A 57,671-nucleotide genomic window follows, 5' to 3' on the forward strand; every position below is an offset into this window, starting at 1 on the left:
TAATTAGGAAAGCGGCGAGACAATCGCCTTTATACTAAAAGTCAAGAATGCTCTCACTTACTCAAAGCCTCCTGCCTCATCGCTCATCTTTCAAGGCTCAACCCTCAAGTCTCATCTAATGACCTGTCCTTTCGAAAAAATCTACCCATCGGAACTCAAACGCGATACCGACTACTACATGACACACGCCTATAATGAGGCGATCGAAGCATGGAAAAAAGATGAAGTGCCGATTGGGGCCGTGATTGAACACGAAGGGCGCATCATCGCAGCTGCCCACAATCAATCACGCACAGCGAACGATCCCACTGCGCACGCAGAAATCCTAGCCATTTCGCAAGCGGCCAATACATTGGGTGATTGGCGACTCAACGAATGCACACTCTATGTGACCAAGGAGCCCTGCCCCATGTGCTCGGGGGCACTGGTAATCGCACGCATCGGCAAAGTTTATTACGGCCTACCAGACCCCAAGATGGGCTGCGTCGGCGGCGCGACCGATCTTGGCGCACTCCCGCGCAGTAACCACAAATTTGAGTCCACAGGAGGCGTGTTGGAAGAATTAAACCACCAAATCCTGAAGGCTTTCTTCGACAAGAAGCGCATCGACAATAAAGAGCGCAAAGCACTAGACTCCGAATAATTACCTACAACCCTGGCAGCTCACATCGAAACACACCTAAGCATCCTAACAAATTCTCTAACTAATGAGACAGGAAGCCTCAAATCAGTAGAAATTTCCAATCAGTCATTTGACAGTGAGTGCCTCACTCCCCATCGTATTCTATTCTCTCTTAGAAACTAAACCTAAATTATAATAAAACCATGGCACACGAACTACCCGCACTTCCTTACGCAAACGATGCGCTTGAGCCGCACTTTGATGCGCGCACGATGGAAATCCATCACGACAAGCATCATAATGCTTACGTAACCAACTTGAACGCAGCTCTTGAAGGCACAGGCCTCGAGGACAAAGACATCTGCGAAATCATTGGCAACCTAGACGCTGTTCCAGCTGAAAAACGTGGCGCGGTACGCAACAATGGCGGCGGTCACGCCAATCACAGCTTTTTCTGGAAGATCCTAAGCCCCAACGGTGGCGGCGCTCCAGTCGGTGAGCTCGCTGCAGCCATCGACGCAGAGCTTGGCGGCTTCGATGCATTCAAAGAAGCTTTCGCCAAAGCTGGCGCGACTCGCTTCGGCTCCGGATGGGCTTGGCTCATCGTCAAAGCAGATGGTTCCCTCGCAGTGACTTCCACCCCCAATCAGGACTGCCCCTGTATGACAGGTGTAGCTGAAGTTGAAGGCACCCCCGTCATCGGTCTCGATGTTTGGGAACATGCCTACTACCTAAAATATCAGAACCTGCGCCCGAAATATATCGAGGCATTCTGGAACGTTATCGACTGGAACGCAGCCGAAGCAAATTACAAGAACGCCAAAGCGTAAGTGACTTGCCCAAGCCACATGGTCGCTTGAGCATGTATATCTATCAGAAAAACAAAGCCGTCCCAAACCTGGGACGGCTTTTTCTACACCCAGTTCCCGCTGACACTATATCCAAACGATGCCCCTCAAAGAATCCAGATGCCGCACATGGGAAGCATTCAGTCAGAATTCAAGTTCCCCACGCTGAATCATGCGCAGCAGTTCCAACAGACCAGCAGTATCATCTACGTTTACATTGAGCTTGAAATCGACTGGTACCACTGTGCTTCCCTGAAGTGATTCACCGAACAGCTCCAATCTAAAGGGGCGCGTCTGGCTAGCGTCGGGAAAGACATCAATACTAAAGCGCTTGAGTGCAAGATCTTGAAACGCGAGCTCCGCCATATGATAGTGCCGATAAGCAGCACTGCCTTCCGACATGCCACGTGTCAGCAAGCCACTCACATCATAACGAAGTCGCGCCTCGCTATCAGAATCAATTTCCAGGTGCCCATCAGTTAAAAGCGGCTGCCCAGCTTGCACGGCCCCGACTAAATAACCGGAAACCGCGCCAGCAACCTCTCCTTCAAATTGGGGCACTGCCGATGCCAATTGCGCTAGATCAATATGGTCCAGATGCACTTTAAAAGTAAAATCCTGCAACTGCTGCAGGGCGACATCAAGGGCCTCGATCTGCAATGAACCTCCCATAAAAGCCGCATGAATAGGCTCTGTAACAAGCACACCAGCCTCCTTCAACTCCAACGCACCGACGATATCGCTCGCCACAAAGCCAAACACGCCTAAGCGATCGATGGCGAACTCAAGTTGAGCAAGCATCAAACGCCCCATGGTCAACCTAAGATTGCCATGCGCCGTCATATCGCCGCCACTCACCCCGCGCGAAGCGAGACTGATACCGGAAACATCGACATCAATGCCCACCTCCGCCTCCACGGGGCTCCAATTTTCAAACTCCCCGGTAGCGTCAACTTGAAGCCCCATCTCCACGCTCAAGTCTTCAGGCAGACCAGGCACCTGTAGGGCCCGCAGCCATTCAACATCCACCGCCTGCACTGACGCATATAACTCGCCTCGACCAGAACCACGCAGCAGTTTTCTTAAATCATCATGCCCCAATGAGAGAGTCAGAGACTCTCCAACACGTAATTCACCGGCAAGCTTGCTATCGTCAATACGCAGAGCCCAATCGCCTGCCGCAGCAATCCAGGATCCACTCCGTAACGAATCGACTGCACCTTTGGCGTAAATTCGCAAAGTCCCCCGACCATCGCTAGCCACCCCAGCCGAAGCATTGTGCAATAGTAACTCGCCCTGCGGCCAAAACACTTCACTCGCCCCCCAATCAGCAAGCACTGTGAAACTCAAACGCTCGGGCTGTAGTGCCTGCCAGCGAGCATAGCCCGACACATCCAAGAAGCCACGTCCGACTCCCAAGGCATGCATATACACCTCTAGCCCCAGTTCCTCCCAGCGTGTAGAAACTTCAGACAGATAATGCGTCTGAAAATATTCCCAGTCAGTTCCCAACAACGTAAAGTCCAGCGCCAGCCCCTGCCCTTGCGCCAGTATTTTAACGCGCGTCCTCAACTCTAAAGCCGGACTTTTCAAATCAGCCACTACATGCGTTTCCCCCACCATTCCGCGCAACCATGAAAGCTCGAGGGCAAACTGGTATGATTGATCCCCCTGACGCAGCAGCAATTCCTCCACCTCCAAATCCAGTGCGATAATCGGTAAAGCATTGAGCCACTCGGTAATAGGCCCCACCGCCGCCTCCGCAGAAAATGGTTCTGGCTTGCGCCCCTCCTCATGGCGCCCCTTCCATTGCCCTTGTACCTGCTGGATATGTATTCGTCCACTAAAACCATCCCCCAGCGTCCATAGCTGTCTCCACGGAGAGCTTACCACCCCCCCAATAATTTGAATATCTGCCTCCTGATAACGCTTAAAGCGCAGTTCCACCCCCGATACCTTCAAACGAATCGATTCAATTTCTAATTGGCCTCCACGCGCCTCCAGATGTGGCAACACGATCGCTTCGACAAGCGCCACACTGCCAAAGTAAAGCGTCACCAAGAGGCCAAACAGAAGCACCCCAGCAATCAACAACCCACGTTTTAAATAAATCAACATAGGCAGAGAGACATTCACTGACTGGAAGGCTTAGAAAAATAGCTATCAAAAAGACCTACATTTACACTAACTTTTTCAATTTGAACTGTTTGGGTCAGCTCTCCATCCCGAAAATAGCGCATGCAATGCGCCAACCAAACTCCGCGTATCTGATCGAAATCGCTAAAATAAATTTCTTCCGACACCTCTTCTCCTTCCTGATTCAACACCAGCCGACTCAATTTAATTTCCTGTTGATGCTCCGAACTAATCCAAATGCGCTGATACGTGGAATTGGCAGCCTCACTCACCTCAATCTCATAGCTCGGCTCACCTTCCACCTCCACCTCAGCAACCACACGCAGCCAATCTGGTCGAGTTCTCAACTGATAAAAAGGCCCATCCAAGGAACTATCCGCAATAGTTTGAGCAGCCAATGCTCCCTCCAATTCTTGAACTGATCTTGGTACCCCCTGAACAAACACTTGCTGATACACCCGATCGCCATCGGACACAGTCATCAGCGAATAGTTCTCAAGCTCTAATTGCATCCGCATCTTATTCGGACGCTTCCGGTACAATTTAAAATCATACCGATTGGCTTCATCATCGACCACCACACCACTGACGGCTAGACTCGTCAGTGACTGTATGTTCGCGTGCCCTCCATTGCTTTCAACGTAAGCACCTAGCAAATCTGCGGCGCTAGGCAACTCATCTGCTGCAAGCAGCGAATCAAAGCCGACCACAGTAAACACCACCATTAAACAAAAAACTCGTATGGGCAATCGGATCATATTCTGACCTAGCATACGAAACGCTCACAGACAAGTTCAAGCGAATAGCCCTCAAGCTGCAAACTCCGGCTTGAACTTCCTGCATAGCACAGCCACTTTGCTTAAAAAGTATGGACAAATTATCCGAAATCATGGCCGCCAAGCGGCACGCCCTACGTAACCAGATTCGCCCCGTGCGCGATCAGGAACTGGAACGCTTGGGACGCATGCAAACTCAGGGCGGAAGTTTCCTTCAGGCACTCGCACGCGAAGATCGACTCTCAGTCATCGCCGAAATCAAGCGAAAGTCACCCTCTGCAGGTACAATTGCCGCTGCCACGCTCGATGCGGTGGAGCAAGCCCGCGAGTACATCAATGCCGAAGCCGACTGCTTATCAATCTTAACCGATAGTGACTATTTCGGTGGAAGCCTACAAGACTTATGGGATGTCGTCGAATTCCTAGAATGTCACAATCGCCAGACTCCCTGCCTGCGCAAGGACTTCATGTTGCACCCGGTTCAAGTGGTCGAGGCCGCCGAAGCCGGCGCACGTTGTATACTGATCATAGTGCGCGCCTTGGAAGAGGATGCAATTAAGGCCCTGCGCGATGCTGCCGGAATCGCCGGACTCGACGCAATCTACGAAATCCACGAAGAACGTGAACTCGAAAAAGCCCTCAAATTCGCTCCAAAAATCATTGGAGTTAACAATCGTGACTTGAAACGCTTCAAGACCGACCTTGCCATATCCGAATTACTGATTCCACAAATCCCTGACGAGATTATAAAAATCAGCGAAAGTGGCATCTTTGATGTCGCCGACGCCGAGCGTGCCAGCGCTTGCGGTGCGGATGCGATTCTGGTCGGCGAGGCCTTAATGAAATCAGAAGACCCCGAAAAACTCATCGAAGCCTTTCATCAGGCCTGATTGAACACCGAACATTGAACGCCAACATCAAATCATGAAGCATTCCGATCTGTTGAACGTTCAATGTTCAGCCTCCGAGCCAAGCGCCATGCCATTAAGCCCCACAGCCACACGCGAACTCCTCCACCAACTGGAACATCTACCCAACAAAAAGCTGGGGCAGAACTTCCTAGTGGATGGAAACATAGTGCGTAAGTCCATCGAACTTGCCGAACTTGACGTCAACAGTGCTGTGGTGGAGATCGGTCCGGGACTGGGCACCTTAACACGTGCGATCCTCGCAAGCGGCGCCTCCCTATGGGCGGTGGAGCGCGACAGCACTCTGGCAGCTCACCTTCGCAGCAATGTAGTACCGGGTCAACCCCGACTACAACTGATCGAAGCGGACTGCCTCGACTACCCAATTGCAGCAATCCCTTCGGAACAAGCGAACGCTGGCTATAAGATCGTCGCCAACCTACCGTATGCAGTTTCAACCCCGTGGATGGATGCCGTACTCTCTGGCCCCCTACCACAGCGCATGGTGCTGATGTTACAAAAAGAAGCCGCTGACCGCTACGTGGCATCTCATGGCAGCAAAACCTTCGGAGCCATCTCGATCTTCCTGCAATCTGCCTACAGCATGCACAGCCGCCACCTGGTCTCCGCTCAGTGCTTTCATCCGGCCCCCAAAGTGGACTCAGTGCTGCTACGACTCGATCTAAAAGAAACAGCAGTCCACTTCCCACGTGAGATACGGGAGTGCATCCGCCGTATTTTCACTCAACGTCGTAAGCAGCTAGGCAGCCTTTGCAAAAAGGAAAGCATCCCCGGCCTCTCCGATTGGTTTGCGCACTTAATTGCGAAGGGCTATTCTCCAAACATTCGCCCGGAAGCAATCACCTACCAAGACTGGTCCGAATTGATCAAATTTCAGTAATCACAGCCCGCCTTCGCACCTTTGTCACCTTTGTCACCGCAATTTAACCAAGCAGACAGTTTTCCAGCTTTTAGCCTGCCCAGCCAGTGAGTAGTTTCCCGCCACAATTCTATTATGGCGGCACAAGAACCTATCAATTTGGATGAACTAATCACACATTCGCGGTCTGTCCAAGACATCGAAACTCTAGAAACAACTAGCAAACTTGCAGCTGAAAAAAAAGTTGATTTTCTCGCCGTGATGCGGGGCGAAAAAGTGGTCGGCCTATGCTCCGCAGTCAAAATCAACCAATGCTTAAGCGCTCGCTACGGGCACGCGGTCTACGCTAAACGCAATATCGGCGATTTCATCGTAGAAACTCCAATCATCGTGCAAGATGATACCGATGTACACACCATCTTAAAACTCGTTTTCAATCGTCACAGAGACAATTTCCACGATGACATCATCATTAAAGACAGTGAAGGGAAACTACGTGGCCTAGTATCAACCGACGCACTGATTCGTCTCCAGAACGCCTTGCTCTATAAGCAGCTAAAGGAAACGGACCAACACAAGCAGCGGCTACAATGGAAAAATGACCAACTGGAACACCTCACCCGCGAGCTTGAGCATACAAATTCAAAACTAATCGAAGCACGTAATATAGCCGAAGAGGCCACGCGCTTAAAAAGCGAATTTCTCGCAAACATGAGTCATGAAATCCGCACGCCGATGAATGGCATCGTTGGCATGCTATCCCTCCTCACAGAGACTAGACTCGATAAGGAGCAGAGCGAACTTGTGTCGACTGCAGATCAGAGCGTCAATGCCTTACTGCGCATCATCAACGACATTCTAGATTTCTCAAAAATCGAAGCGGGCAAACTAGACATTGAAAATGAAGTCTTTAATATGCATGAACTACTCAAATCGTGCATGCTTCTTTATCAAGAGCGCTCACGCAGTAAAAACATCGAGCTTAATCTAACGACTTGCGAGCTCCCGCAGAAACTAATTGGAGATACAGTCCGCGTTCGCCAAATTATCAATAACCTGATTAGCAATGCAATCAAGTTCACGCAAAAGGGAAGTATCTGTTTAAGCAGCGAAATCATTTGCGACAAGTCAGATGAAGTGCACATTTGTATCCGGATCCGCGATACTGGCATAGGCATCGACCCAGCCAACCTCATAAATCTGTTCAAACCCTTCGTCCAAGCAGACGGCTCTACCTCTAGAAATTTCGGAGGCACCGGACTGGGACTTTCAATTTCTCGCAAACTAGCCAACCTCATGGGCGGCGAAGTCACTTGTCAGAGCGTATTGGGCCAAGGCTCTGTATTTTCCGTCACAATCCCCTTCCGAAAGCGCATCTCTGACTACGCGGTACCCCAGACAGGCACCCACGCTGCCCCCACACCACAAGCATGTGCACCAATAACCTGGGTTGAATCCTGCAATCAGGCATCGCCCCCAGACCTAGCCCTTCAGGTATTGGTGGTTGAAGATAATGCTGTGAATCGCAATGTCGCTCAACACTTTCTAAAAAAACTAAAATGCACTGTTCACTTTGCCGAAGATGGATCTATAGCCATCGAAAAACTTAAGGCGAATGCTTACAACATCATCTTCATGGACTGCCAAATGCCAGTTATGGATGGCTACACTGCCACGCGACTCATCCGCAAAGGAGCTAGCGGTGAGAATAAGGCGCACATATTTATTTCAGCCATGACCGCTCACGCGATGCAAGGTGATCATCAGAAATGCCTCGACGCTGGAATGAATGCTTACGTAACCAAGCCAATGCGCCTGGCAGATCTACGCAGGGTAATCGATGAATACCGCCAGCGTGGCTCTCAGTTAGAGCGTCCTCAAAAAGTCATTTAGTAGGAATTGCCTGTAAACGCTCCTGCCCCTCCACCGCAGTAAGAGCGTTTACTGCCGATGACATAAAATTCGTACTGGCCAAGGTGCGTCACAGTGAAATGCTAGAGTTTCTATTAACGATAGCCAACACGATGATGACAATGAACCCGATCCGCTGGAAACTACACTGGCAAATTCTACTTTCGCTAGTGCTCTCGATTCTTTTCGGTGCACTCATCCTTCCACACTCAGGCACAGGTTTTAACACTGGAGCCATTCATTTCTGCCAGTTTATAGGCAAACTCTTCATGAATGCGTTGAAGATGGTGATCGTGCCACTAATCGTCGCCTCCATTATCAGTGGCGTCATGCACTTGGGCGCCGAAAAAGGGGTGGGCCGCATGGGCTTCAAGACCTTCCTCTACTACACCTTCAGTGGTGCCGCTGCAGTCCTAATCGGACTACTGGTTGTCAATCTCATCCAACCTGGCAACGTCGCGCCGGAAACAGCCCAAGCCATGCTGGGCTCTGGAGCCGAGACTTCTGTAAGCCAAGGCTTAATGAGCAAGGTCGAAGGGCGCAGTTCCAGCGACTTGTTCGATATTTTCCTACGCATGTTTCCTTCCAACATCATCGATGCGGCCACCAACAATGGTCAACTGCTCGGAGTGATCACCTTTTCGATACTCTTCGGTGCCTTCATTGGCAAACTGAAACCAGAGCAGCGCGAAACACAGCAAAAATTTTGGGAAAGCGCTCAAGATGTGATGCTTCAGTTAACCGACTTCATTATTCGCTTCGCACCAATTGGTGTCTTTGGACTCGTAGTACCCGTCATTTTCGAAACCAACCTGGGTGATCTTTTTGGCACTCTAGCCTGGTTTTTCATCACTGTGCTACTCGCACTCACCCTTCATTTTCTAATCAGCCTCGGACTGGTATTAAAATTCGTCGCGAAGGTCAACCCAATGACCCACTATAAGGAAATGGCGCCAGTACTGCTCACAGCATTCTCTACCGCCAGTTCCTCTGCCACATTGCCTCTGACAATTGAAACAGTTGAAGACCGCGCCGGGGTCTCCAAAAAGACCTGCTCTTTCACCCTACCACTGGGCGCCACCGTTAATATGGATGGCACTGCGCTATATGAATGCGTGGTCGTACTCTTCATAGCCCAACTCTACGCCTCTACCGGACAGGTCGCACTGAGTATTGGCGATCAGCTACTGGTCGTCTTTTTAGCATTAACCACCAGTATCGGCGTTGCTGGCATCCCCGCCGCCAGCCTGGTGGCCATCGCCGTCATTCTCCCCGCAGTAGGCCTGCCAGTTGAAGCCATCGGCGTCGTCTGGCTCACAGATCGCGTTCTCGATATGTGCCGTACGGGCGTCAATGTATTTTCCGACACCGTCGGTGCCGTAACTATCGCCGCCACAGAGGGCGAAGAGCCTTATCGCGAGCGTAATACTCAAGCCTAATACCAATTCGAAAAAAGTTTGGTCCTAATAGATATGTCTTTTGTAACCTCGGTTCTCGGAACCGGGGCGATGTCAATCGCTCCCCGAAACAAAGTTTCGAGGCTACGCTAAGGCCAAGCTTAGATCATATATTCTTAGAAGTGGTATAAGAACCGAGGAGTATTTTTCTTAATTCAAAGTTGGACCTACCATCTTCAATCGTCAAATTACACGTTATGAGCCATACAGACCAACGCCTCGCCGAACTCGGCATCGAACTACCAAGCGCTCCCGCCCCCGCTGGCAGCTATGTACCCGCCATACAAGTCGGCAATCTGCTCTATCTCTCAGGCGCAATCTGCCTAGTCAATGGTGAGATGACGCATACTGGCAAGGTTGGTGAAAGCCGTGACATCGCTTACGCTCAAGCCGCTGCCCGTGTGTGTGCACTCAATTTATTAGCAGTGGCTAAAGCACACCTAGGGGACCTGGACAAGGTAGCTCAGATCGTGCAACTGAATGGTTTCGTAAACGGCGTGCCTGGTTTTGCTGACAGCCCCATAGTCATAAACGGCGCCTCCGACCTACTGGTCGATATTCTGGCCGAACGAGGTAGCCATACCCGCGCTGCAGTTGCTGTTACCGGCCTTCCCAAAGACAGCACCGTTGAGATTCAAGCAGTCTTCGAAGTCACTCAGTAAATCGCAAGCAAGCACTAAGCCGAATAAGGCAGCGTAATTGGGCCATCATAGCCCGCCTGAGCATCCTCCACCACCACATTGGAGCGAATGCCGCCGCGCCCACGCCATACAGTTTCCAAGCGAGCCCACCTAGGTTTTGTAACGGCAAACAGGTCTTCAAAGATCTGATTGGTCGCCGCCTCAAAGAAGATGCCTTTGTTGCGGAAACTGTGCAAATAGAGCTTCATGGCTTTAAGCTCGATACAGACTTCATCAGGCGCATAGCTAAACACAACCGTTGCATAATCCGGATGCCCTGTCATCGGACAGGTGGAAGTAAACTCTTCCTGAATATGCTGAATAGTGTAATTACGCTCCGGATTCGGATTGGGAAATGTTTCGATGTCCATGCAGGGCACAATGGGCCTTCAACCCTAAAATTCAATCTCTGATCAGCGATCAGCCAAGACGCCTTCGATCTTACGCTTCAACTCCGCTGCATTCACTGGCTTGGAAACAAATACATCTGCCCCGTACTCGCGGCAGGTCGCCTGCGTCGAACGTAGCAAATCCGCAGTGAGCACGATGACCGGCACTTTAGCTGCGCCGCAACGCGCCTCATCTTCCCGAATCGATTTCAGCACCTCCACGCCATCGATGCCCGGCATATGCAAATCTAATAAAATAACATCATACAAGCCGGGACGGTAGGTTTCAAGTGCTTGCTGCCCATCGGTTGCTGTCGTTAAACGATAGCCCATTTCTTCCAAAATACGAGTTTGGTAAAACAAGTTTGAGGTATTATCCTCCACCATTAATACCGAAATTTTAGTTGTATCCAAAGCAGTTGGCTCCAGGGATACATCCACCTCCTGTTCCTCCGAAAAGTCAGTCAATTCATCAATAAACACTGGCTCATCCTCACCGAGCGAACCAGCAGATGCACACTTCACGCAGTCCTGATTGCCAGCAATAGAGAGACAGATAAAAAAACTAAATGTCGCTCCTTCGCCCTGCTCGCTTTTCACCGAGATCCGCCCATCCATAAGCTCCACATAACCTCGACAAATCGCAAGTCCCATCCCCGACCCACCTTGTGGGCGGGTATAAGTTGCATTTCCTATCAGAAATGGATCAAAAATATGCTCCACTAATTGAGGATCAATTCCAACTCCGCGATCTTCAATATCAACATGCCATAACACATGATCAGGGTCCAGCCGACTCAGTGAACTACGCAATTGTGCAACAGTGGCCCCGGAAAACTTGGCAGCGTTTCCCAGCAAATTCGAAAGTACGCACTTAACTTTCTTAAAATCTCCCTGCAGCAGCATTCCCGCAGGCAAGGACGCCTCCTGCTGCATATCGACCTCCACTGAAAAATGCGGCTGACAATCTGCCAAATCCTCCACGACCTCATGAATAAGAGTGGACAACTCAAACTCATCCTGACGCAACTTCATTTTTTCCGGACTCAACTCTGCATATTCAATAATACGGTTAATGGTCTCCACCAGACTCTGTCCCGCCTCATTAATTGCACGTACCATCTCGAGTTGTTCCTCATTTTCAACTTCCTCCAACAATATATCCGAGAAGCCTAGAATCGGATTCAAAGGCGTCCTTAACTCATGACTTACAGTCGCCAGAAAATTAGATTTTGCCTGATTCGCAGCATTCGCCTGATCGCGGGCTTCAATTAGTGCATTGCGAATCTGTCGGGTTTCTGAGATATCTTGAATGACTCCATACAAACAATGATTACAGCCCTGCAATAAGCTCCCGCTCTTGCCGATGACCCGAACAAACTTATGCACGCCCGCGCGAGTGATCAGCTCGCACTCGAAATCATAGGATCCAATATTTGTCTCAATTTGAACTAAGGCCTCCCGTAGTCTGTCGCGATCCTCCGGAATATAGTATGAAAGGCATTCTTCAAGCGAAGGTGGATCGGTATCAGAACTCATACCATACACATCATAGACCCCTTCAGACCAATGCACTAACCCTTTAGCGACATCATAGACCCAAGCCCCCATCGCTACAATACGAGCCCCCTCAACCAGGCACTCCCGTTGTAAATCCAAATATACTTTTTCTAGGTCTTCTTGCATATTAAAAGTGCGTTGCTGCAGATGCCGTTTCACCGTGAAGGTTCAACATCAAACAGAGTAAAGGCCTCAGCGATCATTAATAAAGAACACTATCACATATCCTCGTTAAATACTCGTAAAACTCAACTAGGCATCAATCAACAAACCCCAGCTTGCGATTGACTACAGCCTGCGTTTCAACAGCAACTCTATTGTGCCACATTCCCACACATCTTCCTCCAACGGCCAACTCACTCTCGTCGCTGCGCCGATCGGCAACCTCGGCGACATGACAGCTCGCGCGATCGAAACACTCAAGAACTCCGACTCCATAGCCTGCGAGGATACCCGAGTCACTGGTAAATTACTCAGCAAACTGGCGATTCAAAAAAACGCACCACTCATTTCCTACCGAGAAGAGAATGAAAAGCACATGGCAATCGAGCTCGCCGACCGAATTGAAGCAGGCGAACAAATCGCACTGATCTCAGACGCCGGTATGCCTGCAATCAGCGACCCTGGCTTTCGCCTGGTGCGCGAATGCCGCAAACGTAAGCTCAAAGTTACAGCCGCGCCGGGATTGACGGCGGCGACAACCGCACTAGCACTCTCCGGCCTTCCCAGTGATGGTTTTCTCTATGTTGGTTTCCTCCCGCCTAAAAGCGCAGCACGTAAACGATTCTTCGAGAATAAACGCGACTTCGAGTACACGATCATCATTTACGAATCCTGCCACCGTATCGGCAAATTCCTTAATGATCTAGTGGCCACCCTAGGCGAGGATCGTTGTATCAGTGTTGGACGTGAATTGACCAAATTACACGAAACCATCCACACCGGACCAGCCGTTGAAGTGCGTGAGCGTGTCGCCAGTGGCAGTCAAAAAGGCGAGTTTGTCGTAAGTATCGCTAAAGACGGCTTCCAAATGTAGCTGTCTAGCCGCATAGCCGCCGCTTAACTCAACTTCGGCAGCTTCGTGTCGGGATCAATCGAAATACTCCCCTGCCCCTTCAGCAAGCGCAGCAAGGCATTGCCACAAAACTCCCCACGCCAACCACGTAACAAGCGATGGCGAGACGCATCGACATTATCAACCTCCAGAACAAAAGCTGTCACTTCGGCACGATTACCAATCAAAGCCGGATCGATATCACCCGCCAAACAAATTCCCTTGATAGAGGCCAGAGAGAGGTCGACGCGCGCTTCGTACCCATCATCAGGCGAAGGCCCATTGTGCTTATGATTGGGCAATTCAGGCAAATCCCCGTTGCGGCCGCGCTCAATAGCTTCCCAGATATACTGACGATTACGTTCAGCTGAACGCTCGCTTAAGCCCTTCATTTGGCGTATATCCTCGGCACAACTGGGCGGACGCTTAATCAAAGACACTAGAGCATCATCTGATAATACAAAGCCACGCGGAAGATTACGACGACGCGCCTTTAACTCACGCCAGGCGCCTAAGGCACGCAGCATATTCCGTTGTTGGTGAGTAAGGGAACCACTACCACGCACACGAGGCATTTCACAATCAGGGTCACGCTCCTGATAGTGAGACTCATCTTCATAGATTTTCATCTCTTCTTCAATCCACGCTTTACGTCCAAGCGCTTCCGCCTGCCCCATAATATTCAGCATCAAGTCCACCGAATGCCGCACATCATCTTCAGCATACTTAAGCTGCGCATCCGTCAAAGGCCGGGCCGTCCAATCCGACCGAGTCTCCGTCTTAGCCAGCCGCACTTTGAGCAAGGTTTTCAGCAATTCGCTCAATGAAATAGTCGATGAGAGACCAACAAATCCTGAACAGCGCTGTGTATCAAAAATATTTTTGGGCAGGCCACCGCATGCCCGATATAATATATTCAGATCCTGCTGTGCATCATGAAGAATTTTAACTGTGCCTGGATCCGACATGAGCTCAGCTAAGGGCGACCAATCCTCAATCGCAGGCGCATCAATCAACTCACAGTGGCCATCAGGATAGCCAATTTGAATCAATCCTAAGGTCGGATAATAGGTGCGATCCCAGATAAACTCGGTATCGACGCCAACTGCGCCGGCTTCACGCGCACGACGCACGACATCGGCAAGGGCTTCAGTTGTGGTAATCATAAATAAGCCAGCGTCACCGATTATCAGTCCAATGGAAAGGAGATTTTTCACACAAACGTGATCTTAGCGTCGATGCGCATCAGCGCTCTGTGAACATGCTCATAATTTACATAACGAATCTATAACTAAGCCTCCAACAGGCAATACTCGCTACAAGCCCCCCCCCAACTCAGCGAACTCAGACCTAAGACGTAGTAGAAGCAATGCGCTGCACCACCAAGGGTAAGGCTTGTGGCGCGCACTTAGCGAAATGAACTGCCGCCCGCAGTCGTGATTCCGCCGCCTCGCAAGACTCTAAATCTTGATAATACACACGAACGACGGGCTCTTGCGGCTGTACTCGGTCCCCCACTTTCTTCAATAATTCCAGGCCCACAGCGGGGTTAATCACCGAATCAGTCGAAGTGCGGCCACCTCCCAACAGACAGACCGCTTCCCCAAAGTTACGCGCATCCAAAGCGCTCACATACATCGTCGTTTCCATTTCGAAGCTGATCTCACGACAGTGCTCAGACTGCGGCAAAAGGCTATAATCATCAATTACCCGCGAATCCCCTCCCTGCGCCTGAACAAGTTGACGAAAAACCTCAAGTGCCGCACCACTCTGAATCGCAGATCGCAGGACACACATCGCACCATCCAAAGTGGAGCACATGCCGCCAAGTAATAACATCTCCGCGCACAAGGCATAAGTGACTTCCATCAAAGCATCAATGCCCTCGGCCATCTTTTTGCTTAAAATACTACTGCAAATCAAAGGAATACTCTCCACTGTAGCAGTCACATCGCGCAAGGCATACAACTTGCGGTCCGCAGGCACCATATCGGCAGACTGCCCAATCATGGCTAAATGAATCGCCTGCAGCTGTCGCCGGTAAGCGGCATCACTCAACTGCGTATGAAACCCCGGAATGGACTCCAATTTATCCAGAGTGCCACCCGTGTGCCCGAGACCACGTCCACTCATCATTGGCACACATAGCCCACAAGCCGCCACCAGTGGAGCAAGAATCAACGAAACCTTGTCCCCGACGCCTCCCGTTGAATGCTTATCCACTTTCGGACGCGTCACTTCCGGTAGCTCTACGACACGACCGGAGCGCATCATCGCCTCCGTCAGCCACGCAGTTTCTTGGGGCGACATCCCTTGCAAAACTATCGCCATCAGCAAAGCGCTGGACTGATAGTCCTTAAAATCCCCCGACACGACTCCCGCAACAAATGCATCCACCTCGGCTCGACTGAAGGCTAAGCCATCACGCTTACGCGCAATGATCTCCTGAGGTAGAATTTTCATCCAGCCGAAGTGTGCGCAGTCCCGATTGACTTGTCCAGTCAGCGACTACCAATCACTGCAAATTTTAATTCTTATGCCATTTCCAGTTGCGTCCTGCAAAACCTGAGCTAGCTTAATTTCAACCCTGCAGTGTTCGAGACTTAATGGAGTATCTGTCCTTTACTCTTTAAAAATCGGGAGCTTGCCCCCCGTAGGTGGCTGTCCAGCCGTCAATCGGAAGACAAATACTTACGAGGAAAGCCCCCACCTTAGACTCAAAAGGCTAAGAACTCCCACTAAAGACGGCACAGGCGGGGCCTTTTTGTGTACCCATGTAGCGATTGTTATGAGAAAACAAGAGGGGCCATCACTTTTCCCACAGGCCTTTCTTGACTTTCTTACTCAAAAACTAAAGATAAAACATATGAGTGATAGTCACACCGCACAAACTGCCCAAACCGAAGCACTGGACCTAGAGATCGCCTCCGCTACTGAGCGCGTACGCTGGGCCTACCAGAGCTACGGCGACAAACTGGTATTAACGACCAGCTTCGGCGTTCAAAGCGCAGTCATGCTACATTTAGTGACCACGCAGATTCCGCAAATTCCTGTCATTTTCGTAGACACAGGCTATCTATTTCCCGCGACCTACACATTTGCAGCCGAACTGACGGCGCGCCTACAATTAAACCTCAAGACCTATATCCCGCTCCAGACCGCTGCCCAGCAAGAAGCGCTCCACGGCAAGTTGTGGGAGCAAGGCCTCGAAGGATTGGAGCGTTACAATCACATCAACAAGGTCGAACCCATGAACCGCGCAGTCAAAGAACTGGGGGCCACCGCTTGGCTCTCTGGCCTACGCAGAACTCAGTCAAGCTCGCGCGGCGAGCGCAAAGTCATCGAAAAGCAAAACAAGATCACTAAAATTTATCCCATCATCGATTGGAACGACCGGGACGTATACACCTATCTCACCGAAAACGACCTGCCCTACCACCCATTATGGGACCAAGGTTATGTGTCGGTAGGCGATTGGCACAGCACCAAAAAGCTCGGCGAGGGCATGACTGAAGAAGAGACACGCTTCGGTGGGCTCAAGCGCGAGTGCGGCCTGCATGAAGTGACAGGCGGCAGCGACTTTCAAATCTAATTCTCAGTTTAACTGCCCACTTCCAGTTGCTTAGCTGGGAGCACCAAAGATCAAGTTTAAAGGTCAATGGAGCGACACCGATAGCAGCTACAGCGGTGGTCTAATGGCAACCACAACTACCGCCGCCACAACAATTCCCTGGACCAGAATCTTGCTTCGCACTCCCCGTAAATCCGAAACCACCAGAAATCACACGGCGCACTGGCACGCCAGAATCCGGATGTTGCGTTAAAGGAGCATCTTTCATAGACTGCTGCAACTCGAATTGAACCGGCTCTTCTCCGGCATTCTGAGGGATCGTTTCGTAAATATAGGTGGGCATATAACTTGTTTTCCTGGCTTGGCTGACTCCGACCACCAACACTAAATGAGGAGATCGAATACTTGCATGCTAGCTATAGAGTCCCCCTCATTTGGTCGAGCGCAAAGCATGAAAATCCGCCACGCTCTACCCTTGCGCCGTACCCGGCAATTGCTTTTATCGGGGAGCTTGTCATCTTTCACTGCACTTCTGCCGCGAAACATGACATTCATCTACTTATATAGAAAAAATCACCTGAACGCATGACTGCATCGAACATTCCTGAGCACGTCGCCATCATTATGGACGGTAATGGCCGTTGGGCGCAGCAACGCAAACTTCCTCGTATCGAGGGGCATCGTCGTGGCGCCGAGGCCGTCAAACGCGCACTCAAAGCCGCACAAACCTATGGTGTAAAAAACCTAACCCTATACGCTTTCAGTGTCGAAAACTGGAAACGCCCACAGGATGAAGTGGATGCTTTAATGAACTTACTGGAGCGTTTCCTCAAAGATCAGCTGTCAGAACTCATCAAACGCAAGGTCCGACTTCGAGTCATCGGTCGCTACCAGGAATTACCCGAAAAGATTCAAACGCTGCTGCATGAAAGCGAGGCCGCAACTCAGGATTTCAGCGAATACACATTGGGACTCGCAATCAATTATGGCTCACGCACTGAAGTGCTCGACGCAGTCAAAAGCATTGCCAAGGCCGCTCAAGCCGGCACCCTCGACATCGAGAGCCTCGACTATCATACGCTGCAACAACATCTGTACACCCGTAACATGCCCGACCCGGATCTCGTCATTCGCACCTCTGGCGAATCCCGGCTCAGTAATTTCCTACTCCTTCAATCGGCTTATGCCGAAATCTACCTCAGCAAAGTCCTCTGGCCCGATTTCAACGAGGCCGAATTCAAACTTGCCCTAGATGTATACGCCTCACGTGAGCGCCGCTATGGCAAAACGACCGCACAGTTAAAAGCCTAACCACCCCTCCCCTACATGCAGCAACGTATCTTCAGCTTCGCCGCACTCTGGTCTATCCTCGCCATATCGCTATGGCTTTGTGGAGTTCATGCCGGAGTCTTCATCATCGCCATCCTAGCTTTTCTGACCCAGTTAGAGCTCTATCAACTATTCGAAAAGATGGGGCTCAAACCGATGAAAAAGATCGGTCTAATCGCAGGGGCCATCATCACGATTGGTGCCTATTACATAGGAGGCATCGATTCCGGAAACGATCTGTTTGCCCTCAGCTTCGTACTACTCACACTGACGATAATCCGACTGGATCTTCAGGCCGGACGCCTGCGTAGCTTTATGCCCACGCTCTTTGGCCTGCTCTATGTGCCCTACCTACTGCACTTCCTGATTAAGATTGTCAAATTAGCCGAGACCAACGGAGAAAGCGCAGCAACAGGCATGTTCTTAGCCGTGTGGGTCGTGGCAGTCGCAAAATGCGCCGACGTGGGTGGCCTACTCGTCGGAATGAAACTAGGCAAGACACCGCTCTCCGTGATCAGCCCTAAGAAAACTTACGAGGGCGCAGCCGGCGGCATCGCCTTTTCCATGCTGATTGGCATCATTCTCACTGGCTGCTTCCACACCCTAGCTCCAGCTGGCTTTAGCTGGTGGCTCTGCGCGCTGATTGCGATTCCCATCGGCATCGCCTCGATTGCTTCCGACCTAGTTGAGTCAGCCTTCAAACGCCAGGCCGACGTCAAAGACTCTGGCAAAATTATTCCAGGGATCGGCGGGATCTTCGATTTAACGGACAGCCTGATTCTGACCGCCCCACTGGGGTATTTGTTTTTTAAGTACACATTATTTTGAAAAAGAAAATCATCCTGCTCGGTGCAACCGGCTCAATTGGTAGCAGCACCTTGCGTGTGCTACGCAAACATCAGGACCGCCTGGAACTCGTCGGCGTAGCCGCTCAGAGTCGCCACAAGGAGCTGGCTGCCATCTGCCACGAATTCAAGGTTACGCAAGCCGTGCTTCAGAATGAGGCCGCTTACCAGGAGGCACGGCAGGCGGGTACATTCCCTCAGGACACGCAACTGAATTGCGGCGCCGAGGCTCTCGAGGCTCTCGCTACACTCACCGAGGCCGACATCGTGCTGATTGCCGTGGTCGGCGCAGCCGGCCTACGCCCGGCTCTGGCCGCCATCGAAGCAGGCAAGGACATCGCTCTGGCCAATAAAGAACTGCTTGTGCTCGGTGGCGCCCATGTGATCGAGGCAGCGCAGCGCAAAGGTGTACGCCTACTACCAACTGATAGTGAGCACAATGCCATCTTTCAATGCCTACAAGGACAGCCCGACGGGCAAGTCGACAAGCTCATCCTAACAGCCTCTGGCGGCCAATTTCGCGACACACCTGCCGCAGAACTCAGTCATATCACCCCCGAGATGGCGACCCAGCACCCAAACTGGTCAATGGGCCCAAAGATCACAGTCGACTCCGCAACTATGGCCAACAAAGGCCTCGAACTCATTGAAGCACACTGGCTATTCAGCTTGGAACCGGAACGCCTGGAAGTGGTCATTCACCCTCAGAGTGTGGTCCACTCCTTTGTACAATTCATCGATGGCTCCATTCTCGCCCAACTCAGCCCCCCCTCGATGACCTTCGCCATTCAGCATTGCCTACTCTACCCCGACCGCGCGCCGGGCGTCGAACCCACCACCGACTTTCGTCAGGCCTTCTCACTCGATTTCAACTCACCCGACTACCAGAAATACCCCTGCTTACAACTCGCTTATGAAGCCCTACGCGCAGGCAGCGGAGCACCCGCCATCTTCAACGCTGCCAACGAAGTGGCAGTGGAACGCTTTCTAGCCAAAAAACTCAGCTACCTTGAAATTCCAAAGTTAATTGAACATAGTCTCTGTCATATTCAATCGCCCACGCAACCCAGCCTCAACCAGCTTTTACAACTCGACGCCGAAACACGCGCTATGGCACAATCCTTGCGTTTCCAATAAGGTCTGGACCTATCGCGCATCTAGCTGTGCTAACTCAGCTAAAGCCTTGCCATAATCGCCAGACCGCTCACCAGCCAGACTAGACATTTCACTCGCACACTTTATTTCCAAAACATGTTTTCCACAGTTCTCTATATCGCCATTGCCCTCTTCGCACTTGGATTTTCTATTTTCATCCACGAACTAGGTCACTTTATAGCGGCTAAAAAGCGCGGACTAATCGCTGATCGATTCTCAATCGGATTTGGTCCCCGCATCTTTGGCTGGCACCGTAACGGCACTGACTTTCGACTCTCACTGCTACCACTAGGTGGCTACGTTTCACTGCCCCAACTGGCCGATATGGGCCGCATAGAAGGCGGCGAAAAAGAAGATGCCGACCGCTTGCCCCCAATTTCTTATGCTGACAAAATGATTGTCGCCGTCATGGGCGCGGTCTTTAACCTCATTTTTGCCCTCGTGCTCTCACTAGTACTCTGGGGCGTCGGTCGAGAGATCGTAAAATCCACCACTGTGGGCTATGTCGCGGAAGAAATTCGCAACGCCGACGGAGCAATCGTGCCTGGCCCCGCTTATGTTGCAGGTATTCGTGCAGGCGACAAGATTCGCACGATCGACGATAAGGCAGTCCCAGACTGGTGGTATTTCCAGAATGCAATTGCCACAGGCGTAGGCAAAGAAGTCGGCGTAGAGGGCCGCCGTCAAGTTGAAGTCGGCGTACTGCGCGAGGGTAAGGCGATGGAATTCACCGTATACCCGGAACTCGTATCCAGCGAGCGTATGCGTTACATTGGCATCGAGCCAGAAACCGACGAAACGTCCGCACCCATAGTCGTGCGGCTCGAACCAGACATGCCAGCAATCGAAGCGGGGCTCTTACCAATGGATCGCCTGATTAAGCTGGATGGCGAAGAGATTATTTCCGGTGCCTTTCTGAGTACTTATTTAGCCAATCACGGTGACCGTAGCATCGATGTCACCGTCGAACGCAATGGCAAGGAAATCACTCTCCCCATTCAACCACGTATCAAGGAAGGCGAGCAAAGCCCACGCTTTGGCTTTGCTTACGATTTCCAATACAAGACTGAAATTGTGCATTATAATCCCATTGATCAACTTTATCGTTTCGCGGAAACCATGAAGATGACGCTCTTTGCACTAGTTCACACAAACTCGGATGTGCATGTCAAAAACATGAGCGGCCCGGTCGGGATCGTGCACGGACTCACCCGAATGGCACAAATCGGATTCATCGACCTGCTTTGGATGCTGGCACTGATTAACGTTAACCTCGCAATATTCAATCTATTACCGATCCCCGTTCTCGACGGTGGTCACATGCTATTTGCCACCATCTCCAAAGTGATCGGCCGCCCCTTGCCCCAAAAAGTGATGGAAAACGTACAAGGCGCCTTTATGATCATACTCTTAGGCTTCGTTATTTACGTCAGCTTCTTCGACGTCGGCCGCGTCGGCCGTGACATCGGGCTCATCGACGATGAGCCTCAAGCATCCGCAGAAACCGTTCCCGCAGCCCCAACAACGGATGAAGCTGCAGCTGAATCCTATGAACCTTAAACAATGAGTTAAGAAGTTTCCTGCGGCATGCCGCAGGACAAATTATTCTTACACAACAACTCGAAAATCCAAACAGGGTAGCACAGCCACTCTCCGCAATGGACCTAAAATATTTTATCTTGCTCATCGATATGACGAACTTGCGTCAGACTACCTTTGAACTTTGTCGCTAAGACCTCTAAAATCCCAGGACTTAATTTCGCCTGAGCTTCTTCGACCGTGAGTAATGGCTTGCCCTTTGCTAATTTAGAGACGGCCGCCTCACCCAGCATCATTGAATCAAGAGCCTGATCCACCGCTTCAAGCTCTTCATCGCTGATTTCACCATTGAGCGCAGCTGTCAGTAGATCTCCGGGATTCTCAACAGGTTCGTCTGCAGATACACCCGTCGCCCCCGCCACGCTATTTCCAAGCGATGGCTCATCAGCGATTACCACGCCCCCACCATCAGCGGCTGGAATCACTAAGGCTTTTTTTTTTCGCCGGCATCGCCGCTCCCGCCCCCTGCTGCAGCGACTTGCTTGATCAAGCTATCAATCGCACGCGAGCGCGACTCCTCTGCTGCTTTTAAGAGCACGACTTCGAAATTCACTTTCTCGGAAAGGCCCTTCTGCACGGACGCTTCTCCGCGGTGCAAGGCATCGAGCATACGCATGATGGATTCGGTGCTCATTTCACCGCCCAGTTTGCTGGTGTTGCCACTATTTTGAATGGCATCAAGCAATGCCACCCGCGCATGCGCTTCGAGATCAATCAAGATACGAAAGAGATCGCGACCTTCGACTGCAAACTCATCCACCGCAGCGATAATGGCGGCATAATCCAATGAGGCAAGCGCCTGCGCCAACTGCGCGATCCGCTCGTCTGAAACGAGACCATAGACGTCGAGCACATCACTCTCCTTGATATCGCTGCCACAAAAAGAAATCATCTGATCGAGAATCGATTGCGCATCGCGCATGCCACCATTGGCAAGGCGCGCAATAGACGCCAAGGCAGTCGGCTCGACCTGAATCCCTTCTGATTCACAAATCTCAGTCAACTTCCCCACGATCACAGCGTCCGAAATCGGGCGAAACTCAAAGCGTTGACAGCGCGAGACGATGGTAGGCAGCACCTTGTGCGCCTCGGTAGTGGCAAAGAAGAACTTCACGTGCTCGGGCGGCTCTTCCAGAGTCTTCAATAAAGCATTGAACGCAGCGGTCGAGAGCATGTGCACCTCGTCGATGATGTAGATCTTATAAGTGCATTGCGCCGGTGCGAATTGGCACTCTTCACGCAGGCTGCGCACTTGCTCGACGCTATTATTGGACGCACCGTCGATTTCGATCACATCCATGCAGGAGCCATTCATAATGGCCTGGCTGGTCTCGGACTCATTATCGGGCGTGGCACTCGGCCCCCCCTCGGCATTGAGCGCTTTGGCAAACAAACGAGCGGTGCTAGTCTTCCCCGTGCCACGTGGGCCGACAAAGAGATAGGCGTGCGCAATGCGCTTGCTCTCGATGGCATTACTCAAGGTACGCACGATGTGATCTTGCCCCACCAATTCACTGAACTGCTTAGGACGCCAGCGGCGCGCGATAACTTGATAACCTTTTTCCATCTTAATGTCTCCAAGAAGCTCTGAACCGAGGCATCTTGCAAGTGACTTTTTGATAAATCGAACCGTTCAGAATAACAGGACGCAAGGGGAACTGTTGGAACTGTTAACCAAGTAAATAGTCAGGATTCAACTTCTTGAGCTCCTCTTTTACAAAGAGACCATCCTTACGGATCAGCTCGCCATCGAACCAAATCTCACCACCGCCATATTCAGGACGCTGGATCTGCACCATATCCCAGTGCACTTGCGAGCGATTGCCGTTGTCAGCCTCTTCGTAAGCTTGCCCCGGCGTAAAGTGGAAAGAGCCGGCAATCTTCTCGTCGAAGAGAATGTCACGCATTGGCTCAAGAATGTGTGGATTAAAACCAATCGCAAATTCACCAATATAGCGCGCCCCAGCATCGGAATCCAGAATCTCATTGAGTCGATCAGCATTAGTGCCGTCTGCATGCACGATTTTCCCTTTTTCAAACTTGAGGTGAATGCGATCAAAGGATGTGCCCTGATAAACGGTGGGCGCATTATAAGTGATCTCACCTTCAACCGAGTCTTTTACCGGGCAGGAGAAGACTTCGCCATCAGGGATATTGTGCGTACCACCACATGCCACCGCGTTGATGCCCTTGATTGAAAAACGCAGATCGGTATTCGGGCCCTTTAGCTCAACACGATCCGTTGCCGTCATCAGCGCCTCGAGTGCCGCCATTCCCTCCGTCATACGACTGTAGTCCTGTGTGCACACACGGAAGAAGAATTCTTCAAAACTTTCGGTGCTCATCATCGCCTGCTGGGCCATCGCTGGTGTCGGCCAGCGTAAAATAACCCACTTGGTCTTGTTAACCCGATAATCCAGCACTGCCTTCATGGCCTTCATCACTTGACTCACCTTGGCTGGATCGACGTCCGACATTTCAAAAATGTTATCCGACCCACGCACCGCAATGTAAGCATCCATCTTCTGCATACGAGCGAGCTCCCAGGATGACTGTGTCTCAAATTGCTCCGCATCCAAACCATTGATTAGCTCGCGACTAATCCGTGCGCGCTGCAAATTAACAAAAGGGACGGCCCCACGCTCACGAGCCGCACGCACTAATGCCACCACCATAGCTTCGGGTATATCAAAGGCATCAATTAGTACACGCTCACCTTTTTGCAAATTAGTCGAAAAGCCGGTCAATACACCAGCTAGTTTTGAAAAGTTAGGTTCCATCACTGCAATGCGTACGATTTACGCAAGAAGGTCAAAGCCACAAAAAGGGAAATTTAAACTTAAGGTATCAAGAGCCAGCGAACTGGCCCAGCAACCGCCCAGCACAACAACTCTACGATCATGTCGCCGCCACCTCAGCCAACCAGCCCTGGCGCGTACGCTCATCCACCAATGCCACCTCGAAACCGTTTTGGGCGATCTGCTTGAGCTCAGCATGAGTAAACTCTAGCCCTGCACTTAATGCCGCATATTCATCTTCTACCGTATTGCCAAAAGAAAATGGGTCGTCAGTGCTCAGTGTACAGCGCAAACCACGATCAAAAAACTGGCGGATGGGATGCGTTTTCAGCTCATCAACCACGTCGAGCTTTACATTACTGATAGGACACAGGTCGAAGGTCACATCATTTTGAATCGCAAGCTCAATGACTGAATTGTCTTCAATAGCTCGGACACCGTGTTGAATCCGCTGAACTCCAAGCACCTCGAGCGCCTCGCGCACATGCCCGGCAGGTCCGAATTCCCCGGCATGCGCCTTTGTCACCAATCCGTGTGCCCGTGCTTTACTCCAAAGCTTCGAGGTCCAAGCCTCCAGCGGCAGGTACTCGACCCCATGCAAATCAATGCCTGAAAGTCCCTCCCAGGTGACACATTCCTCCAGTACCGGGGCCAGAACCTCATTATACGAATTACGTGCCATTCCCATAAATACACGGACTTCCAAACCCGCGGGGACCGCCGATTGGATGGCTTGTACAATTTCAGGTCCGGGGATCCCCAAGAACTGAATCATACCAGCATGAAAGGAAGTTTCGACATAGCGAACATTCTGGTCGAGATGCCCGGCAAAGATTACCTTAGCGGCCTCATGATAGCGCTCGGGGCTAGTGAACCAATGCATCGCATGCTCAATCAAGTGCGCCTCGAAATCTTCGAAACACTGCCACTTAAAATCAGGTGCCCAACACCTCTGAGGCTGACTGAACTTTTCAGGATTTAGCTTTTGTAATAATTGATAAGGCAAGGCTCCTTCGATATGGAGGTGCGTCTCCGTTTTAGGCAGACGGTGGATAAAGTCAGCGGTTTGAGTATCGATCGGTGCGTGCATAGATAGATAACATTAGAGCTTGCAGGCAATGAGTCAGTCAGAAAACGCTCAATTCCACAACAAGCATACTCAAAAAAGCCCCGCCGAATCAACGGCGGGGCTGAAAATTAGCAATGGCTCAAGACTTAAGCCACACGCTCAACGATCAATTCCGGTGGATTCGGACGCTTTGGCGCTAGACGGTAAGCAGTCTTAAGATATTCAAGCGCTTCCTCCATCTTAGCTTCATCGTTGTAGTGAATCATCATCAAAGGCTCACCTTGTTTCACTTGGGTGCCCACCTTCTTAATCTCGGAAACACCCACAGCAGGATCGAAGGTGCCATTTTTCTTCTTGGCCAGCTTGGCCACACCTTCTGCGATAAGGCCTGCATTGATCGTGTGCACATAGCCACGCTTAGGCGCAGGCAACTTGCGCACATGCTTGGCAAGCGGGAACTTATCCGGATCATCAATCACGGAACTGTCGCCGCCCTGCGCTTCAATCATATCCTTAAACTTCTGTAGTGCAGAACCATCCTTCAAATGACGCTGCACTGTTTGTTTGGCAGAAAGTGTAGACCCAGCCACCCCAGCCAGACGAACGATTTCCATCCCAAGCTTGAGCACTAGCTCTTGTAAATCTTCAGGGCCTTCGCCCTTCAGCAATTGGATGGCTTCCTTTATTTCCAGTGCCGTGCCAACAGTATCTCCCAACGGTTGATTCATATCCGTGACCAAGGCCACACAACGACGCTTCATCGAACGACCAACCCGGGTGATGGAACGCGCCAGTTGCTTAGCTTGCTCGACGTCTTTGATAAAGGAGCCATTCCCCCACTTAACATCAATGACCAAACCTTCAGCACCTTCAGCGAGTTTACGACTCAAGACACTTCCAGTAATTAATGGCAAACTGGGAATAGTCCCAGTCTCCTGACGCATCTGATACAATATCGTATCCACCGGAGCAATTTCCGGATCTTGCTGAATAAAAGTACAGCCAACTTTCTTCAGTTGCGAATGAAAGCCCTTGAGGTCGAGTACAGGATTAAAACCTGGAATCGATGAGAGCTTGTCCAGATTGCTGATCACATGCTCCTCATCCACGCCGTTCATAGTTGGCATGACCACACCACAGGCCGCTGCAAGCGGGGCCAGTACCAATGTGGTCTTATCCCCCACGCCTCCTGTGGAATACTTATCGATCTTCGGACGGGTAATCTTCGTCAAATCAATCACCTCTCCGGAGAGCATCATTTCCTCTGCAAAGGTTGCCGTCTCTTGTGCGGACATACCCTGAAAATAGACTGCCATAGCAAAGGCAGCCTGCTGAAACTTCGGCATCTCTTCGTCTAAAATAGAGTCGACGATGAAACGGATTTCTTCGTCGGAGAATTCGCCACCGTCACGCTTCTTTTCAACTAAATAGCTGAAGGAAGGCTTGATGAATTTACGCGCGCTAATTATCTTTTTTCTCATTGAATGAGTTGTTGTCTACTGTGGATAAAGCCGCCCGAGGCGGCATAAACCTTTGATCTATGGGGATTAAGGCGCAAAATGTCGAGCCTTAAAATCTCTCCCCCTGCAAAGTGCCACTCCAAGCAGAGTAAAATCGGGCATCAAAAAAAGCTGGAAACCATGCGGTTTCCAGCTTCTTGAACAATAAAACTAACAACTACTTAGAAAGCTTCTGAGCACTTTCAACCAATGCGGCAAAGGAGCTGGCTTTAAGCGCTGCTCCACCAATGAGGCCACCATCAATATTCTCCTGCGCGAGCAATTCGTCAGCATTCTCCGGCTTCATAGAACCACCATATAGAATACGCACCTTATCGGCCGCTTCCGCACCGATTGATGCAGCAAGCAGACTACGAATTTCAGCATGCACTTCCTCCGCCATTTCTGGTGTCGCGGTTTTACCGGTACCAATCGCCCAAACTGGTTCATAAGCAACCACCAGCGCATCTGCCGCAGCTGCAGTCACACCTACAAGCGCGCCTTCCAACTGAGTCTTGATGACTTCGTTTACCTTACCAGCTTCGCGCTCTTCCAATGTCTCACCAATGCAAACGATTGGCTTCAGGTTAGCCGCAAGCGCAGCCAGCGTTTTCTTGTTTACGATCGCATCGGTCTCACCAAAATATTCACGGCGCTCAGAGTGCCCTAGAATGACAAAATTCGCGAAAAGATGACGCAGCATCTCCGCAGAAATCTCTCCAGTGTATGCGCCGGATGCCTCGAAGTGCATATTCTGTGCGCCCAATTGAACGTTGGAACCGCTCACGACCTTAGATACGGACTCTAAAACCGTGAAGGTAGGACACACACATACGGCGACATCAGTTTGTGCACCGACGAGTGCCACCACGTCTTTTGCGAGCTCTGCACCTTCGGCCGAGTTCAAATTCATTTTCCAGTTACCTGCGATGAGGTATTTACGTGCTGATTTACTCATAATATTTTAAATTAAAAATTAGAAATTAAAAAAAGAAGCGAGGTCCCTAGGCTTGGTCCAGCGCAGTGACCCCCGGAAGCTCTTTTCCTTCCAGAAACTCGAGTGAAGCCCCACCGCCGGTACTCATAAATGTCACCTGATCACCATAGCCAGCCATCTTAATGGCCTTGACCGAATCCCCACCACCGATGATGGAACAGGCGTCAGATTCAGCGATCGTTTTAGCCACTGCAAAGGTACCCTTGTTACACGCATCAATTTCGAAAATCCCCATAGGTCCATTCCAGAGCACGGTTTTCGCATTCTTCACTTCATTACTGAAGAGCTCGATACTCTTGGGGCCAATATCAACCCCTTCCCATCCGTCTTCGATATTTCCTTCAAAGAACTTGCTCTCACCGATGGTGCCTGCGCCAAAATCCAAATCCTTAACTCCGAGATTATCCACTGGTAGCAAAAACTTCACTCCCTTCTCTTTGGCTTTAGCCAGGGCAGATTTTGCAGTTTCGATATAATCAGGCTCGCTCAACGACTCTCCAACCTGGCGTCCTTCAGCAAGTGCAAAGGTATAAGCCATCGCACCGCCAATAATGATGGTGTCCGCTTTCTCAAGCAAGGCATCAATCACCTTGATCTTATCGGAAACCTTCGCACCACCAAGAATCACAGTAAGTGGACGCTCAGGGTTGGCGGTCTTGTCGCCTAAATATGCGAGCTCTTTCTCAATCAACAGGCCGCAGACACAGGGAGACAGGTGCGCCGCCACCCCGGCAGTAGAGGCGTGAGCGCGGTGCGCAGTGCCGAAGGCATCGTTAACAAAAGCATCCGCTAATTTAGCCAATGCTGCCGCAAATTCAGGGTCATTCTTCTCTTCTCCAGCATAGAAACGCACGTTCTCAAGCAAAAGTACATCGCCATCCCCCATCTTAGCCACCTCAGCTTCGACCTCTTCACCAATGCAGTCTTCCACAAAGGTAACCGGTTGTCCCAACTGCTTAGCCAGCTCTTCAGCCACAGGCGCCAGTGTAAACTTCGCATTTTTCTCGCCCTTAGGACGCCCCAAGTGCGAAGCCAAAATAATCTTAGCGCCCTGAGCGATCAGCAGTTGAATCGTTGGCAGCGCAGCAACAATACGAGAGTCATCGTTGATGACACCGTCTTTCAGCGGCACATTAAAATCGCAGCGAACGAACACACGTTTGCCGGAGAGATTGACGTCTTTAATAGTTTTAGTGGCCATGTCTTTAAAATTAAGAATTAGGAAATTGAAATTTAGGAATAATTTGCCCCAAGACTTCGCCAGCTAGACGACGAATGGGACTGACCATCAGCAACAACGAAGTGCCGATTGGCAAGAAAAAGGCCGCAGCGGTCAAGAATCCGCATGGGATACCTGCCGCGGCGGCCAGCAAAATCAGTCAATTGTTACCGAGATCCGGAATTAGAGGAACTTGGAAACTTTTTGAACAAGCTCAACAACGCGGTTGGAATAGCCCCACTCATTATCATACCAGGAAACAAGCTTGAAGAATGTGTCGTTCAGACCCATGCCGCTGCCCGCATCGAATACCGAGCTGAGCTCTTCGTGGATGAAGTCAGAAGAAGCCACTTCGTCTTCTGTATAACCAAGGATACCCTTGAGCGAACCTTCAGAAGCTTCCTTCATCTTCGCGCAAATGTCCTCGTATGAAGTGCTCTTTTCAGTCTTAACTGTGAGGTCAACAACCGAAACAGTTGGAGTAGGCACGCGGAAAGACATACCAGTCAACTTTCCTTGAACCGCAGGAAGCACCAGACCAACTGCCTTGGCGGCACCTGTTGTGGAAGGAATGATGTTGAGCGCAGCAGTGCGGCCACCCTTCATGTCCTTAGGAGAAGGACCGTCCACAGTCTTTTGAGTCGCTGTGTAGGAGTGCACTGTGGTCATTAGACCTTCAGCAATGCCGTAGTTCTCAAGGATCACCTTAGTGATTGGAGCTAAGCAATTAGTGGTGCAAGATGCATTGGAAATGATATCGTGCTCAGCAGTGAGCTCGTCGTCATTCACGCCGAGAACAACTGTCTTCACGCCGTCCCCCTTACCTGGTGCAGAAATGATAACCTTTTTAGCACCTGCTTCGATGTGACCCGCAGCTTTTTCGTCTTGAACGAAAAGACCAGTCGACTCGATCACGATGTCAACGCCAAGCTCCTTCCAAGGAAGGGCTGCAGGACCTTCGCGAAGAGCGAGTGTCTTGATCTTGTTGCCATTCACAACGAGTGTGTCGTCACCCTCAGTTTCAACAGTGCCCTTAAAACGGCCCTGTGTGGTGTCATACTTAAGCAGGTATGCGAGGTTCTCTGCTGGAACGAGGTCATTAATTGCAACCACTTCGATTTCCGAGCCAAGAAGACCCTTCTCGACGAGCGAGCGAAAGACCAAGCGGCCGATGCGGCCGAATCCATTAATTCCGATTTTTGTAGCCATATTATATATGTGTTTTTTTCAGGTTGAGGTGAAATTCGTGAAACTGGCACTTGTAGGCAGGTACTACCCTATGGCAAGTGTTATTCCACGTATTCAAATGAATTGAACGCGAGCAAACATTACAGCTAATCCAAGAAGGTCAATGTATAAGTTTAATTAATCAAAAACAGCTTCAGTAGTCGACTCGAAACCTCAATTGCGCTTGACATTAGAAGCCTTTATGACATGACTACGCTGGACTACTCTTGAGCTTGGCAGAGGACTTCAAGAGCGCCGCGAATGGCTGCGCATCAGATACTTATAAAGCCCACGCACGCTCGACTAACCTAGCGAATCAGTCGCTAAAACAAAGCTATTTACATATGAAAATTAAAAACTGGGACATGTTTATTTTTGTGGTCGCCTACCACATCGCACTGGTGGCGCTACTGCCCGCATTTATCAACGTATTCTCGTGGTCAGCAATCGCGCTCTTTCTGATCACTTACATCATGGGCGGCATGTCAATCACTGTGGGCTACCACCGACTCTACTCGCATAAGGCCTATGCAGCTAATCCTTTCTTCGAGTGGTGCGTACTGCTAAGTTCAGCACTCGCGTTTGAAATGTCGGCACTAAAGTGGTCGCATGACCACCGCATTCACCACAATCATGTCGACACTGACAAGGACCCTTATTCGATCGAAAAAGGATTTTGGTATGCTCACATACTCTGGCTGTTCGACTACAAACGCGACTTCGACAAGAGCCTGGTAGCCGACCTAATGAAAAACCCACGTGTCATGCTGCAAGACAAGCACTACGGGAAATTTCTACTGGGCGTCAATTTTGCGGTTTTCTTACTCGGCTGGGCGATTACCGGCAGTGCGCTGGCTTCCTTCTACATGGGCTTCCTGATGCGCATGGCAATGATCCACCACTGCACTTGGTTCATTAACTCACTCTGCCACACCTATGGCTCCAAAACCTATGCCCGTGAACTCAGCGCGGTCGACAATGCAATTATGGCCGTCCTGACCTTCGGCGAAGGTTATCACAACTACCACCACGCCTTTGCCGCGGACTACCGTAACGGCATCCGCTGGTATCACTTCGACCCTTCCAAATGGACCATTTGGCTCGCTTCCAAATTAGGTCTAGTTAAAAGCTTACGCGTGATTAATGAAATCACCGTACAGAAATCACTGGTGTCCAAAGATAAAAAAATGATTTTGGATCACATCAGCAATGAAATGGATGATTGCGCAACTGAGCTCAAAGCAAAATTGGAAGAGCTCTCTGCAACCTTCGAAGCAAAAGCGAGTGCACTCATGCTCAAAGCGCGTGAACTCAAACAGGCCAGTGATGACCAGAAGAAGCACTTGCAAGAGGAAATCAAGTCACTGCGCGCCTCACTCAAGGAAACTTGGGACGAATGGATCGAAGTGACTAGCAATGCTGCGAAACAATACAAGTTCGCCCACTAAGACACCCAAACAATACACTTTAAAAAAAGGTCAGGCAGAAACGCCTGATCTTTTTTTTTACATACGCCTCCCACCCCCTCTTTTTATAAACGGCTATCGGACCAACCACAGACCGCAGGTCAAGGGAGGCAAATTAATCCGCGTCTCACTCAATGGAATCCGAGCGGAATCAATCCCTTCCAAACAAAAGCGTTCCTGATCGGCAATCTGCTTAAGCCGTTGTGGCTGTAACTCAATGCACTCGATATCTGCATAGCTAAGGTGTGGATTGATACCATACACCAGTTGCGGCGCGTCGACAGAGCGATCTGCATTAAAAAGTACCACCGCGGCACTCGCGCCCTCGACAAAGAAAAATTTCAGATAGCCTTCACTCAAACCGCCATCATAACGGAAGGCCTGCCCCAAATCAGACAAACGAAAACGAATCCAAGCTCGGAAGTAACCGTGCGTTCCAGAATAGACGAAACGACGATTGTAATCGAGCGCATTCACATCCCCACGCTGATATGTGTTTGAAATGCCACGCTTAGAACGCAAGAAATCCTGCCCTTCGGCCAGCATGGGCACGCCTAAGGATGAAAACAACAACGATGCCATCAAATGCGTGCGCCGACGATCCAAAAGTGTCGGATCCGTACCATCACATTTCGGCCGCTCTGTAATGCGATCCAACCAACAATGATCATCATGCGATTCAGTATAGTTAATTGTCTGTGCGGCAAAACGCGTGGTACCCGGCGAGCCGGCTAAGAAATGACGAATAATATCCTGACTGCCCTCACCTTTCACATATTTAGAGATACATTCTCGGTAGCCATCATTCCACGAAGCAAAACCAGTTTCCTTGAGCTCCTTTTGAATATGTCCACGAAAACTCCATGGCTCTGCAATTAAGATGAGCGATGGTTTAACCTGTTTCAGCTCCACTTCAATCTCACGCAGCACTTCAATACCAATCAACTCAGCCAAATCAAAGCGGAAGCCATCCACGTCGTAAGTCTCTACCAGATGCTTTAAACTATCGATAATCAAACGACGTCCCATAGCTGTATCACAGCGCAAATCATTGCCACAACCACTCCAGTTCATCAAATCATTCCCCTGATCGAGATGAAAGTAATAGAACTTATCAATAAACAATAAATGATTCGGCTCACCGACGTGATTATAAACCACATCGATGATCACAGCCATGCCCTCGCGATGAAAGTCCTCAACTAGCCCACGAAATTCCTCGATTTGCGAAGCGCGCTCCGGTGCCGCAGCGTAACTGCTCTCCGGCGAAAAATAATTCACCGTCATATAGCCCCAATGGTAGTCTGAAGCTTGCTCATTATCAAATTCCTGAATCGGCTGTAGCTCTACCGCATTGACGCCAATCTCCTTTAAATAGGATCCCTCGGCCTTTAGCCACTTGCGCAGACCGGCATAACCAGTGCGCTCCTGAGCCGTCAGCTCAATTGGTGCATGTGCCGCCAAATCGCGCACATGGGCCTCCATGATGACCAAATCATGCCACGCAGGCGGGGTAAAAGGCACGGCCACCTTAGCCATACGCTCCGGAGCCACCACAATGCCAGGACCACGACGGCCTAGGCAGGCCTTGGCATAGGGGTCTAACACGGCAAAATTAGGATCAAAGTGAGAGGTACCTTCGACACTCACTCCCTCAACGCGATAACTATAATAATAGCCATCCAAATTCTGGGTGACCTGCAACTCCCAAGTGCAAGCATCCAAGCATTTCATCGACAAGACCAATGCATCACTTCCGTCTGCCTTTTGACCATAACATAGCTTCACCGCACTCGCACGAGGCGCAAATAAACGGAAAGTGGTACACTCCTCGCTGACAATCGCGCCGAGCTCCAGGTCTGTCTTAGCTGCGGTCAAGAATTGCGTATGTGGCAACTCGTGCACTTCCTCCTGCTCCGCAGAACGCCAAATTATTTTTTCATTCCCCATCGGCTCATAACCGTCGGGTGTATAAAAACGAAAAATATGACTCCCTGTCAGCTCAGGCTGAAACGAAAAATTAGAGACCCCATTCCTCTCAATGCGATTAGGCGCACTATCAGGCACATCCAACCATTCACCTTGATCAGTCACAAATTTAAAAGCAAACTGCTTACCACTGGGTATCAACTTCAACGGTACACGCAATTCATAGCTTGTCTCCGCGGCGTCTCCATTAGGTTTCAGCTCCCACTGAGACTGACCAATTGCAGCCTCCCATTGATTAAAATCGCCCCCTAAAAACACCCGCACCTTACGATCCAACAGCTGCGGATGCCGATTCGAACGAACTGTAAAAACCCAACTATTTTTACGCCGATAATAGCGGCAAAAACGGCCACATTCCTCCGGCGACAACCGCTCAAGTTTCGAGAATGTCTGCTCCTTCGGTCCTAATAAAAGTGGAGGTAGGGTCGTCGTGCTCCCCCAGTCCGAAGAGAGGAATATTAACCCAGTCTCGCTTGATTCCCAAAATGCGTTCGCGATCTGTTGCGTTTTTTTAGCCATGCTTACTATTCTTTCTGTGGAAGCCCCTAGCAATCGCAATACCCATTACTACAGAATATTCAAAAATCAAGTTCGCCCGATAGTTGACGCAGCTCTCAGGCTCCACTTATTTGGGTACCTATGAAAAAAATACTTGTAGCGCTCTCAGGCGGCGTCGATAGCGCCGTAGCGGCCTTACTTCTAAAAGAGCAAGGCTACGACGTCTCAGGGGCCTACATTCGCACTTGGATGAATGAAGAAATGCCACTGGCTGACTGCCCGGCACAGCAAGACATTGAAGACTCCCGCTCGGTGGCCCAGCACTTGGGCATCGATTATGAAATCGTCAATCTAGTCAATGAATATAGGGAACATGTGGTCAACTATCTGGTAGACGGCTACCAGCGCGGCATCACACCCAACCCAGACATGATGTGTAATCGAGAGATGAAATTTGGCATCTTTCAAAACTACGCTCTACAGGCTGGATTCGACGCCATCGCCACTGGCCACTATGTACGCAAATGCGACAACGCCAACGGCTCACAGGATCTACTGGAAGGCTTGGATAAAAATAAGGATCAAACCTATTTCCTCGCACTATTACAACAGTCTCAAATCCGGCATGCTCTCTTCCCGGTCGGCGAACTAAATAAACCCGATGTCCGTGAACTCGCGCAAGAAAGGAAGCTTCCCAACGCATTGAAGAAGGATAGCCAGGGCATCTGCTTCCTTGGGGATATGAATATTCGCCGCTTCTTGGAATATTATATCGATGATAAACCCGGCAACATCGTAACTCCCGAGGGCAAAGTGCTAGGACGCCACCGTGGATTACACCGCTACACCACGGGCCAACGACGTGGCATCGGCATTCCCTCCAATACCGATAACGAATTTTATGTCGTGACTGCCTTGGATATGGAGCGAAACGAACTGGTGGTTGCCTTTGATCGACCCGACTCCCCCGGCCTGTTCACGCAAGAAGTCGAAGTATATGGCCTGAGTTTCGTCAATCGATGCATTTCAGAACCCTGCCGCCTACTCGCAAAACCACGCTACCGTGATGCGTCGCAAGCAATCACCTATACACCGACCGGAGACAACCGAGCCAAAGTTTCCTTCGATGTGCCCCAGCGCGCCCTCTCGCCAGGACAAATACTGGCGCTCTACGATGGCGACAAACTACTGGGTGGCGGATTTTATCAATAGTGCTAAAATTACAAGCCGTAGAGCTCCATATTCACACGCATTACATTCAGACCGACCCCAGAAAGTTCGACCCACTCCACCACCTGATAGCCGCCCACCCCGAGATTGTAATCCTCCAGGGCCTCGTCATAACTGAAATGACTTCGTCCAGTCAACTTTGCTTCATACGCAGCAACTCCACCATACACGCGGCCAGAACTACCGCCCCCGCTTAAGATAACTTCAGAATTCGGCGCATAAATCGCTGCTGCAAGAAAACCATTTCCCTGCACCCGAATCTGCTGTTCTCCGACCTCATCATGAGTGCCAAAGATGAGCAGATTGGACGGTATTTGACTATCATTGTATATGCCATTCCCGGAAATATCGACATCGCCCGCAGCGTAGATCTGCAAAGAGGCTCCATTCGCAATGTACACTAATGCATTGCCAGAAACTTTCATATCCCCGGTCACCACAATTCTTGAATCGCGCATTACATATAAGACACCTCGACTCATAGAAAAAGAACTCAATAAATAATCTCCGCCATTCATATACCCCCAACTTGGAAGGCTGGTAGATGGGGCATTTAAACTTGGCGCCTCCACTGGAGGAAACTCCGCATAAAAATCTGTTGTGATACGACTCCAATCAATCACGCCAGGATTCTCATAACTGGTCACCGCTCCTTGTGGTCCAACATTTGGAGCCCCGCCCCCAGTGGCAACATAGCCATAAACATCTGCATTCCCAATGTTGATCGCATCACTTTCCACTGAAACGGTCGCCACCGTGATCTCGGAATTCCGATTGCCGAGCCCATACCCCCCGACACGGGAATCATAACTATCGAAGGTCACATGACTTCCCTTAAGCACAATTCCCATTTTAGAATTAAAACCATTGCGAAAAGGATAAAAACCTCCGGAAAGTGCCACACGTATCTGCTTAGTCACGCGACCGGACACATGTCCATTCGCCTCTCCCTCACTAAAGATCTCTGGCGCTGACGTCGTCGGATCAAGAATCACGACCCGAATGTATCCCTGAATATTCCCGCCTAAATCATAAGGACCAAATTCACGCGACCAATAACTGCGCCGATCACGATCCACCCCAGTTCGCCATCCACTATTGTCTCCCTGATTTAAAGCATAAATTGCATGATCCACGCCGCCTTCAGCCAAATTAAAACTCGCCCCCAACAAAAAAGCACGCGTTGAAACACGATAATCAGAACTGGCTAAAAATAAATAGCTGCTCATTAACGTCACCACCACAAAGGAAAAAATCAAAGCCGTCAACAATGCCGAGCCTCGCTGACGCGAGCCAGCTCCGACGGACTCATTGGCATGGATGAAATGACTCATTATTAATATAGACTTATTCCGTAACAGCTCGATTGCGCATCATGAAACGAGCGGAGATAATGTAATCTGTGGCCTCAGTCCTGGAAACCACTCGTCGCAATGCCGCATCAATTTGCACACTTTTAGCTGAGAGTAGTAACGACTCCGTATCAAATGGAAGCGCTTGTCCAAGAGGGTCAAAGAAACCAAATGTAAAGCCTTCCACCCCATCCAACAAGATTTCATTGGAGCGAACCACCCCATGTTGGTCACGTTCAACACGACTAAAAATTCCGATATCTGAGTCATAGTGGTAGGCCACGCTATTCCCATTATAAAAAGCATTTTGCGGAATAATCACACGAAGTTCATCCTGATTGGCAACCCACACATCCTCGGCTGCACGCACATCACGCGCAAACAACTCCAGAGCAATGCGACTCTGACGGCTCATTTCCGTGTAAGCTGCCACCCCCTTCGAACCCGAAGCAAAAACCATAAAGGTAGCAACCATCGACGTCATCACAATACCCAGCAATGCAACGGAGACCATCAGCTCTACCAATGTGTAGGCTTTACGGGGGAAAACATTTATTCGGACACAGCGCATGATTATATTGCCCGGTAAAAATAATCATTGACCCCGCCTCGGGTAAAAAATGTGTGGTAACGCAGCGTCACTAAACGACCACGATCATTCTCATAACTCACAATCACGCGCACCTGACGCACATCCTCGTTGACCTCAGTAATCCACCGGCGCACAACGTACATATCATAGGCAGAGGTATCAAATTGTGTATCCACTTCAATCGCCACATTCTGCGGCAAAGCCGTCAACTCATCCCATGACAAAGTACGCAGCGTCTCAATTTCACTCTGCAGGATCTGCGATACTCGAGTGTAATTGCGGGAATCCTGCAAAATATCAAAACCACGCCGCACACCTGACAAGCCGCCGGCAATCACCATTGTAAAGATACCAATAGCCACAATCACTTCAGTCAGCGTGAATCCACTGTATTTACAAATGGTACGCGCAGTCATAAATCGTGAACAACCGATAGGCGGCCTCTGCAATGCTCCACACTAGATACTATTTGTAGGAAATTCAATGTATTCACCTTCAGTGAGTGTCGATAAAAGTTCAGGTTTTGGTTTGCATCTCGAATGAAGCAAGCATTTCTCAGGCACAATTCTCAAGTAATCTCGCATTATAAGTTTCTGACACCTGTGCACGGGCACATCCCCCCAAAAAAACATAAGGGAATCACACTGTATTCACCTGTAAAGCCCCTAAAAAAAAATTCAAGGCCAGCACTCATTTATCCCTCAGAATCATACATTTACATTTAACTGATAAATAATTAGTAAAGCGTCTTCCGCGAAAGAAATCAGAATCGACTTGCCGCATATATTATGAGAGGTCATGCGCTGGAATGTACTGTCTAAACCAAAGTAGAAACAACTCTACAACCCCGGATACTCACTTAGGCTTCTCTCTAGTCGAAGTGGTGATCTCGCTGTTCATTCTCGCGCTTTTTGTATTAGCCTTCACCAAGGGCCTGACCTATACAAAATACACAGCCGAGGATAACCTTTACGAGACCACTGCGCTAACCGTGGCCGTAAGTACCATTGAGCAAATGAAAAGCACACGCCTCAATCTACTGGAAACACCGCCGACAAAAGATGGTAAAGCAATCTTCACCATGATTATCGAAGGCGATCAGCAACAAGATCTATTTCTGGATGTACCAAACACCCTGCAAGTTCCAATCGTCACTGAAAAAAGCGGAGCAATCGCTAAAACAATGGATTTAGAAATTACTCCATCAATTCAAGCGATGAGTGGCGCATCCGGATACTGGCTATCGATTCGCTACGCCTATGAGCACCCGAATACAGGGCGCGTGCGCGAGGCGGCCATTCACAATGCTCGCAGTACGGTCCCCACCCACTAGTTTTATATGAATCTCTCAGCACACGCTCACTCGAAAGCTGGTTTCACTCTTACGGAGATCATGTTTGTCAGCGTAATCTTAGGCTTTATCTCGATTGGTTTAGCTACTTTTATGTTCAATTCAACCCAGGGAATGTTCTGGGCATCGAACAAAGCTCGTATCACCAATGATGTTCGTAATTTTACTCTGCGCATCAGCAAAGAAACCCTCGGAGCACGTACTGGCATCGTCTACAAGAGTTTTAGCACTGAGGATCGCGATGACCTCAGCGACCAGAAACAAAGCGGCGAAACGGGGGATTGTCTGGTCCTCGTTTACTACGACCCCTACCCTGATATAGACGATCCTCTGCACTATACCAAGCTCGTAGTATTCTTCCGCAAACCCGATAGTGACGGCCTGAGCCCAGTTTATCGTGCCGAAAAAATATTCTCCAGCCCACAGGAAATCGACACCTCAGCAGGCAACAATCATTTCGAAGACTTCCTGGCACACTACTTTGCCGATGATAGCGACACACACCCCGTCGTGCTCGAACTATCACGTGGACTTGCCGATGGCAAACTATTCAGAAATTTCGGCAACAACACATTTGTCGTCAACGGAGAAATCCTACATGGCAACGAGGTAAAAGAAGTCACCAATACCTACAATTTAACCATATCTCCCAGAGGCTAATAACTATGAAAAGCAATCGACAACAAGGAAGCGGGCTCTTCCTGGTCCTGATCATCGCCACCGCACTTGGTATTGGCATTTATTCAACACTTGACCTGGTTCAGGGTGAATTTCTACGTAACAAAAAGGCAGCAGCCTACCACGAAGCAAAACAAGCAGCTGAAAGTATTCTACAGGCCAGCATAGCCGATCTAAAAAATCGCTTTGAAAACCAGAGTGCATTCCCGGTAGACTCACTATCCCCCTCTCGAAACCCACTTTATATCTCAGACGAATTTGTACAAATTCACAGCGAGGAGGATTCACTCAGTAACCTGATCCTCCCGGCAATCACCAAATACAGCGCAGCTGCACAATTTAACACACAGGCAACCGAAGTCATAGGTGGCCAAGTCCCTCCTGGCGACTGGGTCTATATTGATCCACGCATACCGGGGAATCAATTCGACGAACTGGCCGGCACACGGGTATTTGAGCGCAATATTGAAATGATCAGCAAGGCCACCGTGAATCGCGCACAAGTGGGTGAAGCAACCGTTTACGCTCGCCAATACCTACAAGTTCGCGATGCGCCACTGTTCGCGTATGCGATTTTTTACAACGTACCACTCGAAATCGCTCCGGGACCACGTATGGACATTTATGGAAATGTACACTCCAATACTGATTCTTGGTTTCAATCGGGTGAACAGCTGAACTTCCACTCCAAGGTCACACTCGCTGGTCAGCTCTACCACGGTCGTCACCCCGACTACGGACGCTCGGCAAGCTACAGCCCCGTGCGCATCGCTGATGCCAGTGGAAAATTAGTTAATCTGAAAAAGGATGGCACCTGGCCAGAAGACAGTGCCGCCGACTTCTCTGGCTCATGGCTCACCAGTAGCGAAGACAATTTCGCAGATTTAGCCGATCAGGTCTTCGACGGAAATCTCCAAACGCAGGACCACGGTATATTGTCACAAAATCCTGTCGGCGTCAGCGATTATATCGAAGACACCAATCCCTCAACCGATAAAAAGGAATCCTTCAACAGTGCCTACAACCTGATTCAACCCGTGCTTAAAGAAACGGAATTAGCTGTGCCTTCGCAGACAGACGACCCTGCCGGCTATGAAGCAGCCCTCAAACTCAACGAGGTTGAACAACAGAAATTCGCCTACAAGGCGGGCCTCGTCATCGAAGTCGAAACCGATGGGGACATCAAATACTACACCTACAATCGTAACAGCGACGGCAGCCTAAAATATAACAGCTCCGGCACCCCACGCACACGCACCTTGGAACCGTCTACAGATTTCGCCACCTACAAGAACTTCGCAGAAGAAGATGGCGATGTCACCAGTGGCTTGCACGACAAGCGTCAAGCTGAAGATCTCGATATCATTGAAATCGACATTTCAAAACTAAAAGACTTAGTGCACACCAATGATAAAAACGACTGGGGAGGCAACGCAGACAGACAAACTCCTGAAAAATGGTGGAATGGCGTCGTGTATGTCGCCTTCCCTCAAGAGGAGACGACTTCCTCCCGAGACGACAACGTCAATCCAGCAATAGGTGGGCGCGCGGTGAAACTCATCAATGGTGACATTATTCCCAACCCCGAATTTGCCCACGCCACCGACACCTACGGCATGACACTGGCCACCAATCAGATGCTCTACGTCGAAGGTCACTACAATGCCGATGGTGATTTAAACACAGGCTCCCCCACAACTCCAGACGACCCAAGCACCTTTGGCCAGGAAGGCCATGAAGCACCAGCAGCCCTCATCGCAGATTCAGTAACTTTCCTGAGCGAAAGCTGGACAGATGCAGACAGCATTCATGAATTAAGTGATCGTCGGGCCAGTAACACAGAGGTCTCCGCAGCAGTTTTAACCGGTCTGGTCCCTTCGGGAGAAACAGGCTCAACCAGCTACAGCGGAGGCGTGGAAAATTTCCCGCGCTTTCTGGAAAACTGGAATGATATCACTATTCAAATTCGTGGTTCACTCGTGGCTCTCTTTGAAAGTGAGGTTGGCACGCGCGGATGGGGATACGGAAACGTCTACAATGCCCCTCGACGCGAATGGGGCTTCCACTCGAAATTTGGCGAAGGCTACCTGCCCCCCGGGACACCGAATACTCGTCGCTACCGCGGTATTGACTTCCAACTGATCAACGAAGCCGAATACAGCAGCCACGTCTCACGACTTAAGAGCTACTTCTAAAAACTCCTTAGCTATGCCTCTCCAGCCCCTTGCCATACTTGTAATTGCGACTATCCTAGCCAGTCTTCAACTGACCGCAGACACGGACAAATCCACGGCCCATAAGAGCTATCCTGCGATCCCGACGTCTGCATTACAACCGTATCAAGTTTCCAGCTACGAAGAAACCTTGGAAACAATGCGACTGCCGCGCCTACGTCTGATCGGACCGAAGGTGCTGCAAATGGACCCATTACCCGATTACCACTCGGTGCCTACACATGGTGAATGCTCCACTCGCTTGGTTATTGACCAAACTCAGAACTTCAAAATCGAATTTCTAGCCTTCTCTACAGCGCACTTTCCACATGCACTCAGTGATGCGACCTTAAACCTATACTTACAGGGCATGCAACTACGCCAGACTCCAGAAAAAGCTTTTACAATACTGGAAGAATCAGCCTTCACCGAAAACGGCCGTTCGAAATTTCGGATCTTTGGACAACGTGCAATGACGATACGCTACAGTGTAAAAAACGATGCACAAACATTGGTGTGTGGTGAAAACTGGATAGAGCGTGGCGGCAACATATACATCGTGCGCATTCAAGCGCCAGCACACGTCTTTGCGTCACAATTTAAAGAAGCCCGTTTGGCCTTCAACTCCCTACATGAGGTAAAGTAAGCACAAAAGTCAGCCACATTCCGCTCGATTCTGAGTTGCTCCTGCGCCAAAAGCAGGTAGAATGGTGGTTTATGGCAACAAAGAAACTATTATCATGGAACGTCAACGGCCTGCGTGCGGTTTTGAGAAAAGGCTTCCTCGACATTTTAGCAAGTGAGCAACCGGATGTTATTTGCCTACAAGAAACTAAAATCTCAGACGATCTGATCGAGGGCTTCACCTTTGAAGACTATCCCTATGTCTACTGGAACTGTGCCACTAAAAAAGGTTACTCTGGCACCGCAATACTATCCAAAACCAAGCCGCTCTCAGTCCAATACGGCTTAGGCATCGAGAAACATGATAATGAAGGCCGTGTCATCACTGCGGAATTTGAGGATCACTACCTAGTCACGGTTTACACTCCAAATGCGCAAAACCATGACAAAAATAAACGCCCACGCCGTCTCGACTACCGAACCGAAGAATGGGACGTCGATTTCCTGGCACATGTAAAAAAACTGGAAGCATTCAAACCAGTCATCTTCTGCGGCGATCTCAATGTCGCACACACTGAAATCGATATCTCCAACCCCAAAACCAATAGTAAAAACGCAGGCTTCACCATCGAAGAGAGAACCCGATTCGATGCAATTTTGGAAGCAGGTTTCATCGACACCTTTCGCCTATTGCATCCCGCCGAGATCGAACGCTACAGCTGGTGGTCCTACCGTGCGACCGCACGGCAAAGAAACATCGGCTGGCGCATTGACTACTTTTGCGTCTCCAATTCATTGCGTGAGCGCATCGCTGATGCCGACATTCTCGATCAAATTATGGGATCTGATCACTGCCCGGTCCTGCTACAATTAAAATAATCCCCCCCAGTGGGCTACTATGTTTTCCGACAATTCGCATCAAACCATTCATGCACTTGGAGAGGTCGAGCTAATCACTGCCATCGGCAAATGGCTCGGGCCGGTGTCCCCCCCAAGCCCGACTGGCATGGGAGACGATTGCGCAGTGATGGATACCTCGAATATTGGCCGTCAGTTATTCACAACCGACAGTGTTAGCTATGGGCGCCATTTCGATAACAGCGTCCCGCCCTCAGCAGCCGGAGCCAAACTAATCAAACGCAACTTAAGTGACATCGCAGCCATGGGCGGCCACCCAGGCCCAGCGCTCCTCAATCTGCTCTGCGCACCAAACCTACGAACCGATTGGCTACAGGATTTCATGTCAGGCATACGACAAACCTGTCAAAACTATCAGGTTTCTATAGTGGGGGGCGACATCGGCACCTTACCAGCAGGACAATTTACAGCGGCCCTTAGCCTAACAGGGCAGATGCACGTCGCGCCTCTCTTACGTAGCGGCGCCGAAATCGGCGACGCAATCTACGTAACTGGAACCCTTGGAGGCAGTATCTACCAAAAACATTACAACTTCACCCCAAGGCTGACTGAAGGCCAGTGGTTAGCTCGAAGCAATTACTGCAGCTCGATGATGGATATTACCGACGGCATCGCCAAGGATCTCAACGCGCTCCTCCCACAGGGAAGCGCCGCACACATCTACCTTCCATCTCTCCCGCTATCACTTGATGCGCATCGTCACGCCCAAAAAACCGGGGAGACAGCGCTCAAACATGCATTTTGCGATGGTGAAGATTACGAACTGCTCATTACAATCAAAAGCGAAGCGCAGCTATCGAAATTAGAGTCCGAGTGGAATGCACGCTTCCCACTGACTCCTCTCACTAAAATTGGTGTGATTGCCACACGCCAGAATGATGCGCTCTATCTAGATGCCTCCACTAAAGAAGCCTTGCCATGGGTGAAGGGTTTTGAGCATCTGGTCTAATCATGATCGATCTACTGGAGCAACTAAAACACGGCATTCGCTCAAAAACAGCGGCTGAAACAGAAGTCCTGGCGGGGCGTCTGGTTACATATCTACCCGCAGATGCAGTATTAGCACTCCATGGTGATTTGGGCGCTGGCAAAACAACCTTCGTGCGTGGTCTGGCCCGCGCATGGAATATAGAAGAAGCCGTCACCAGCCCCACGTTTAATCTCTACACGATTTACCACGGTGACCGTCAACTAATCCATTTAGACGCCTATCGACTCGAATCCGGAGCCGATCTCGACGCCCTCATGATCGAAGACTTCTTAAAGTCACCTTGGTGCTTCGCCGTAGAATGGCCAGAGCGTATCCCCGACGCCCTACCTGAAGATACCTGGCACCTTTACCTAACCATCAACGACGATCAAAGCCACCAAATACAGCTTCGCTAACACGCCCTCCAGAGCAACAGCTAGCAACTCCCTATTTTAAAGCTCGTCGCGCCCTCGCAAAAACTGCCTTTACCTCACTTAAGCTTTGCTCCGGACCAAAGCGTATCGCTTCCAAATCGGCCACGACTTGCGACTGAATTCCAGCAGCCTTTAATAACTTTAACAAGCGGCTGGCTCGCCGACGGACCGGATCAAGCTTAAACGGCCGGCGCAGCATGCGGAATAACAGTCCCCATAATAAGTCACGCATACGCCAGAGCCCATACACCGCAGCCCCCACAACTATGATCAATATAATCGGCAGCATACTCCCCAAATTCAATGGACGCGTGAACCACATCTGTATCGCAGCACCCCACTCACGCAAGACCTGCTTGATTGCTGTCATATAAGCCCGCAGGGTATCCTTTAAATTCAACGCTAACTCAACCTGATCTCTCTGCTCGAAATTGACAATGCGTCGATACCACTGGATGCGCAAGCTATCGATCCAGGCGGCCCATCCAGACTCCAATACCATACTTCCCTGGACAATTAACTCAGGATCACTGGAACCACGCCCTGGAGTGGGATCAACACGCAGCCAACTTTGGGTTGCGGCATCATAAATCTCCACCCACGCATGCGCATCTCGATTACGCACCACGAAATAATTCTCCAAGGTGTTCCATGTTCCTCCTGCATAGCCAACCACCATGCGCGCAGGAAATCCGGCCTGCCGAGCGAGTAAAATAAAAGCACCCGCAAAAAGCTCACAATGCCCCTGGCTCCCGGTTTCCAACCAAGACACCACAGGGTCTCGATCAAACCGATAGTCCATATCCGGACGCAAAGAATAGGCAAACTGCTCCCAGAGATAATCCGTGACAGCTCGACTATAAGCCAACACATCCCGATCAGCCTCTCCCACAATATTTCGATTAATCTCTTCTAATACCTCAATCGAATCCTGCCTCAGATTCAAATCCAGCGTCGTAAACGGATAAGGCAGCGATGCATATTCATCCACTCTCTCAGGTGGAGATGGTTCCAATAAAGCATCGCGCTCCTCATCACTTGCCGCAAAACGAAGATTAAATTGTAAATCCTCAACCTGATACGAAAACACATTTTGTCCTACAGAATCCAGTGCCAGAACATGCAAGTCTGGAATCAATTCGATAGCCTGAAATTTCTGAAAACGCAGCCCTACATAATCCCCTGGCAACGGAAGGTAACGACTTATCCCACCCTCCATATAAAACGTCCAAAGCGCACCACTGCGTTGCAGTAAAGGAATCACAGGTGAGCGCAACTCCCGACTCTCCTGAAAAAGTCGAAAAGGCTTCGTCCTTAAACTTGGTGAAACACGAAAACGTCCACCCTCATACTCATCCAATACCAGCATCCGCCAATAGGGCATCGCACTCACTGCATCCAAAGCAGGCACATCGATTCGCAAGGCCACCCGGTTGTCCTCTTGAATCTCACTCACCTCGCCCAAAGCAACTTCCTCACTGAAGCCAGATCTTGCTTTAGAGTTCAACTCCATAAAGGGAATCGCCCGATGCATGTCGAATCGAGGCGTCAAAATAAATAGTAAACTCGAAACAGTAACTACTAGCAAGAACATCGCCGCGCAGAGCACAACCATCCGAAAATCTAGTACGCACCAGACACGGCGGATTAATTGAGACCATTCAAAATGCTCCCAATCAATCAAACATGGCGTCACATCCTTGCCACGGTCCAAAATACAAATCACGAACAATAAAGCCATCGCCAAGGGGGCAAAAATAAGTATTTGGAATGCAAACAAGAGCGAAACGGTCAATACCCCCGAAATAACGACACAGAAAAGACATAACAAAATTAGTTGCTTGTCCTCGCGCAAATTACGCGGTGCCAAAATCCGATAAATAAGCAGCAGCACCACCATCCGCACCAGAGGCGGAATAAATGCGGGCATGTGCAGCATAAAATCAATACCAATAAATAATAGAATCATTGGCCCTGCCCAACGCCACACCAGCGCAGGTATACGTGCAACCCAACGTGGGAAACAAAAAGCCACTGTCGCCACTGCCCCCCCCATCAGCAATATCGACTGACTCCCAATATCCAAGGCAGCCAACGACCAAAACGACAGTATCGCGAGCAATACACCCATCAGTTGCTTGACTTCATGCAACTCTCCGAGGCTAAGCCTGACCTGCTTGCGTCCCATTGACATAAATAGATACACCGCGCTCCCCATACGGTCTAAAAGTAATCATATTACGACGACCGACACTATGCTCGCCGGGCGGCGTCCCCGCACCGGACACAGGTTCTAAGCGTGCAAGCTGATCAAAAAAATCATGCAACTCACGCAAACCGCGTATCCGAATCCACGGTTCCTGTCCAACGCAGGCACTTTCCAATCGTCCTACATGGAATAGATCCTCTGCCAAAGCACAGGCAGCTGAACACAAAGTCTCAATCTGAGCCCCATTCCAAAGCTGCTCGATAGGATCCAGCCATAAATGAAAGCCACTCTCTCCCTCCTGCGCCAATTGACGCACCATCAGCTTGTTCATTCGAGCCGTCGCTTTCCAATGAATCAGTCGAGGCGAATCGCCCATCTCATAAGTTCTCACATTCAGCAAGTCATTCCCCACACCTGCCTGATGCCGTGCCACCCCAGTCTGATAACGCCGCCCATGTGCAAGTGGCAAAAAGCTATATTCAATTCGCTCGGGCCACACCCACACTGCTGCTTCAGCCGTATCTTCGATCCCCTTGCTCAGAAAACCAAAGGGGAATTTCGATTCGACTCCATGTAAATAGACGCTTAATCGCCCCCGCTGCACTGGAACAAAGGTCCACTCTAAGGATGCAATATCACCCGCAGAAATGGCATGTTTCAAATACAGTAGATGCATACCATCACGACTGCTCACCCGAAACGCCATACTCATAGTGGGAAACATCCCCTTCTCATTCTTCAACACGATTTCTGCCATCCCAACTTCACCAACCTGTAAATGCTGCGGTGCCTGTAATGCCCAACTTAATTTCCGAAAATTGACCACAGATAAAATACCACTTAACACCAGACTGCTCAGTAGCATGGAAAGCGTCATAAATAGAATGTTACTGGAGGTATTGTACGCCGCCGACCCGATGCCAAGCGCAACAATCACTAACATCCAGCCAGTCAGTGTCAGCTTGGTCTGTTGCATCCTTCTCGGCAAAATCTGCCGCAGGAACAAAGGGATTAAACGACGCTCATGCTGCCGCCCTTCCATAAAAAAATCAGGATCCGTCCAGTCGTGCCAACGACGCATTTCTATCTGACTATCCACCATCGAATACTCAGACCGGCTCGGCCACACGCTCGCTCAGTTGCGTCAACAAGCCCTCAATAGAACGCCGCTCTTCCAACGGATCTGACATCGATTTACGCAAAGCTAAACGATGGGCAAAGACAGGCTGCAACACGTCCTGCACATCCGTGGGCAACACAAAAGCGCGCCCCTGCGAAAGAGCAGCTGCCTGTGCTGCGACCTTAAGTGATAATGTGCCCCGCGGACTGACTCCAGAGCGGAAGGCAGGCTCCTGCCGCGTGGCAGTGACCAACCGAACCATGTATTCCGCGATGGTGTCTTCAATGTAAACCTGTCGCGTGTACTGCTGCAGTTCAATAATATCTTTGCGAGATACCACTGGGGTTGCCTCCAGATGATCGTAGTGCAGATGACCACCTTTCAGTATATCAAGTTCGTATTCAAAATCCGGATACCCCATTTCCATGCGCATCAAAAAGCGATCCATTTGGCTCTCAGGCAATGGGAAGGTGCCCTCATAATCGACCGGATTCTGTGTCGCAATCACCATGAATGGCGGCGGCACCGTATAAGTCTGACCATCAACGGACAATTTGCCACGCCCCATAACCTCCAGTAGGCTCGACTGTGTTTTAGGTGTCGTTCGATTAATTTCATCAGCTAAAACAATATTCGCAAAAATGGGCCCACGTTTGAACTGGAAATCTTTCGATTTCTCATCGTAAATCGACACGCCAATAATATCAGAGGGCAGCATGTCACTGGTAAACTGGATCCGAGAGAAAGAACAATCTATCGAGCGCGCCAAGCAATAAGCCAGTGTCGTCTTTCCCAAGCCCGGTAAATCCTCGATCAACAGATGCCCCCCCGCCAGCAAACAGATAATCGTACGATCTACAGCAATCGTTTTACCACGTATCGTGCGTTCGATATTGGCTCGCAGCCGATCAACAGTCTCAAGGGCTCGTGGAGCTGGAATCACAGTAGTATCAGACATAATCCAGAAAGTAGGAAACTTTTTACAAGAAGGCAATCAGTAGAAAGCTTTTCCGACAAAAAGCACAAGTTGCTGCCTAATTTTAACTGAGTGAATGATGACTAAAAACCCTCGACAGTCACAACGGCTAAAAACTTAATCTTGATAATCGCTACCACACATCACACGCATGCACACTGTTTACATCATCGAAGACGAGGAAATTCTGCAAAATCTACTATCCACCTTTCTTGAAACAGTACTCCCCGACATTCAACTGCTGGGGATGACAGGCGACGGAAGAGAAGGCATAGAGCAGTGCCTAAAACTAAGGCCAGACCTGGCTATCGTAGACATTCATCTCGCAGAGATCAGTGGCTTGGAAATTCTTCAACAACTGAAGAGCAAGCTACCTCAAACCAAAATACTGATCTTTTCCGGCAACACCGCCCACCAAAGCATCAAAATCGCAGTTCAAAGCAAGGCCGACGGCTTCATCAACAAGATTTCAGGACTCGCAGAACTGGAAAAAGCCATTCAGGCGGTCACCCGGGGTGAACAGTATTTTAGCCCCGAAATCTATGATCAGGTCGTTCGCATACGTGAAGCGAAGCGCACGGGCCCACGTAGTCCTAGTCTCTAATTCAAATTTTAAGTAAAAAATTCCACTTAAGTGACTAAAGTGTTACAATAAGCAGTGAAACTATTCTTCCCATCCGGAGATCTAATGATAGTATGTGTAGAAAATCACTCAAAATGAAACAATCCAGACTGCTCCAATCTTCCCATCGAAACAGTGGCTTCAGCTTGCTTGAAATCCTCATCGCCATCGCCCTGGTTGCACTCTTAGCGAGCGTCGCACTCAATCAATTGACAGGCATCTTCGGGGATAATCAAGAGGAAGCTGCCCGCTTGTTCGTCAATAGTAACTCTGAGCTTGCATTGACCCGCTACCGCTTGGATGTAGGGAATTTTCCCACCACAGAGCAAGGCTTGGCTGCACTAATGCAAGCCCCCGCAGGTAAAGAACAACGCTGGAAGGGTCCTTATATTAAAGAAGCCCCGATCGACCCATGGGGACAACCTTACCAGTATCGCTTCCCCGGCACTCGCAATATCAGTGGTAGCCGCAGTTTTGACATCTGGTCACTCGGAGCAGACGGTGTAGAGAGCGGGGATGACATTGGAAACTGGACAAGCCAGTAGCCATTTCCTCCGTAGCCGCGCCTCGAATCGCCCACGCGCTCATGCAGGCTTTACGCTACTCGAAATCATCCTCGTTTTTGCCTTAATCTCGCTAGCTGCTGGCGTGATTATTGCCAATTTTACGACGTTTTTGAATTTCGATGATCGGATCGACCCCGAAGAGACTCTGCGCGCAGCGATTCGATCGGCTCGATTTCAGGCAGCCAGTGAGCGTCAAATCACATCCTTAAGCTTCGACAAGGAATCGGGCGCCCTCCGACTGAATGACAGCACAAACTTTCCACTCAGCGACGACTTCAAGAATGGAGCTAGCGAGATTCGCTTTTACTTGGTCGCCCCGGCCCGAGGCATGGGCCCCTTCCCCAAAGCTGAACGCAGCCAACTCGAAACCAAACGCGTGCATTTTGCCCCAGACCGCAGCTCCAGCCCATTTGTCGCGGAGATCGACACCGGCACTGGCAGTCCCGAACGCATCATCTTCGATCCATTCTCCAGTTTAGTGAAGGGCCCCCAATGAGCGCACACACTCCGAAAAGCCGCCCCCACAGAAATACAGCTTTTACATTGGTCGAAGTGCTCATAGCCGTCGCAATATTCGCAATGACAGCCTCAGTATTGATGTCCGCCTTTGTCAATGCACTACTCGCGCGGGAAAGCGCAGCCAACTACGACCGCCTCAACAGTGACATTCGTGCAGTACGTCTGCAATTGTTATTGAAAGCAAATCTGGAAGACGCAGAGGATGGTGATCATTATGAAACGCTGCACTGCGGGGAAGCCACCTGGGAAGCGCAAATCATAGCAACCAACATTATCGACCTCTTTCAAGTGCAGCTTAATATTCACTTCAGTGATCCGCCAGAGGGACTCCCGAGCGATCACAGTGAAGCACTCTACCTGCTACGCCCAACCTGGTCAGAAAGCGATGAACGCTCTGACTTACTCCAAGACAAGCGCGAGGCACTTGAAGATATCCGGAGGAACTATAACTTCTGATGCAACAGCCAGCACAGCGCGCCCCCATTTCACGCGGCAGAATTGGCGCCACAGCAAGCTGCGTCACCAACTCTGCATTCACACTGCTGGAAGTGATTCTTGCTGTCACGATTGCCGGCGCACTACTCGCAGCCGCAGCCACACTCCTCGTCTCCGTGACCGATGTATGGATGGAACGGCAAGATCGACATTTCTTCGAGGACCACGTCGACGGAGTCGCGGAATTTCTACAAGCGAGCTTCATAGTCGCAGGCACAGAGATTGCACTGAGCACAAACTCCAACACCCCTGGCACAGCCAACGAGACCTCCGAACCAGCGAATAACGAGAACAACGCCGACACCAACGCTGGCACCACGATCAACGTTCCCACTCCCGACAATACCGAAGTAGACTCCAATCAAACAGAAAACGAAGACGACTCAGGCAGCGGACTAATCTCCGTAGCCGAAGACCCCATCGATTGGTCCAAACCTCCAGGATTTGCTGACTACCAAGACCCCCTGCTTCACTTCAAGCTAATGGAAACACCGCCACTCCTCATCCAAACTCAAAATGCCCCAACAGTAGGAATTGAAGCTTTTTTGCATTTTGAACACGATGAAGGCCTCAGCCTACTCTGGTACACCCCACTACAAGAAGATTCTGAAGACATAAGTGACCTCAACCGCACTCCAATCAGCGATCTGATTACCAAAGTCGAATACATTTACTGGGACGAGAACTTCGAAAAATGGGAGACCGAAACCGAAGCCAAAGAGGGCGATGGCGATGAGCAATTCATACTCCCTCGTTTCCTAAAACTGACTTTCGAATATCGAGGTGAAACTAAAGTGCGAACCCTCACGATACCTGTTCCCTCGAGGAGCGTATTACTTTTTTAAAGATGAATGTAAACAGCAAGCAGATGCAGGGAAGAACGTGGCGAGCGAGTGTGCACTCCACTCCCCGCTCTCGGCTCAGCCGATCCAACTCCTGCCCCCGGCAGCAGGGCAGCGTCCTGGTTGCCGTCCTCGCCATCACACTGTTACTCTCGTTCATTATCACACGCTTCATTGACGAAGCAATCGAGGACCTCGAATATCGCGCCATTTTCAACGAGCCCTCGGACGTACGCTCATTCAGCTATAGCATGCTCGAAGTGGCACTCGCTACGATCCATGAAGTCGCTCTGATCGACGAGGGAAAACTATTCGCACCCGAACAAGGGTGGGCCGACCCGATCCAATACGCTGGCATCGCCATTCCCAACGGCTGGGAAGTATCCATACAAATCAACGACGAAAGCGGCAAGCTACCGATCAATACAATGGAGGAGGATACACTCAACCGCATGCTGGAAGAGAGCTTCGATTTCGACTTCGGCACAGCCCGCGAGCTCAGCAGCATGCTGCTCGATTGGATAGATAGCGATGATAGCCGACGCCTCAACGGTGCCGAATCAGACGACTACCTCAGTCGCGACCCACCTTATCGCGCAGCAAATGCTCCCCTACAGAGCCTGGATGAACTGAGCCTGATCGAAATATGGGAAGATGAATTTTTTGACGAGGACGGGCAACCTAACCAGCGATTTGCTCAACTTGACGACATGGTCTCTGTTATTAACTCAGGTACTGCAAATCTCAATAGTAGCCCCCAAGCAGTATTAGAACTACTGGCACTCCAAGATGGCTTCGATGAAGAACATATATTCGATGGTCTCAACGAACTCCCCTATTTACAGCAAATCCCGAGCTCAGCCAATAGCGAAAACAGCAGCGTAGAAGTTAAACTGCTACGGGTCACTGTCAATTTATGGCGTGGCCACGTCCCCTTCACTATAACCGCCCTAGTCGAGCCTAATTTCGAAAACGAAGAGAGCAGCAGTGGTAGCACTCCAGGTAGCGATTCATCCGACAGCCCCAAGACGGGTGCCACCAGCGAACAAGACGCCATTAATTATCCCTTTACAATCCTACAAGTTTCCGAGTACAGCCAAGGCCGTCCAACTAGCCCGCCTGCGCGCTATTCGGCACTAGACATCGGAAAAGAAAGCGATTCATTCTGAGCCAGAGACATCAGCCGTGAGCGACCCATCCAACATAGCACAAGAAAACGAGAGCACTCCCCCCGCGGAAGTTCTCTTACTGCCTGCGGAATACTTTTTCGTCGAATCAGTCGTGGTGCCTCCGGCACTCGCCCCCAACGAACTCGCCGACTTCGCCGAACTCAGTATGGAAGCGATCGCCCCCTTTCCACTCGAGCAACTGCGCTGGGGCTTTTTATCAGCCCCGGACGGCCAAAGCCTACTCATATACGCCGCATTACAAGATCGGCTCAAACGTGCAGGTCACGGCGATCTCGAAAACTACACCTGGGTACTACCGGACTTTGCAGCCCTACATGGCGCACGCTTCAATTGCGACACGCAAGTCACCCTGCAAGGCGAACCATTTAACACCACCTTCCTGCTGGCAAGCGGCGAGTCGATCCCGCAAGCCGTCCGCAGTCTAGCTTGCAACACAACCGCCAACAGCACCTCACCAGTAAACAAAGCCCCGGAGCCCGGCACGACGCCCAAAGAGAGCCAGCTTCAAAGCATCTGCCTACGCCTACTTCCCATTGAACTATCCGATAAAGGTGCTCCTGTTTTCCGATTTGAAACGATCGGTACAACACCCACCAACGGCCACTGGTCTCCCCTGGAACCCAGCGAAGCCACACTCTGGCAAGCCGATATTCGCCCCGCTGAATACAAAAATCTCGAACGAAACACACGCCGCACCGCATCACTGGTCACCCACATCATTGGTTACGCAGCCTGCTTCGCCCTATTTCTAGTTCTATTGGAAGCCTTGCTGTTTGGCGGCCAATACTGGCTGAGCACCCGCGAAGCAACAATTGAAGCTCAAACCACCAATGTACGTCGCATCGAAGACAAACAAAGCCTGATGAATAAACTGGAGCAAGTTGCCCAAAACGAACTACGCCCCATCGCCATACTCAGAGCCGCCAACCTCATACGCGAGGCACTTGGCAACACAGGTATCGAATATGATGAAACAGTAATAGAAGGTAATAATCGTATTACCATCGAAGGTAAAGCCAACACGATTAATGAACTCAACGCCTACACTGATGCGCTCAGTAAATCCGGCACCTTCAAACTGGTCGAAGCTCCCAAATCTCTAAAACGAGCCGGACAAACCAAGGTAACCTTCACCGTCACCTTAGACTATACCCATAGCGAAGCGCCGCCACAGCTAGCCCCCAGCCCACAAGGAGGCAATGAGTCATGAGCGCACTCAAAGATAAAATACGCCTCTTGTATAAACGAATGAGCCTGCGTGAGAAGCTACTCTCACTCTGCTTCATTCTGGTATTTCTTTTCATCTGGAGCAACAGCTGGCTCGATCGAACTTCGGCATGGAATGCGCAGCGTAAACTCTCAACAGTCACACTCGCCACACAGCAGGAGTGGCTGGATCGCAGCGACTTCTTCTCTCAAGGCCTGGCAACCGCACTCGAACGAGTCGACCCTTCCAAAACCTACGCAGCCGCTCAACTCTCAGGACGCATCGACAATCTCACCCGACAAATCGGACTCTCGGGGCAGGCAGACATCGATTCAGTTCGCACCCGCGAAGGAGAAATTTTTAACGACCACAACCTGCGCGTACGCCTCAAAAATATTTCAATGTCTCAACTGATACAACTCAACAACCTGATCAAACAAGAGACCCCCTACATCAATATACAGAATGTCCGCATCCAAAAAAACCAGCGCACCCCAGAACAGCTCGATGTGCGCTATGAAATCAACTCTTTCGATTTAAAAGACCCTAACTTGTAATGATCCGTCTTTCTATTCTATCTCTCAGCGCACTCTTGGCGCTTGCCTCCCTCTCTCACGCTCAAGTCCCGCCCGCCCAGGTCAACTTGCCAGCCGCGGGAACCATCCCTGTAGAACCCGAGCTAAAGCAGCCCGAAGCGATGATCGGCGAGCTCATCCTAATCGAAGACTCCGCCGACCAAGTACTCACGCTGCTGGAGCAAATGACCGATAAAATCATCTTACGCCGTCAAGACCTACCTGCATCTAAATTTACTTTCAACTCCCGCGGGGCACTCACCAAACGTGAAGCAGTGCTCGCCATCGAAAGTTTATTAACCCTCAACGGCGTAATGCTCACAGACATGGGCGGTCGTTTTATGAAGGCCGTTCCCGCCACCAACGTAAACAGCCACGTGCCTCAAATGCTGGGTGGTAGCAGTCTGGAACTGGAACCCAGCCAACAAATTTACGCCAAATTGTTTAAACTCGACTACCTCAATGCCACAGAAGCTGCCGCGCCCCTAGTCCAAAATTTAGTCTCACAAAACTCCAGCATCCTCCCCTTCCCAAAATCCAACGCATTGCTCGTCACCGACGCCCTGATAAATCTGCAACGTATCGAAGATATACTCAACGAAGCCGACCAACCGCAAAGCGTCCGCGAGCAAATCAAATTTATCAAGCTCGACTTCGTACAAGCATCTGAGATGCAAGATCGATTGGAAAATCTAATCGAAGGCCCTCTCAATAGCTATCTGGAAGGCAATACCAGTGTCACCGCAGACGAACGCACCAACCAACTCATCCTCATCACCCACCCCGGCAACCTTGACATCATATTAGACGTGATTGAAAGCGTTGATGTCGATGCCGCCCCCCTCACGGGCAGCGAAGTCTTCCAACTCCGCCAAGCCAAGGCCGAGGAAGTCGTCCCCATCATCGAAGACATCATTTCCGGACAAGAAGAAGGTCGCGAAGAAGACGCTAAAGTTGCCCGCGAAAACGAACGCAGCAACGCTCAGCGCAATGAAAATAACGGAAACAGCGGAAATGACAACACGGCACCAGCCGCCCCCACACCTGCCACAGCCGGCAACAGCAGCACCGAAGCCAACAGCTCACTTCAATTTTCAAACTTCGTCGGTCTCTCCGCCGACGAGCGCACCAACTCCATCGTCGCCTACGGCACTCAACAAGATCTCAAAACACTTCGGGAGCTGATCGAGAAAATTGACATCCCGCTACCACAGGTATTGATCGAGGCAGTCATTACACAAGTAACACTCAGTGAAACACAAAGCAGTGGCTTGAGCAGCATAGGCTTCACCTACGATGGATCCACTAATTTCTTCACTGATATTTCCGCAGGCACAGTGGATGGACTTTCCTTCAGCAATGGCACCATCAGCCTCGACGATCCTTCAAACTTCTCGCTAAGCACCGCAATCACACCTACCAATGGTGACAGCGACACACGCGTACTCTCCGCGCCGCGCATCGTAGTCAGTCATAATGAGGAAGGCATCATCAACGTTAGTAAGTCGCAGCCAATCATCACTGGCAGCACAAACTACAGCGATAGCACCTCCACTAGCAGCACGGTAGAATACCGTGATATCGGCATCAAACTCACCGTCACCCCGCTCATCGGTGCCGACGGCACTGTCCAGATGGTCATCGAACAAACCGTCGAGAACGTCGTCGACACCGTTACCATCGATGGGAATGATCAGCCTGTCATCGGCGTGCGCGAAGCCACCTCGACCATTAGCGTGAAAGACGGACAAATCGTCGTTCTGGGTGGCTTGCAGGAAAACACGGGCACCGACAGTAACACTTACTTCCCTCTGGTGAGACGCATCCCTTTAATAAAAAACATACTAGGCAACTCCAGTGAGAATTACGACCGCACCGAAATTATCATTTTTATTCGTCCTACAGTTTTAGAAAATCCGGATAAAGCAGATAAAGTCTCGAAAACGTATATCGAGGGAGCCGCCGAGACCGATGTCATCAAACAATACATTGAGACCAGCACCACATCGGACATTTACCTCAAAGGTAGTAAATTTGAAGAAAAGGAGCCTAAAACAGAAAAGTCGGTCCAGACCTCACCTCGTTCACTACGTCGCTAAGATACGCTACAGCAAATGTTAACAAATTTAGCTCAAACAATGAAAAACACCCTCCGCCGGAGTTTCAGATGTGCAGAGCGCTGTTTAGCTCCTCATATACGGCGATCTACACCAGCGAAGGCCCTGCGCCTACTCGCGCTCGCTCTAGCGAGCTCCTTCTCACACATTACAACCGCCGAAACGCTCGAAAGTAGTAACCCCTTCCTGCCCCCTGGTTACGGCGAGAAACAAACAGAACCGCCCAAGCCCGTGGTACAAACCAATGGCCCAATTAGCCGCGAAATCGAATTTCGCGGCGTCGTCAAATTTAACAACAACTATCAATTTAGTGTATTCAACAAAACCGAACAAAAAGGCTACTGGATAAAAGAGAACCAAGCCGAAGGCGGTATCAGTGTGCGCAGCTA

54 protein-coding genes and 1 other RNA gene (1 of these 55 running past the window's edge) are annotated in these 57,671 nt (G+C 50.3%); 33 read left to right on the top strand and 22 right to left on the bottom strand.

All coding sequences use genetic code 11. The features are described 5' to 3' along the window. Positions 1–118 precede the first annotated feature (118 nt). Positions 119–643, top strand: coding sequence for a tRNA adenosine(34) deaminase TadA (gene tadA / locus QEH59_RS02730; protein WP_308983829.1), 525 nt, complete (start codon positions 119–121; stop codon positions 641–643). 182 nt (positions 644–825) lie between these two features. Beyond that, the gene (locus QEH59_RS02735) at positions 826–1,452 is read left to right on the top strand and encodes a superoxide dismutase (RefSeq protein ID WP_308983830.1); all 627 of its coding nucleotides are present in this window, start codon (positions 826–828) and stop codon (positions 1,450–1,452) included. 162 nt (positions 1,453–1,614) lie between these two features. On the opposite strand, the gene QEH59_RS02740 is transcribed toward QEH59_RS02735, so the two are convergent. Both QEH59_RS02740 and QEH59_RS02745 read right to left on the bottom strand, forming a co-directional pair. After that, positions 1,615–3,588 (bottom strand): intermembrane phospholipid transport protein YdbH family protein, encoded by a 1,974-nt coding sequence (locus QEH59_RS02740; RefSeq protein WP_308983831.1) that lies wholly within the window; start codon positions 3,586–3,588, stop codon positions 1,615–1,617. A 14-nt stretch (positions 3,589–3,602) separates the two neighbouring features. Further along, positions 3,603–4,364, bottom strand: coding sequence for a hypothetical protein (locus QEH59_RS02745; protein ID WP_308983832.1), 762 nt, complete (start codon positions 4,362–4,364; stop codon positions 3,603–3,605). Positions 4,365–4,474: 110 nt separating this feature from the next. On the opposite strand from QEH59_RS02745, the gene QEH59_RS02750 reads away from it, so the two are divergent. The 5 genes from QEH59_RS02750 (at position 4,475) to QEH59_RS02770 (ending at position 10,200) form a co-directional block, all read left to right on the top strand. Beyond that, positions 4,475–5,272, top strand: coding sequence for an indole-3-glycerol phosphate synthase TrpC (locus QEH59_RS02750; protein ID WP_308983833.1), 798 nt, complete (start codon positions 4,475–4,477; stop codon positions 5,270–5,272). Positions 5,273–5,306: 34 nt separating this feature from the next. Then, a complete protein-coding gene (gene rsmA / locus QEH59_RS02755; RefSeq protein WP_308983834.1) occupies positions 5,307–6,191 on the top strand; it encodes a 16S rRNA (adenine(1518)-N(6)/adenine(1519)-N(6))-dimethyltransferase RsmA in 885 nt (294 codons plus the stop codon). A gap of 114 nt (positions 6,192–6,305) precedes the next feature. Further along, positions 6,306–8,063 (top strand): ATP-binding protein, encoded by a 1,758-nt coding sequence (locus QEH59_RS02760; RefSeq protein ID WP_308983835.1) that lies wholly within the window; start codon positions 6,306–6,308, stop codon positions 8,061–8,063. Positions 8,064–8,194: 131 nt separating this feature from the next. Next, complete coding sequence (locus tag QEH59_RS02765) at positions 8,195–9,520, top strand: dicarboxylate/amino acid:cation symporter (protein WP_308983836.1); 1,326 nt, start codon at positions 8,195–8,197, stop codon at positions 9,518–9,520. Positions 9,521–9,735: 215 nt separating this feature from the next. Further along, the gene (locus QEH59_RS02770; RefSeq protein ID WP_308983837.1) at positions 9,736–10,200 is read left to right on the top strand and encodes a RidA family protein; all 465 of its coding nucleotides are present in this window, start codon (positions 9,736–9,738) and stop codon (positions 10,198–10,200) included. A 14-nt stretch (positions 10,201–10,214) separates the two neighbouring features. On the opposite strand, the gene queF is transcribed toward QEH59_RS02770, so the two are convergent. Both queF and QEH59_RS02780 read right to left on the bottom strand, forming a co-directional pair. Next, on the bottom strand, positions 10,215–10,589 hold the full coding sequence (gene queF / locus QEH59_RS02775) for a preQ(1) synthase (protein WP_308983838.1): 375 nt from the start codon (positions 10,587–10,589) through the stop codon (positions 10,215–10,217). 42 nt (positions 10,590–10,631) lie between these two features. Beyond that, on the bottom strand, positions 10,632–12,293 hold the full coding sequence (locus QEH59_RS02780; RefSeq protein WP_308983839.1) for a response regulator: 1,662 nt from the start codon (positions 12,291–12,293) through the stop codon (positions 10,632–10,634). A 193-nt stretch (positions 12,294–12,486) separates the two neighbouring features. Between QEH59_RS02780 and rsmI the strand changes: the two genes are divergently transcribed. Further along, complete coding sequence (rsmI, locus tag QEH59_RS02785) at positions 12,487–13,203, top strand: 16S rRNA (cytidine(1402)-2'-O)-methyltransferase (RefSeq protein WP_308983840.1); 717 nt, start codon at positions 12,487–12,489, stop codon at positions 13,201–13,203. A gap of 23 nt (positions 13,204–13,226) precedes the next feature. Here rsmI and QEH59_RS02790 read toward each other — a convergent pair whose 3' ends face one another. After that, positions 13,227–14,387 carry a ribonuclease D gene (locus QEH59_RS02790; protein ID WP_308983841.1) on the bottom strand — a complete coding sequence of 387 codons (1,161 nt, stop codon included), beginning with the start codon at positions 14,385–14,387 and terminating at the stop codon, positions 13,227–13,229. Between the two features lie 184 nt (positions 14,388–14,571). Further along, a complete protein-coding gene (locus tag QEH59_RS02795; RefSeq protein ID WP_308983842.1) occupies positions 14,572–15,684 on the bottom strand; it encodes a thymidine phosphorylase in 1,113 nt (370 codons plus the stop codon). Positions 15,685–15,802: 118 nt separating this feature from the next. On the opposite strand from QEH59_RS02795, the gene ssrS reads away from it, so the two are divergent. Beyond that, positions 15,803–15,985: non-coding RNA, 6S RNA (gene ssrS, locus QEH59_RS02800), on the top strand. Between the two features lie 102 nt (positions 15,986–16,087). Continuing rightward, positions 16,088–16,813, top strand: a complete 726-nt coding sequence (locus tag QEH59_RS02805; RefSeq protein WP_308983843.1) for a phosphoadenylyl-sulfate reductase — start codon at positions 16,088–16,090, stop codon at positions 16,811–16,813. A 100-nt stretch (positions 16,814–16,913) separates the two neighbouring features. Here the strand turns inward: QEH59_RS02805 and QEH59_RS02810 are convergent, their stop codons facing one another. Next, the gene (locus QEH59_RS02810; RefSeq protein ID WP_308983844.1) at positions 16,914–17,135 is read right to left on the bottom strand and encodes an FmdB family zinc ribbon protein; all 222 of its coding nucleotides are present in this window, start codon (positions 17,133–17,135) and stop codon (positions 16,914–16,916) included. A 242-nt stretch (positions 17,136–17,377) separates the two neighbouring features. Between QEH59_RS02810 and uppS the strand changes: the two genes are divergently transcribed. The 4 genes from uppS to rseP all read left to right on the top strand — a co-directional run bounded on the left by uppS (position 17,378) and on the right by rseP (position 21,681). Continuing rightward, the gene (gene uppS, locus QEH59_RS02815; protein ID WP_308983845.1) at positions 17,378–18,103 is read left to right on the top strand and encodes an undecaprenyl pyrophosphate synthase; all 726 of its coding nucleotides are present in this window, start codon (positions 17,378–17,380) and stop codon (positions 18,101–18,103) included. A 15-nt stretch (positions 18,104–18,118) separates the two neighbouring features. Further along, entirely contained in the window at positions 18,119–18,949 is an 831-nt protein-coding gene (locus QEH59_RS02820; RefSeq protein WP_308983846.1) for a phosphatidate cytidylyltransferase, read from the top strand. Next, positions 18,946–20,103, top strand: coding sequence for a 1-deoxy-D-xylulose-5-phosphate reductoisomerase (dxr, locus tag QEH59_RS02825; RefSeq protein WP_308983847.1), 1,158 nt, complete (start codon positions 18,946–18,948; stop codon positions 20,101–20,103). Before QEH59_RS02820 ends, dxr begins: the two co-directional genes overlap by 4 nt. A 114-nt stretch (positions 20,104–20,217) precedes the next feature. After that, a complete protein-coding gene (rseP, locus tag QEH59_RS02830) occupies positions 20,218–21,681 on the top strand; it encodes an RIP metalloprotease RseP (RefSeq protein ID WP_308983848.1) in 1,464 nt (487 codons plus the stop codon). 104 nt (positions 21,682–21,785) lie between these two features. Here the strand turns inward: rseP and QEH59_RS02835 are convergent, their stop codons facing one another. The 8 genes from QEH59_RS02835 to gap form a co-directional block, all read right to left on the bottom strand. After that, positions 21,786–22,145, bottom strand: a complete 360-nt coding sequence (locus tag QEH59_RS02835) for a hypothetical protein (RefSeq protein WP_308983849.1) — start codon at positions 22,143–22,145, stop codon at positions 21,786–21,788. Next, complete coding sequence (gene dnaX, locus QEH59_RS02840) at positions 22,145–23,287, bottom strand: DNA polymerase III subunit gamma/tau (RefSeq protein ID WP_308983850.1); 1,143 nt, start codon at positions 23,285–23,287, stop codon at positions 22,145–22,147. The genes QEH59_RS02835 and dnaX overlap by 1 nt, the downstream gene beginning before the upstream one ends. Before the next feature lie 103 nt (positions 23,288–23,390). Continuing rightward, positions 23,391–24,500 (bottom strand): aminopeptidase, encoded by a 1,110-nt coding sequence (locus tag QEH59_RS02845; protein WP_308983851.1) that lies wholly within the window; start codon positions 24,498–24,500, stop codon positions 23,391–23,393. Positions 24,501–24,618: 118 nt separating this feature from the next. Continuing rightward, positions 24,619–25,608 (bottom strand): adenosine deaminase family protein, encoded by a 990-nt coding sequence (locus tag QEH59_RS02850; protein WP_308983852.1) that lies wholly within the window; start codon positions 25,606–25,608, stop codon positions 24,619–24,621. A gap of 125 nt (positions 25,609–25,733) precedes the next feature. Then, positions 25,734–27,068, bottom strand: a complete 1,335-nt coding sequence (locus tag QEH59_RS02855) for a thymidine phosphorylase (RefSeq protein ID WP_308983853.1) — start codon at positions 27,066–27,068, stop codon at positions 25,734–25,736. A 196-nt stretch (positions 27,069–27,264) separates the two neighbouring features. Further along, entirely contained in the window at positions 27,265–28,044 is a 780-nt protein-coding gene (gene tpiA / locus QEH59_RS02860; protein WP_308983854.1) for a triose-phosphate isomerase, read from the bottom strand. Positions 28,045–28,090: 46 nt separating this feature from the next. Beyond that, the gene (locus QEH59_RS02865) at positions 28,091–29,284 is read right to left on the bottom strand and encodes a phosphoglycerate kinase (protein ID WP_308983855.1); all 1,194 of its coding nucleotides are present in this window, start codon (positions 29,282–29,284) and stop codon (positions 28,091–28,093) included. Between the two features lie 201 nt (positions 29,285–29,485). Further along, positions 29,486–30,511, bottom strand: a complete 1,026-nt coding sequence (gene gap / locus QEH59_RS02870; RefSeq protein ID WP_308983856.1) for a type I glyceraldehyde-3-phosphate dehydrogenase — start codon at positions 30,509–30,511, stop codon at positions 29,486–29,488. 362 nt (positions 30,512–30,873) lie between these two features. On the opposite strand from gap, the gene QEH59_RS02875 reads away from it, so the two are divergent. Then, complete coding sequence (locus tag QEH59_RS02875; protein ID WP_308983857.1) at positions 30,874–31,977, top strand: acyl-CoA desaturase; 1,104 nt, start codon at positions 30,874–30,876, stop codon at positions 31,975–31,977. Positions 31,978–32,070: 93 nt separating this feature from the next. Here QEH59_RS02875 and QEH59_RS02880 read toward each other — a convergent pair whose 3' ends face one another. Next, entirely contained in the window at positions 32,071–34,503 is a 2,433-nt protein-coding gene (locus QEH59_RS02880) for an alpha-amylase family glycosyl hydrolase (RefSeq protein WP_308983858.1), read from the bottom strand. Positions 34,504–34,623: 120 nt separating this feature from the next. On the opposite strand from QEH59_RS02880, the gene mnmA reads away from it, so the two are divergent. Continuing rightward, a complete protein-coding gene (gene mnmA, locus QEH59_RS02885; RefSeq protein ID WP_308983859.1) occupies positions 34,624–35,694 on the top strand; it encodes a tRNA 2-thiouridine(34) synthase MnmA in 1,071 nt (356 codons plus the stop codon). An 8-nt stretch (positions 35,695–35,702) separates the two neighbouring features. On the opposite strand, the gene QEH59_RS02890 is transcribed toward mnmA, so the two are convergent. The 3 genes from QEH59_RS02890 to QEH59_RS02900 are packed head-to-tail and all read right to left on the bottom strand — an operon-like array spanning position 35,703 to position 38,072. Next, entirely contained in the window at positions 35,703–37,046 is a 1,344-nt protein-coding gene (locus tag QEH59_RS02890) for a DUF7305 domain-containing protein (protein WP_308983860.1), read from the bottom strand. A gap of 13 nt (positions 37,047–37,059) precedes the next feature. After that, entirely contained in the window at positions 37,060–37,635 is a 576-nt protein-coding gene (locus QEH59_RS02895) for a PilW family protein (protein WP_308983861.1), read from the bottom strand. A 2-nt stretch (positions 37,636–37,637) separates the two neighbouring features. After that, entirely contained in the window at positions 37,638–38,072 is a 435-nt protein-coding gene (locus QEH59_RS02900) for a type IV pilus modification PilV family protein (RefSeq protein WP_308983862.1), read from the bottom strand. Between the two features lie 392 nt (positions 38,073–38,464). Between QEH59_RS02900 and QEH59_RS02905 the strand changes: the two genes are divergently transcribed. The 7 genes from QEH59_RS02905 (at position 38,465) to tsaE (ending at position 44,826) form a co-directional block, all read left to right on the top strand. Next, entirely contained in the window at positions 38,465–38,989 is a 525-nt protein-coding gene (locus QEH59_RS02905; RefSeq protein ID WP_308983863.1) for a type IV pilus modification PilV family protein, read from the top strand. Positions 38,990–38,995: 6 nt separating this feature from the next. Further along, complete coding sequence (locus QEH59_RS02910; RefSeq protein ID WP_308983864.1) at positions 38,996–39,667, top strand: type II secretion system protein; 672 nt, start codon at positions 38,996–38,998, stop codon at positions 39,665–39,667. 5 nt (positions 39,668–39,672) lie between these two features. Then, the gene (locus QEH59_RS02915) at positions 39,673–41,880 is read left to right on the top strand and encodes a hypothetical protein (protein WP_308983865.1); all 2,208 of its coding nucleotides are present in this window, start codon (positions 39,673–39,675) and stop codon (positions 41,878–41,880) included. Positions 41,881–41,893: 13 nt separating this feature from the next. Continuing rightward, entirely contained in the window at positions 41,894–42,544 is a 651-nt protein-coding gene (locus QEH59_RS02920; protein ID WP_308983866.1) for a hypothetical protein, read from the top strand. 71 nt (positions 42,545–42,615) lie between these two features. Continuing rightward, positions 42,616–43,401 (top strand): exodeoxyribonuclease III, encoded by a 786-nt coding sequence (locus QEH59_RS02925; protein ID WP_308983867.1) that lies wholly within the window; start codon positions 42,616–42,618, stop codon positions 43,399–43,401. Positions 43,402–43,420: 19 nt separating this feature from the next. Then, entirely contained in the window at positions 43,421–44,389 is a 969-nt protein-coding gene (locus QEH59_RS02930) for a thiamine-phosphate kinase (protein WP_308983868.1), read from the top strand. Positions 44,390–44,391: 2 nt separating this feature from the next. Next, a complete protein-coding gene (gene tsaE / locus QEH59_RS02935; protein ID WP_308983869.1) occupies positions 44,392–44,826 on the top strand; it encodes a tRNA (adenosine(37)-N6)-threonylcarbamoyltransferase complex ATPase subunit type 1 TsaE in 435 nt (144 codons plus the stop codon). 31 nt (positions 44,827–44,857) lie between these two features. Here the strand turns inward: tsaE and QEH59_RS02940 are convergent, their stop codons facing one another. The 3 genes from QEH59_RS02940 to QEH59_RS02950 are packed head-to-tail and all read right to left on the bottom strand — an operon-like array spanning position 44,858 to position 49,131. After that, on the bottom strand, positions 44,858–47,038 hold the full coding sequence (locus QEH59_RS02940; protein WP_308983870.1) for a transglutaminase TgpA family protein: 2,181 nt from the start codon (positions 47,036–47,038) through the stop codon (positions 44,858–44,860). Then, on the bottom strand, positions 47,007–48,134 hold the full coding sequence (locus QEH59_RS02945; RefSeq protein ID WP_308983871.1) for a DUF58 domain-containing protein: 1,128 nt from the start codon (positions 48,132–48,134) through the stop codon (positions 47,007–47,009). Before QEH59_RS02945 ends, QEH59_RS02940 begins: the two co-directional genes overlap by 32 nt. 28 nt (positions 48,135–48,162) lie before the next feature. Continuing rightward, entirely contained in the window at positions 48,163–49,131 is a 969-nt protein-coding gene (locus tag QEH59_RS02950; RefSeq protein ID WP_308983872.1) for an AAA family ATPase, read from the bottom strand. 169 nt (positions 49,132–49,300) lie between these two features. Between QEH59_RS02950 and QEH59_RS02955 the strand changes: the two genes are divergently transcribed. The 10 genes from QEH59_RS02955 to QEH59_RS03000 all read left to right on the top strand — a co-directional run. Next, positions 49,301–49,753 carry a response regulator gene (locus QEH59_RS02955; RefSeq protein ID WP_308983873.1) on the top strand — a complete coding sequence of 151 codons (453 nt, stop codon included), beginning with the start codon at positions 49,301–49,303 and terminating at the stop codon, positions 49,751–49,753. Between the two features lie 113 nt (positions 49,754–49,866). Beyond that, the gene (gspG, locus tag QEH59_RS02960) at positions 49,867–50,316 is read left to right on the top strand and encodes a type II secretion system major pseudopilin GspG (RefSeq protein ID WP_308983874.1); all 450 of its coding nucleotides are present in this window, start codon (positions 49,867–49,869) and stop codon (positions 50,314–50,316) included. Next, positions 50,288–50,833, top strand: coding sequence for a pilus assembly FimT family protein (locus QEH59_RS02965; protein ID WP_308983875.1), 546 nt, complete (start codon positions 50,288–50,290; stop codon positions 50,831–50,833). Before gspG ends, QEH59_RS02965 begins: the two co-directional genes overlap by 29 nt. Continuing rightward, entirely contained in the window at positions 50,830–51,312 is a 483-nt protein-coding gene (locus tag QEH59_RS02970; RefSeq protein ID WP_308983876.1) for a PulJ/GspJ family protein, read from the top strand. Before QEH59_RS02965 ends, QEH59_RS02970 begins: the two co-directional genes overlap by 4 nt. Continuing rightward, positions 51,312–52,196 carry a prepilin-type N-terminal cleavage/methylation domain-containing protein gene (locus tag QEH59_RS02975; protein WP_308983877.1) on the top strand — a complete coding sequence of 295 codons (885 nt, stop codon included), beginning with the start codon at positions 51,312–51,314 and terminating at the stop codon, positions 52,194–52,196. The genes QEH59_RS02970 and QEH59_RS02975 overlap by 1 nt, the downstream gene beginning before the upstream one ends. A gap of 2 nt (positions 52,197–52,198) precedes the next feature. After that, positions 52,199–53,362 (top strand): type II secretion system minor pseudopilin, encoded by a 1,164-nt coding sequence (locus QEH59_RS02980; protein ID WP_308983878.1) that lies wholly within the window; start codon positions 52,199–52,201, stop codon positions 53,360–53,362. Between the two features lie 16 nt (positions 53,363–53,378). Beyond that, positions 53,379–54,593, top strand: coding sequence for a hypothetical protein (locus QEH59_RS02985; protein ID WP_308983879.1), 1,215 nt, complete (start codon positions 53,379–53,381; stop codon positions 54,591–54,593). Beyond that, entirely contained in the window at positions 54,590–55,147 is a 558-nt protein-coding gene (locus tag QEH59_RS02990) for a hypothetical protein (RefSeq protein ID WP_308983880.1), read from the top strand. The genes QEH59_RS02985 and QEH59_RS02990 overlap by 4 nt, the downstream gene beginning before the upstream one ends. After that, entirely contained in the window at positions 55,147–57,264 is a 2,118-nt protein-coding gene (locus QEH59_RS02995) for a secretin N-terminal domain-containing protein (RefSeq protein WP_308983881.1), read from the top strand. The genes QEH59_RS02990 and QEH59_RS02995 overlap by 1 nt, the downstream gene beginning before the upstream one ends. A 39-nt stretch (positions 57,265–57,303) precedes the next feature. Continuing rightward, positions 57,304–57,671, top strand: the 5' portion of a protein-coding gene (locus tag QEH59_RS03000; protein WP_308983882.1) for a hypothetical protein. The gene runs 238 nt beyond the window's last position; 368 of the gene's 606 nt are visible here — the first part of the coding sequence; the start codon lies at positions 57,304–57,306; the stop codon falls past the right edge of the window.

Source organism: Thalassobacterium sedimentorum (assembly GCF_031127905.1).
Classification (GTDB): Bacteria; Verrucomicrobiota; Verrucomicrobiia; order Opitutales; family Coraliomargaritaceae; genus Thalassobacterium; species Thalassobacterium sedimentorum.

Coding starts and splice junctions, on each gene's coding strand:
- tadA (WP_308983829.1), top strand. CDS start 119: ATGACCTGTCCTTTCGAAAAAATCTACCCATCGGAACTCAAACGCGAT.
- QEH59_RS02735 (WP_308983830.1), top strand. CDS start 826: ATGGCACACGAACTACCCGCACTTCCTTACGCAAACGATGCGCTTGAG.
- QEH59_RS02740 (WP_308983831.1), bottom strand. CDS start 3,588: ATGTTGATTTATTTAAAACGTGGGTTGTTGATTGCTGGGGTGCTTCTG.
- QEH59_RS02745 (WP_308983832.1), bottom strand. CDS start 4,364: ATGATCCGATTGCCCATACGAGTTTTTTGTTTAATGGTGGTGTTTACT.
- QEH59_RS02750 (WP_308983833.1), top strand. CDS start 4,475: ATGGACAAATTATCCGAAATCATGGCCGCCAAGCGGCACGCCCTACGT.
- rsmA (WP_308983834.1), top strand. CDS start 5,307: ATGAAGCATTCCGATCTGTTGAACGTTCAATGTTCAGCCTCCGAGCCA.
- QEH59_RS02760 (WP_308983835.1), top strand. CDS start 6,306: ATGGCGGCACAAGAACCTATCAATTTGGATGAACTAATCACACATTCG.
- QEH59_RS02765 (WP_308983836.1), top strand. CDS start 8,195: ATGATGACAATGAACCCGATCCGCTGGAAACTACACTGGCAAATTCTA.
- QEH59_RS02770 (WP_308983837.1), top strand. CDS start 9,736: ATGAGCCATACAGACCAACGCCTCGCCGAACTCGGCATCGAACTACCA.
- queF (WP_308983838.1), bottom strand. CDS start 10,589: ATGGACATCGAAACATTTCCCAATCCGAATCCGGAGCGTAATTACACT.
- QEH59_RS02780 (WP_308983839.1), bottom strand. CDS start 12,293: ATGCAAGAAGACCTAGAAAAAGTATATTTGGATTTACAACGGGAGTGC.
- QEH59_RS02790 (WP_308983841.1), bottom strand. CDS start 14,387: ATGATTACCACAACTGAAGCCCTTGCCGATGTCGTGCGTCGTGCGCGT.
- QEH59_RS02795 (WP_308983842.1), bottom strand. CDS start 15,684: ATGAAAATTCTACCTCAGGAGATCATTGCGCGTAAGCGTGATGGCTTA.
- QEH59_RS02805 (WP_308983843.1), top strand. CDS start 16,088: ATGAGTGATAGTCACACCGCACAAACTGCCCAAACCGAAGCACTGGAC.
- QEH59_RS02810 (WP_308983844.1), bottom strand. CDS start 17,135: ATGCCCACCTATATTTACGAAACGATCCCTCAGAATGCCGGAGAAGAG.
- uppS (WP_308983845.1), top strand. CDS start 17,378: ATGACTGCATCGAACATTCCTGAGCACGTCGCCATCATTATGGACGGT.
- QEH59_RS02820 (WP_308983846.1), top strand. CDS start 18,119: ATGCAGCAACGTATCTTCAGCTTCGCCGCACTCTGGTCTATCCTCGCC.
- rseP (WP_308983848.1), top strand. CDS start 20,218: ATGTTTTCCACAGTTCTCTATATCGCCATTGCCCTCTTCGCACTTGGA.
- dnaX (WP_308983850.1), bottom strand. CDS start 23,287: ATGGAAAAAGGTTATCAAGTTATCGCGCGCCGCTGGCGTCCTAAGCAG.
- QEH59_RS02845 (WP_308983851.1), bottom strand. CDS start 24,500: ATGGAACCTAACTTTTCAAAACTAGCTGGTGTATTGACCGGCTTTTCG.
- QEH59_RS02850 (WP_308983852.1), bottom strand. CDS start 25,608: ATGCACGCACCGATCGATACTCAAACCGCTGACTTTATCCACCGTCTG.
- QEH59_RS02855 (WP_308983853.1), bottom strand. CDS start 27,068: ATGAGAAAAAAGATAATTAGCGCGCGTAAATTCATCAAGCCTTCCTTC.
- tpiA (WP_308983854.1), bottom strand. CDS start 28,044: ATGAGTAAATCAGCACGTAAATACCTCATCGCAGGTAACTGGAAAATG.
- QEH59_RS02865 (WP_308983855.1), bottom strand. CDS start 29,284: ATGGCCACTAAAACTATTAAAGACGTCAATCTCTCCGGCAAACGTGTG.
- gap (WP_308983856.1), bottom strand. CDS start 30,511: ATGGCTACAAAAATCGGAATTAATGGATTCGGCCGCATCGGCCGCTTG.
- QEH59_RS02875 (WP_308983857.1), top strand. CDS start 30,874: ATGAAAATTAAAAACTGGGACATGTTTATTTTTGTGGTCGCCTACCAC.
- QEH59_RS02880 (WP_308983858.1), bottom strand. CDS start 34,503: ATGGCTAAAAAAACGCAACAGATCGCGAACGCATTTTGGGAATCAAGC.
- mnmA (WP_308983859.1), top strand. CDS start 34,624: ATGAAAAAAATACTTGTAGCGCTCTCAGGCGGCGTCGATAGCGCCGTA.
- QEH59_RS02890 (WP_308983860.1), bottom strand. CDS start 37,046: ATGAGTCATTTCATCCATGCCAATGAGTCCGTCGGAGCTGGCTCGCGT.
- QEH59_RS02895 (WP_308983861.1), bottom strand. CDS start 37,635: ATGCGCTGTGTCCGAATAAATGTTTTCCCCCGTAAAGCCTACACATTG.
- QEH59_RS02900 (WP_308983862.1), bottom strand. CDS start 38,072: ATGACTGCGCGTACCATTTGTAAATACAGTGGATTCACGCTGACTGAA.
- QEH59_RS02905 (WP_308983863.1), top strand. CDS start 38,465: ATGTACTGTCTAAACCAAAGTAGAAACAACTCTACAACCCCGGATACT.
- QEH59_RS02910 (WP_308983864.1), top strand. CDS start 38,996: ATGAATCTCTCAGCACACGCTCACTCGAAAGCTGGTTTCACTCTTACG.
- QEH59_RS02915 (WP_308983865.1), top strand. CDS start 39,673: ATGAAAAGCAATCGACAACAAGGAAGCGGGCTCTTCCTGGTCCTGATC.
- QEH59_RS02920 (WP_308983866.1), top strand. CDS start 41,894: ATGCCTCTCCAGCCCCTTGCCATACTTGTAATTGCGACTATCCTAGCC.
- QEH59_RS02925 (WP_308983867.1), top strand. CDS start 42,616: ATGGCAACAAAGAAACTATTATCATGGAACGTCAACGGCCTGCGTGCG.
- QEH59_RS02930 (WP_308983868.1), top strand. CDS start 43,421: ATGTTTTCCGACAATTCGCATCAAACCATTCATGCACTTGGAGAGGTC.
- tsaE (WP_308983869.1), top strand. CDS start 44,392: ATGATCGATCTACTGGAGCAACTAAAACACGGCATTCGCTCAAAAACA.
- QEH59_RS02940 (WP_308983870.1), bottom strand. CDS start 47,038: ATGTCAATGGGACGCAAGCAGGTCAGGCTTAGCCTCGGAGAGTTGCAT.
- QEH59_RS02945 (WP_308983871.1), bottom strand. CDS start 48,134: ATGCGTCGTTGGCACGACTGGACGGATCCTGATTTTTTTATGGAAGGG.
- QEH59_RS02950 (WP_308983872.1), bottom strand. CDS start 49,131: ATGTCTGATACTACTGTGATTCCAGCTCCACGAGCCCTTGAGACTGTT.
- QEH59_RS02955 (WP_308983873.1), top strand. CDS start 49,301: ATGCACACTGTTTACATCATCGAAGACGAGGAAATTCTGCAAAATCTA.
- gspG (WP_308983874.1), top strand. CDS start 49,867: ATGAAACAATCCAGACTGCTCCAATCTTCCCATCGAAACAGTGGCTTC.
- QEH59_RS02965 (WP_308983875.1), top strand. CDS start 50,288: ATGACATTGGAAACTGGACAAGCCAGTAGCCATTTCCTCCGTAGCCGC.
- QEH59_RS02970 (WP_308983876.1), top strand. CDS start 50,830: ATGAGCGCACACACTCCGAAAAGCCGCCCCCACAGAAATACAGCTTTT.
- QEH59_RS02975 (WP_308983877.1), top strand. CDS start 51,312: ATGCAACAGCCAGCACAGCGCGCCCCCATTTCACGCGGCAGAATTGGC.
- QEH59_RS02980 (WP_308983878.1), top strand. CDS start 52,199: ATGAATGTAAACAGCAAGCAGATGCAGGGAAGAACGTGGCGAGCGAGT.
- QEH59_RS02990 (WP_308983880.1), top strand. CDS start 54,590: ATGAGCGCACTCAAAGATAAAATACGCCTCTTGTATAAACGAATGAGC.
- QEH59_RS02995 (WP_308983881.1), top strand. CDS start 55,147: ATGATCCGTCTTTCTATTCTATCTCTCAGCGCACTCTTGGCGCTTGCC.